We start from the raw sequence: 57671 nt of genomic DNA on the forward strand, positions 1-57671 counted from the left end.
GGAGCCGCGCAGGTCGCCGACGTCGGCCTTGCCGCGCGCCACCGGCCTGCTGCGGTCGGTGAGCAGCGCCTCCAACGCGGGCCCCTGGCGGGTGCGCACGGTGAGTTCGGGGACGACCGTCATCGGCGCGGGCGAGTCGAGGGTGCGTTCGAAGAGACCGGGCTCCTCCGGCGCCAGCGCCAGTCCCTTGCTGCACCGAACTCGGTCCGGCGCGTCGAAACAAGCGCCGCGACCGGGGAATTCCTGGCCGAGGTCCCAAGCCGTCACCTGCGCGTCCGCAGGGGTGGGCGGCAGCACGGTGCTGTGCCGGATGTCCACGCGGACCGGGGCGTCGCGGATGCTGTAGTCGTCGAGGGTCAACTCGCTGATACCGAATTGGCCACCGCCGGAACCGCCTTCGGTGCGGATGGCGGTGATGGTCAGCCAGTCGGAGCGCCCGGCGGGCAACGAAATGGACACCTGCGCACCGGGTTCGGTGATCCGCGCCGAGACGCTGCCGTCGGCGGTGCGCACCTCGACCCATTTCACCGGGTCGCCGATCGCCGCCGAACTGGTGGTCAACCGCAGCAGCCCGGAGCTGATCGGTTTGTCCAGATCGAGCCGAAGCCATTGGCCCACAGCGCGTTCCGTGCCATTGCTGATCCACGCCGTGGAGGGATCGCCGTCGACGACCGCCGCGGTCGAACTCCCGGGCGCCGCGCCGCCGAGCTGGGTGGCGTCGGCGGCCGAACTGGACGCGGTCACGGTCGCGCCGGACCATTCCCCGCGCACCAGCTCCGCGCCGGGCACCGAATAGTCCGGCACCAGGTTGTGGGTACGCCGGGCGTCGTCGGGCGCGCGCAGCGCCGAGTTGTGGTTGTCGACTTTCCCGAAGTCGGCCTCCCGGTCCATCGGCGTATCGGTGACCGTCACCGGTCCGATCGGCAGACCTGCGCGGGCGGCGTCGGAGGTGAGCAGCGTCGGGCCCGGCGCGGCGCCGTCGCGGTCGAGTCGCTCGAGCACTTCCGGCCCGCCCTGCACCATCGGGACGTCACCGAGCGGAACCGTGTACGCGCCGGGGAACGACTCGGGAGCCCCGGTGCCCGAACGGATCTCGACGTCACTGCCCGCGGGCGGACGCGGCTCGACCCGGTAGATCTCGATCGCCCGATACGCCGGTCGCAGATCGTTGTCGGCGACCAAACCGTCGGCGATGACGTTCGTCTCGATCGGCGACCCGAACTCGGCCACCTTCGTCAGCCCGGGCGACCCCTCGATCGCCCGGTGCGCGAGCAGCGGCCTGGTCGAGCGCGAAGTCTCGGGATCGAGATCGTTGCGCAGCACCAGAATTCCGATGCCTTGATCGGCGAGCGTCGTCGCCAACCCGGCCGACGGGCGGCCGTCCGCGATCAGCCGCTGCACCGAGTCCATCGCGCGGATGGTGCCCGGCGGGTTCAGCGGCACGGCGTCGCGCACCGCCCACGGCGTGCTGGCCAGCGCTTGCAGCGGCTCGTCGCGAGTCAACCCCCAGACCTGGCTGCCGAAGGGCGCGCCCGGCACGATCAGCGCGCGGGTGTCGGCGGCGTTCTCGGCCAGCCAGTCCGCGGTCTGCTGCCAGTAGGCGGGCACCTCGTCGTAGGCGCCGCGCGGGGCCAGCTTGCCGGTCCAGGCCAGCGAGGTGGAGAGCGCGAGCGCGGTGAGGATCAGTCCGGCGACGGCGACCATCCGATCGCGTTCCGGATGGGCGAACGCGCCGCGCCACACCGGAAGCGGCGCCGAGGCGGGCAGCGGCACCCGCGCGAGCAGATGCGCGAGACCGAGCACCAGCGGAATGCGGATCAACGGCTCGAGTTTGTGCACGTTGCGCAGCGGCGCGCCGGTCGAATCCAGGAAGACCCGCACCGAGTCCGCGAACGGACCGCTGAGCTCGCCCACGTATCCCGCGCAGATCCCGACCAGTCCGACGAGCAGGATCAACACCAGCCGCCCGCGATACGGCATCGACCGCATGGCCAGCCCCGCCATGCCCGCGGCGGCGAGCAGACCGGTGGCCAGCACCGCGGCGGGTTGGGTCACCAGGACCGCGCCAGCGATGCGTTCCGGCGAGACGAACGGGGTCCAGCTGTCGGTGCCGCGCAGCACCTCCGCCAGCGACGCCCACTGCGTGGTCACGCCGGAGGATTCGATGTAGTCCAGGAACGGCGGACTCACGCGGCCGAGCAGCAGCAGCGGCACCGCCCACCAGAACGTGGCGAGCACGAGCAGCGGAATCCAGGCCGCCGTGAAACGCCACCAGCGCTTGTTCGGCTTGTACGAAGCCCACCAGAGCAGCGCGGGCAGGAACGCGGCGACCGTGGCCACGGCGTTCACCGCGCCCATCAACGCGAGCGCCAGCGCACTGCCCGCGGGCGAGGCGGCGCCGCCCCGCTTGTGTCGCCGATACGCGGTGCCGAGCGCGGCGGGGGCCAGCAGCACCCATGGCGCGAGCACCATCGGCAGGGTCTCCGAGGAGATCGAGCCGAGCGTGGTGAGCACGCGCGGGGACAGCGTGTACGCGACCGCCGCGATGATCCGGGACCCGCGGCTGCCGAGACCGAGCGCCTCGCAGAGCCGGACGATGCCCCAGAACCCGGCGAGCAGCAGCAGCGCCCACCAGATCCGCTGCGTCACCCAGGCGGGCAAGCCGAGCAGATCTCCGGCCGAGAAGAACGCGCCGTGCGGGAAGAAGTACCCGTAGGCCTGGTTCTGCACCTGGCCCATCGGGGCCTGGCTGCTCCACAGGTGCGCGGCGCGGTCGAGGAAACCCAGCGGATTCTGCGCCAGGTCGTACTTCGTGTCGGCGACCGTGAGTCCGGGCGCCTGCAAGAAGGTGAGCAGGAACGCCACGACCACCGTCGCGGCGAACCATCGTCTACCGAGCGGCGCGGCCTCGGACGGATCCGAGGCCACACCGGAGGAGCCGAGCGAGTCGGCGGGTGAAGCGGAGGTCAGCGGCTCAGCGGCTGCCGTACTCAACGTTGTTCAGCAACGAGGAGTCCGCGTCGCCGCTGCGGTCGATGTCGGGGCGCGTGTTCTGCTGCACCGCCGCGGTGATGACGAACACCGCGATCGCGCCGAGCACGGCACCGGCGACCGCACTCGCAACACCAGGAACAGCAAACTTCATCGCGGCTCTCCAATACATCGGAACAGGCAAGTTCCGGGTCAACCTACCGCATGATCCGGGATCAGGGTGAGCAAGGTGACAATCCGGCGTCTCACAATATCGAAGTAACCCGGATTACTCCGGCACCGCGCACCCGAGGCCGCCCAGGAAGGTGCGCAGTTTGGCGGTGGTTTCGTCCAGCTCGGACCGCGGTTCGGAGGCCGCGACGATGCCGCCGCCCGCGTAGGCGCGCAGCGCTCGGCCGTCCGCCGACAGTTCCGCGCAGCGGATCGCCACCACCCATTCGCCGTCTCCGTGCGCGTCGCACCAGCCGACCGCGCCGCCGTAGAAGCCGCGATCCTCCTCGACGCGGTTGATGGTGTCGAGGGCCAACACGGTGGGCGTGCCGCAGACCGCGGGCGTGGGATGCAGCAGCAGCGCCAGATCGAGCGCGGTGGTCGACGGATCGCGCAAGGTGCCGGTGATCGGCGTGGCCAGATGCCACACGTCGTGCGTGCTGACCAGCTGCGGTCCGTCCGGGATGGTCAGTTCGGCGCAGACGGGCGTCAGCACCTGGCGGATCCATTCGATGACGAACGCGTGCTCGTCGCGGTTCTTCGTGCTGGTCAGCAGGTTGGCGGCCTGCGCGGCGTCCGCGTCCGGATCGGCGCGGCGCGGCAGGGTGCCCGCCAGCGGACGCAGCGTCACGGTCGCGCCGTGCCGGGCGACGAGAACCTCCGGCGTCGCGCCGAGCAGTGTCGCGCCGGTGCGTCCGGCAGGGGAGAGATCGACCGCGTAGACGTTGGCGTTCGGGTGCCTGGTGAGCAGCTGCGCGGCGGCGAGTTCCGGATCGAGCGCGTGGTCCGCCTCGGCGAGCACCGAACGGGCCGCGACCACCTTGCGCAGCGGCTGGTCCGGATCGTTCAGCTGCTCGACGAATTTCGTCACCCGCGCGATATGTTCAGCGGGACTTGGTATTTCGGTGACGACCCGCACCGCGGGCAGCTGGGGCAGCGCCGCGGGACGCCACGGGCCCGCGGTGTGCTCGGCCCGTTCCGGCGCGGCGAGCGCGGCAGGTCGGTTCGGATCGAACGGCAGTGCCCCGACGACGATCTCCGCCGCGCCGTCCCGCAACGCTTTGCGCGCCCGGTTCGCGTCGTCGAAGGCCGTCCGGATCCCGGTCGCGCGCATCACGCCACCGGGTTGGGCGAGCAGGAATCCGTTCATGACCCTTCGACCATAGCGGCGCGCGAGGGCCGCGGGCGCGGAGGAGCGACCGAGATCACGGGTCAGAATTCGCGCTGCGGTTCCTTGCCGGGCGGAACCATCAGCACCGGACGGTGGCAGTGTTTCAGCACCGCGTCGGCGACGCTGCTGTGCAACAGGGCGCGAATGCCCGTGGCGCCGCGGGTGCCCGCGACGATGATGTCCACGTCCAAGTCGTCGGCGCATTCGACGATGGCGTTCCAGATGGTCGTGGTGCATTCCGCGGTGCGCGCCTCGGCGTTCAGGCCCGCGAGCTTGGCCAGGCGCACGCCCTCGGTGTTGATGTTGCGCGCGTCGACGTAGGCGATGTCCTCGATCTCCTCGTCGGGCACCCACTCGGGTTGCATCACGCCCGACAATCCTGACAGCCGAGCGGCTTGGCGCACCATGGGTTCCCAGGCCGTGAGCACCACGGCTCTGTTCGCGGAGAGAAACCGGCCGGCGTATTCGATGGCGCGCTTGGCGTTCTCGGAGCCGTCGTAGGCGATGAGCATCAGATCGCAGGGCACGGTGACCTCCTGGTCGGAGTCTCCTGGCTATGGAACCGACATTACCCCCGCGCCACAGCCCCCGGCGGCTGCGGCGCGCAGGGATAATCGGCCTTGGGAGCACGGTTGAGCAGCGGAAACCGGGAGCGCGATGGACCGGACGATCGAAGCGGTGTTCTACGGCAGACACGAGGCGGACCCGCGCGCGCTGCTGTATTTCGAGTGGCGCGAGCGTCTCGAATCCGGGTATCCGGTCGCGGGGTTCGAGTCGGCGGTTCGGGCGTTGGCGGGGGCTGAGACGGTCGATGCCGACGGGTGTTGGGGATTGTTGGGGGAGATCGAGTCGGCGGGGCGGGATCCGGAGTGGGGATATGACGAGGGGGAGTCCGGAATCGCGCCGTCGGATGATCGCGTGCCCCATGGTTCTGCCTCGGCTGCTGCTGGATCGGGGCGTTCCTTCGCACCCGACGAACTCCTCGACCGCGTCTACGGCGGCTGGCTGGGTCGGTGCGTTGGCTGCGCGCTGGGGAAACCGCTGGAGAACGGGTTCGTGTGGACGCGCGAACACATCCGTTCCTATCTGGAACGGGCGGGCGCGTATCCGCTGACCGACTACGTCCCCGCCTTGCTCCCACCCTCGCCCCGGTTCCCGCTCAACCCGACCTGGCCGGTGTCGGCGCGCGGCCGGATCGATGGCGCTCCGCGTGACGACGACATCGACTACACCGTGCTCGGACTCCATCTCCTCGAATCCCGCGGCCTGAACTTCACCGCCGACGACGTCGCGAAACTGTGGTTGGAACGCCTTCCCTTCCTCCAGACCTACACCGCCGAACGCGTCGCCTACCGCAATCTCGTCGACGGCCTGCGCCCGCCGCGGACAGCCGAAGTCCGCAACCCGTACCGCGAGTGGATCGGCGCCATGATTCGCGCCGACATCTTCGGGTACGTCAGCCCGGGCGATCCGGAGCGTGCCGCCGCTCTCGCTGCGCGCGAGGCGGCCGTATCCCACACGGGGAACGGGATTTTCGCGGCTATGTGGGCGGCCGCTCTGGTCGCCGCGGCCTGCACTGCGGAGGGGGCCGGAATCCCCTCTGGCAACGCGGCTGCTGCGGCCGTCGGCGGTTGTGTGCCTCGGCTCGCTGGCGAACGGCCGGGCGGCGGCGACGCGGCTGTCCAGTCACCAGTCGACGCTCCGTACTTCGCGGAGGGCTCTGGCGATGTGTCGGACGTGCGTGCGCGCGTGTCTGTGCCGGGCGCTTCCTCCGCCGTGACGGCGGCTCTCATCGCCGCCCAGAATGTTCTGCCACCTCGTTCCCGCTTGGCGATCGCTCTGGGGGAGGTCCGCGCCGACTACGAGCGCGGTCTCTCCTGGGAGCAGGCTGTGGACGACATCGACGCCAGGCATGGCGGATACAACTGGGTTCATGCCATACCCAACGCATGTCGGGTCGCCGCCGGGTTGCTTTGGGGGAAGGGCGATTTCACGCGAACGATCGCTTTGACGGTGCAGAGCGGGGCCGATACCGATTCCAATGGCGCTACTGCCGGGTCGGTGGCCGGAATTCTGGCGGGTGCGAAGGGAATTCCCGGGTACTGGATCGAGCCGCTACACGACGTGTTGCACAGTGCGGTCATGGGTTACGACGGTGTGCGCATTTCGGACCTCGCCCGGCGTACGTGTGCCCTGGTGTGACGAGGGAGGCTTCTGCAGCCCCCTGGACACCGCAACCGTTGGCTGCCGAAGGCGCCCCGAAGTGCGCAATCGGTACCCCGCAAAAGACCCCCACTTGCTCCTCGCACTACCGTTGACCTATGCGGAAGACGCCTCTCGTTCTGCTCGCACTCTGCGCCGCGGTCGCCACCGCCTGCTCCAACGGTGAAGCCCCGGCTCCCGCCACGTCGCGCGCCGAAACCCCGGAAACGACGCTCGCCGCCCCGGCCGCCCCGCCCAGTCCGGTCCAGCGCGACTGCGGCGCCGAGTACCTCGCGAAATTCACCCCGAGGCAGAAGCTCGCGCAGCTGCTCACCGTCGGCGTGACCGGGGGCGCCGACGCCGCGAACGTGGTGCGCACCGAGCAGGTAGGTGGCATCTTCATCGGTGGCTGGACCGACCGGTCGCTGATCTCGGGGCCCGCGCTGGACGAGGTGAAGGCGGCCGCGATCACACCGCTGATGGTGACCATCGATGAGGAGGGCGGCCGCGTCTCGCGGGTCCGCGACATCATCGGCGCGGTGCCGTCGGCCCGCGTCACCGCGCAGACGATGACACCCGAGCAGTTCTACGACGCGACCGTGACCCGGGGCCGGGACCTGAAGGAACTCGGCATCACGGTCAACTTCGCCCCCGACGTGGACGTGAGCAGCCAGCCCGACGACACCGTCATCGGCGACCGCTCCTTCTCCGACGACCCCGAGGTGGTCACCCGCTACGCCGACGCCTACATCCGCGCGATGCGTGAGGTCGGGGTCGGCACCGTCATGAAGCACTTCCCCGGACACGGCTCCGGATCGGGCGACTCGCACACCGGCGCGGTGCGCACACCGCCGCTGGATCAGCTCCAGACGGTCGACCTGGTGCCGTTCCGCAACTTGATCGGTTCGGGCGCGGCCGTGATGGTCGGCCACCTCGACGTCCCCGGCCTGACGGACCCGAACGTGCCCGCCAGCATCAGCCCGCAGGTCATGTCGCTGCTGCGCGAGGGCACCGGCTATGGCGCGGCCCCGTTCGACGGACCGATCTTCACCGACGACCTCGGCGGCATGGCGGCCATCACCGCCCGGATGACCATCGAAGACGCGGTCGAAGCCGCGCTGGTCGCGGGCGCCGACAACGCCCTGTGGATCACCACCGACGCCGTCCCGACCGTGCTCGACCAGCTCGAGCAGGCGATGGCGAGCGGTCGCCTGCCCGCCGCGCAGGTAGACCGCTCGGTGCTGCGGATGGCCGCGTACAAGGGGTCGCTACCACCCTGCTGAGACCGACGCCCACACGGCCGCCGACGGGCACCCAGGGCGCCAGCCTTCACCAGGCGACACAGCACCCCGGAGCGCACCTTCGTATGACGTACAGGCAAGCTCCGCCCCGCGCCCCGTAGTATCGCTGAGTTTCCGCCGACGGTCCCGCCATCGGCGATGTCGACCGGCCCGGCCCACGGCCCCGCCGGACGGCATTCGCCCCGGCGGCTCGCCGTGCAGGCGGGGGGAGGCGCTGACCCGTTCCACCGCACAGCTGACCGCGGCGACTGGTGAGCAAATTCGTCCGGCGGAACTTACCTTGGAGTAATATAAGAGATTCACCATGCGGTAGGAGAGTGGATGGCGGGCGGAACGAAGCGACTTCCTCGGGCGGTTCGTGAGCAGCAGATGCTCGACGCCGCTGTCGAGGTGTTCGCGCGCAAAGGTTTCCACGATACGTCGATGGACGCGATCGCCGCCGAGGCGAAGATCTCCAAACCGATGTTGTACCTCTATTACGGCTCCAAGGACGAACTGTTCCGCGCGTGCATCCAGCGCGAGGGCATGCGCTTCATCGAGGCCGTCGCACCCGCGGGCAACCCGCTGCTCACCCCGCACGAGCAGGTCCGTACCGCGCTGGAGGGCTTCCTCGGGTTCGTCGACCGCAACCGCAAGTCCTGGCAGGTGCTCTACCGCCAGGCGATCGGACAGCAAGCCTTCGCCTCCGAGATCGACAACGCGCGCGAGCGGGTCATCGAGCTCACCGCCAAGCTGCTCGAGTCCAGCGCCAAACACGCCGAACCCGGCACCAATTTCGACGTCGTCGCGGTCGCGGTGATCGGCGCGGGCGAGGCCATCGCCGACCGGGTCGCCAGCGGGCGCATCGAGGTCGCCGAGGCAGTGGACCTGCTCGACGATCTGGCCTGGCGCGGTCTGGCCGGTCGCAAGAAGCCGGAGTAGCCGCATACCGTTTGCCAGCCGCGCACCGCTCTGCCACTCTCTCTCGAGGTAACAGAGGGAGGGCCGTCGCGGCCCGGGGACAAACGGGGAACAGTGTTCGGGATGCTCAGGCCGTGTTCGCACGGCGCCGAAAAGTATGGAATCGACGCGGCCGAGTGGCGGGCGCACATGTGCGGGCTGTGTCTCGGCCTGCGCGACGGGCACGGCCAGCTCGCGCGCACCGCGACCAACACCGACGCGATCTTGCTCAGCGTATTGACCGAAGCGCAGCTGCCCGCTTCGTCGACGCGCACCACCGCCGGGCGCTGCCCGCTGCGCGGCATGCGGCGTGCCGAGGTCGCCGCCGCCGATTCGCCGGGCGTCCTGCTCGCGTCGACCGCGTCGCTGCTGCTCGGCTCGGCCAAACTGCGGGATCACGTCGCGGACGGTGACGCTTCCCGGCTTGCCGGACGGCCCATGGTGAGGATGTCGACGCGTTGGGCGGACAGCGCTCGCAGGCAGGCGGCATTGATCGATTTCGACGTGGAACCGCTTGTGGCAGCGATTGGTTCACAGCAGCTCGTGGAAAGCCGCGCTGCCGCCCTTCGCCCGGCGGCGGTCGGTGCGGGGCCGAATGCTTCGGACCAGTCGCCGATCATGCGCGGTCCCGACGCTGCCTCCGACGAGCCGCGCGTCACGCTCGATGAACTCACCGCCCCGACCGCCCTGTGCGCCGCCGAATTCTTCGCCCACGCAGCGATTCTCGCGAATCGTCCGGACAACGCTGACCACCTCCGCACCGTGGGAGAGCATTTCGGCCGCATCGCCCATCTCTCCGACGCCATCGCGGATTACGACGACGACATCGCGCACGGTCGCTTCAACCCGCTCGCCGCGACCGGCACCACTCTCGCCGAGTCGTACGAGCTGGTGCGCGAGTCCGACGCCGAGCTACGTGGGGCGCTCGCCGCCGCCCGCCTGGCCGACGTCCCCACGGTCCGCTGGATGCTGCTCGATCCGCTGCACGCCCTGGTGCGTCGGCTCGGCAAGGGTGTCGGTGCGGTAACCGCTCACGCCTGCAACGCAACTCGCGATGGTCATCCCCGCGCCCACCGCACCGACCGCCGCCCCCCGACCCGCCGCCCCGACCTCGGCCAAGCCCTCGCCATCGTCTTCGGCGTCTACTGCACCGGTTACGCCTGCTGCGCCGACCACACGAGTCCGTGCACCGGCGAACGCAAGGACGCGTGGTGGAAGAGCTGTGACTGCGGTTCCTGTTGCGACTGCGGTGACTGCTGCTCCGGCTGCGGTGACTGCTGCAGTTGCGGAGGCTGCTGCGACTGCTGACGAACGCGAAAACGCCCCCGAACCAGCGAGATTCGGGGGCGCCCTCGTCGCGAGCTCAGCGCAGCGTCGCCGTCAGATGCGGAAAACCCTTCTTCGGGTGCAGCAGCGCCAGATCCCAGCCGCCCTCGACCTGATCCGCGTACACGTTCACCGTCGCGGGCAACAGGATCGGCTTGCCGAACTTCACCGTGTAGGTCGCCTTCTCGGGAATGCGGCCCTCGATGTTGCCGAGGACGTTGGCCGCCGACCACATCCCGTGCGCGATCGCCTTCGGGAAGCCGAAAGCCTTGGCGCCCAGAGCCGAAGTGTGGATCGGGTTGTGGTCACCGGACGCGTTGGCGTACCGGGTGATCATCTTCTGATCCACCCGCAGCGCGCGCAGCGGCGGCGGCGGTACCTCTTCCGGCTTCGGCTCACCCTTGGGCTGACCCGACAGCGAGGTGCGCTGCTGGTGCAGGAAGGTGGTGACCTGCCGCCACACCTGCTCGCGACCCACGCTGACCTCGGTAATCGCATCCACCAGCAGACCCTTCGGGTGCTCCCGCAGGTTCTCGATGTGCGTGCGGAAGTCCAGCGGCTCGCTCACCGAGATCTCGCGCGTCCGCTCGATCACGTTCTGCGCGTGCACCGCGCCCACCGCGACGAACGGGAAGTCGCGCGCCACCACCAGCTGCATGGCCAGCGGGAAGCTCAGGATGAACGGGTACGTCAGCGGCAGCGCGTCGCCGAAGCGCAGGCCGGTGGCCCGGCAGTAGGCGGCCAGGTGATCCGGATCCACCTTCACGCCGTCGAGCCGGATGACCCGGTCCGGCAGCGTGGACTTGCGCGCCGAAAGCAGCGGAACCGGAACGGCCCCCAGCGCCGCCTTCACGAAAAGGCTGCTGTTCTTGGGCGTTTCGGTGAGCGAGATGGTCTCGGTCATCATGCTCCGATCAGGCTCTGGCCGCAGACCCGAACCACGTTGCCGTTCACCGCGTTCGAAGCGGGGCTCGCGAAGAACGCGATGGTCTCGGCCACGTCGACGGTCTGACCGCCCTGCAGCAGCGAACTCATCAGGCGACCGGCTTCGCGGGTGCCGAGCGGGATGGCGGCGGTCATCGCGGTCTCGATGAAGCCGGGCGCCACCGCGTTGATGGTGATGCCCTTCTCCGCCAGCTTCGGAGCCTCGGCGTTCACCATGCCGATGACGCCCGCCTTGGAGGCGCCGTAGTTGGTCTGGCCGCGGTTGCCCGCGATACCCGCGATGGAGGACACGTCGATCACGCGGCCGCCCTCCTTCAGCACGCCCTTGGCCACCAGGCCCTCGGTGATGCGGTGCGGGGCAGCCAGATTCACGTTGATGACCGAGTTCCAGCGGCCCTCGTCCATGTTCGCGAGCAGCTTGTCGCGGGTGATGCCCGCGTTGTGCACGATGATGTCGATGCCGCCGAAGCGCTCGGTGGCGAACTCGGCGAGCTTGTCCGCGGCGTCGGGCGCGGTGACGTCCAGCGCGAGGGCGGTGCCGCCGACCTTGTTCGCGGTCTCCGAGAGCGCCTCGCCCGCCGCGGGGATGTCGGCGACGATCACCTTCGCGCCGTCACGGGCGAACACCTCGGCGATGGTCGCGCCGATGCCGCGCGCGGCGCCGGTGACCACGGCGACCTTGCCTTCGAGCGGGCGGTCCCAGCTGGCCGGGGCGGTGGCGTCGTCCTTGCCGACCCGGATCACCTGGCCGTCGACGAACGCCGACTTCGCCGAGAGCAGGAAGCGCAGCGTGGACTCCAGGCCGGTCGCGGCGGCCGAAGCCTCGGGGTGCAGGTACACCAGCTGGGCGGTGGCGCCGCGCAGCAGCTCCTTGGCGACCGAGCGGGTGAAGCCCTCGAGCGCGCGCTGGGCGATCTGCTCGTCGACGGTGCCCGCCAGCTCCGGCGTGGTGCCGATGACCACGACGCGGCCCGACGGGGTGATGCTGCGCATCGCGGGCTGGAAGAACTCGAACAGCTGGGACAGGTCCTCGATCGAGCCGATGCCGGTCGCGTCGAAGACGAGCGCGCCGTACTTGGCGCCCTGATCGGCCCCATCGGCGAACGTGTAGTCGGAAAGCAGTGCGCGCACGGGCTCGGCGACGCGACCCTTACCGCCGACGAGCACGGGACCCGCCAGCGGCGGCTCGCCCTTGGCGTAGCGGCGCAGGTTCGCCGGCTGCGGCAGACCGAGCTTGCTCGCCAGGAACTGGCCGGGGGCGGAGTGGACGAACGATCCGTAGAGGTTGGGTGCACCCTTGCTCTTGGCTGCCACTGTTCCTACCTTTTCTGTCTCGAATTTCGCGGATGTCTGGTTCGCCCCTGGTGTTCCGCACGTTTCCGCGTGGGCCTGGACTGCGTGGCAGGCACCGCGCGGTGGGCGTGTCAGCGCACATTTGCGGGGTACGGTGTCGACAACAAACTTACTCCAGAGTAAGTTTAAAGTAAACCAACGCACGGGGCACCGATCTGCGCGAAACACCGCTCCCGGGCGCCGGACCATCCCACGAGACCTTGGAGACTCGAGTGACAAACAAAGCCCGTTCAACCAAGAGCACGGCCAAGACCGCGAAGACCACGCGTCCGGTCGCGATCGTGGGCGGCAACCGGATTCCGTTCGCTCGCTCCGACAAGGCCTACGCCCACGCGTCCAACCAGGACATGTTCACCGCCGCGCTGGACGGTCTGGTGAGCCGGTTCAACCTGCAGGGCGAGCGGCTCGGCATGGTCGTCGGCGGCGCGGTCCTCAAGCGGGTCGGCGAGCACGGCATGATCCGCGAAAGCGTTCTGGGTAGCAAGCTTTCGCCCTACACCCCGGCGCACGACCTGCAGCTCGCATGTGGCACCGGCCTGCAGGCGATCGTCACCGTCGGTGACGCGATCGCGGCGGGTCGCATCGACGCGGGCGTCGGCGGCGGCACCGACACCACCTCCGACGCGCCGATCGGCGTCAGCGAAGGCATGCGCGAGTGGATGCTCGACGCCAACCGCGCCAAGACCAACAAGGACCGCCTCAAGCTGGTCGGCCAGCTGCGCCCGGGCATGCTCGGCATCGAGATCCCGCGCAACGCCGAGCCGCGCACCGGCCTGTCCATGGGCGAGCACGCCGCCATCACCGCCAAGGAATTCGGCATCGCGCGCGAGGCCCAAGACGAACTGGCCTACCTGTCGCACAAGAACATGGCCGCCGCCTACGACCGCGGCTTCTTCGACGACCTGGTCACCCCGTTCCTCGGCCTGACCCGCGACGACAACCTGCGTCCGAACTCCTCGATCGAGAAGCTCGCCACCCTGAAGCCGGTCTTCGGCAACAAGCTGGGCGACGCCACCATGACCGCGGGCAACTCCACCCCGCTCACCGACGGCGCGTCCGCGGTGCTGCTCTCCAGCGACGAGTGGGCCGCCGAGCGCAACCTGCCGGTGCTCGCCCACCTGGTCGACTCCGAGGTCGCCGCGGTCGACTACATCCACGGCCCCGACGGCCTGCTGATGGCGCCCACCTACGCGGTGCCGCGCATGCTGGCCCGCAACGGCCTGACCCTGCAGGACTTCGACTACTACGAAATCCACGAGGCCTTCGCCTCCGTGGTGCTCGCGACCCTGCAGGCGTGGGAGTCCGACCAGTACTGCAAGGAGCGCCTCGGCCTCGACGGCGCGCTCGGCTCGATCGACCGCAGCAAGCTCAACGTCAACGGCTCCTCGCTCGCCGCGGGCCACCCGTTCGCCGCGACCGGCGGCCGCATCGTCGCCTCCACCGCGAAGATGCTCGCGGAGAAGGGCTCCGGCCGCGCGCTGATCTCCATCTGCGCCGCGGGCGGACAGGGCGTCGTCGCCATCCTCGAGCGCTGACGCAAACGCCGAAGGCGGCACCAGGGACCTCCCGGGTGCCGCTTTTGTGTTCGCGAATGCGAAAAACTATGCCCGCAAAGGTATCTCGATTTCGACGCGACGTGAACGCAGCTCCCGCTCGGTCCGGTGCAACGGTGAACCTTCGAAGGGAAGCCTCGCATATTCGATGCCCGCTGCCGCCCGCAGCACAACCTGGGCAGCCGAGGCGGCGGCCCGCTCCGGCAGCCCGATCTCGGTCGCGAACGCGGCCCAATCGCGAGCGCGCAGTTTCCGCGTTCGCCCGTTGATCGGCAAAGCCATCGAGTCGTCGTCGTACAGCAGCGTGCACGGAATGTCGTAGATCGGCGCAATTGCCCACCGTCCCCGCCGGTCCTTCAGCACGCCGACGTTCTTTGCATGCAGATCTCCGTTTCCGGTCAGCCACGCGAAAAGGAACTGCATATACAGGTTCCTGATCGCCACGAGGGGCGCGCTCGTGAGCGCGGCGAGGGCGCTGACCACCGTCTCGGTATCGGCCTGATATTTCGCCGCCGGTGGAATTCCCAGCACCTGTGACCCGTCCTCGAACGCCAGCCTTTCCCAAGACCTATTGTCGAGGAACCGATCGAAACGCCGCACCAGTAGCCCAGGTTCGCCGGTCCGATCGGCGACGAGACTTGCCTCGGCCACGGGAAGTTTCATCGTCCGAGCCGCTTGCAGGTGCGCGGCCTCGTTCTCGAGGAGGTGCGGATACTCCGGCTGCGACAGTTTGAGGATGAATCGACCGTCGTGGGACGAGAACGGCAAACTGATCATCGAGGCGCTCGCCTTCCGCTGTACGCCCGGAATCGCATGTGGATCGACGTCATCGACCAGCCGAGCGAATTCGACGTCGTCGGGCTCGCCGTCCTCCAGGAGGGCGGGAGGGTCCATCGGCGCTTGACCTTCGGGAACGATCTGCACGTCACCGGGCACGTCGCCGCCGACGGCCAGCAACAACGTCAGCTCGTCATCCGCGCTGGTCTTGGCGGCTCGCCGGAGCACGGTCAGGCGATGGCCCTCGGGGAGAAGGCCCGCGAAGAACGGCGGTATCGCGCCGCTCGCGTTGAGCACCGGAGCCGATCGCATCGGCAGCGTCGTGGCGATCGGCTCGTCAGCGGACGCGAGATACTCGCTCCGATAAGTGAATTCGGTTCCGCCATCCGCGGTGCGGACCAGCGTGGCGGCTAGGCGGCCCGCCTTGTAGACGTCGGCCTTGGTGACTCGGCGGAAGTCGGCTGGTTTGGTCACTCGGTCACGCCCAGGGTGAGGCCGACCGCATTCGCGACGGCGGCGACGGTCGCGATGCCGGTGCCTCCGCTGCCGTGCTCGATTTCGCGCACAGTACGGGTCGAAGTGCCCGCGAGCTCGGCAAGTTGCTCTTGGGTCAGCCGATGTCGACGTCTCGCGGTTCGGATCGCGTGGCCGATGGTTGTGGCTTCCGACATGGCGTCCTCTCGATCGGCAGGATGCTGCCGAAATCAGGTTGTGATGCCGAGTGTACGCCCAGGCGATGCATGAATCGGCAATATTCTGCCGAAACGCCTTTGTAGGGGCTTGCTCAATGATCAGTGAACGCGGAAACGGCAATATTCTGCCGAAACGGTTCTGGCGGGGTCTGTGCGTGCCGGCTATGCGAAGCGGCGATGTCGCCTACTTGCGGACTGGCTTCCGCATCATCATGGCCAAGAGTCCGAAGGCGCGCCGACGATCGAACGGTTGGACGGCGGATTCGACCGACTCGTCGAAGGCAGCGCGCAGCCACCCAAATTCACTTCGGGGGTAGTTCGTAATGGCCGCCGAACGCTTGGCGCATGGCGGAAAGCAGTTTGTCGGCGTACAGCGACTCGCCGCGCGAGGAGAAGCGGGCGAAGAGGGCGGCAGAGAGCACCGGTGCGGGCACGCCGACGTCGATCGCGGCATCCACGGTCCACCGTCCTTCGCCGGAGTCCGAGACTCGACCGCTGAACTCGTCGAGGTTCGGGTCCGCGTACAGCGCGCCCGCGGTCAGATCCAGCAACCACGAAGCGACCACCGACCCCCGCCGCCACACCTCTGTGACTTCCGGCACATCGATGTCGTACTGGTAGTACTCGGGGTGTTCCAGCGGCGTCTCCTCCGCCGAGAACTCGCCTTTGTGCGCGGCGCCGTAATCGGCTTTGTGCAGGATGTTGAGGCCCTCGGCGTACGCGGCCATCGCGCCGTACTCGATGCCGTTGTGCACCATCTTCACGAAGTGGCCCGCCCCGGCCGGACCGCAGTGCAAGTAGCCCAGCTCGGCGGTGGTCGGGTCCCCGGTGCGGCCGGGGGTGCGTGGTGCGGCGTCGAGACCGGGTGCGATGGATCTCAGCAGCGGATCCAGGTACTTCACCTGCTCGGCCTCGCCGCCGATCATCAGGCAGAAGCCGCGGGTCAGGCCGAAGACGCCGCCGGAGGTGCCGATGTCCAGGTAGTGGATGCCCTTGGGAGTGAGTTTCTCGGCCCTCTTGATGTCCTCGTGGTAGCGGCTGTTGCCGCCGTCGATGACGATGTCGCCGGGTTCGAGCAGCTCGGCGACCTGGTCGATCACCGCGCCCGTCGCGCCCGCCGGGATCATCACCCACACCACCCGGGGTTTCTCCAGCATCGCCACGAATTCCGGCAGGTCGGTGCTGCCTCGGAAATTTTCGCCCAGATCGGCGCGCAGCTCCTCGATGTTGCGGAGTTTGCGTTCGTAGCCGACCGCGGTGTGTCCGTCTCCGACGACGCGACGGACGATGTTCGCGCCCATCCGCCCGAGGCCGATCATTCCCAGCTGCATACCGTCGTCTCCCTCGTGTCTGCGAGCTGTCTGGCGGGACGTTCTCGATTGTCCACGGGAAGTGTGTAACGCGGGGTGCGCTGCTCCGATAAACAGATCGGCTCCGCGCAGTTGCCAGACCCCCGACCCGGCAACTGCGCGGGGCTCTTCCGTGTTCGGGGCGGTTCATTGCACGAGGTTTGCTGCGCGTCCGAGCTGAACCAGGGCACTCGGCGCGGACAACTATCGTGGAGAGCGGCCCGCACAGTGCGCGGCCCAGAAAAGCACCTCTATCGGGGAGGACGGTTCGTGACCAGCGAGTCGAGCACCGGACACCGCGGCCGCGGCCGAAACCAAGACGGCGAGGTCGGACTCCGTCATCTCCTCCAATCGAACCGCGAACCGCTAGATGAGGCGAAGACCACACAACTTCCGGTCACCCAGCCCGGGCAGCCGCAGCGGTGGGTTGCGGATTCCGTGCCCACCGCACCGCTCCAGGTACCCCCGCAGCAGGCCGAGAGGGATGGTTATCCCGCGCAGGCGATGCATGCCGGGCGCGATGCTGAAGCGGTGAACAACCCGCCGCGGGCGAGCAGTGGTACTTGGGGCGGCGCTTGGGAGGAGAGCGGTCCGCCCCCGGCGATGAGCGCGAGTCAGGCTCAAGAGGGCCCCTGGGCGAATGATGCCGGGCCGGGCAGTACGGCTCAGTCGATGAAGGCCGAGCAGGCGGGCAATGCCGTGTGGGCAGGCGCTTGGGAGGAGAACAACCCCGCGCAGGCGAGCGGTGGCGCGTTGGGCGCCGATGCCGCGCCCGCGGGTAATGCCACACCCGTGGGCAATGCCGCGTGGTCGGACAACGCCGGACCGGCGGGCGGTGCGGCGTGGTCGGCTGACGCTGGGCAGGTGGACAATCCGGCGTGGTCGGCTGACGCTGGGCAGGCGGATAATGCGGCGTGGTCGGCCAATGCTGAACCGGCGGGCAACGCGGCTTGGCCGACCAACGCCGCACAGCGGCCCCATGGCGAGCATGCGGCCCACGCCGGGCATGCGCCGCATGGCGAAGGCGCCGCGAACGCCGAGCACGCGACCGCCTTCATCCGCAGGGACGATGTGGAGCGCGCGGCTGGCGGGCAGGGGGTGGCCACCGAGCACGCGACCGCCTACATCCGCAGGGACGACGTGCAGCGCGCGGCTGGCGGGCAGGGCGCGGCCAACGAGCACGCGACCGCCAACATCCGCAGGGACGACCTGGAGCGCGCGGCTGGCGGGCAGGGCGCGGCCAATGAGCGCGCGACCGCGGTCGTCGGTAGGGCCGACGCGGAGCATGCGCCCTATGGCGGGCACACGTCAGACGCTGAACTCGCGGCTCATGGCGGGCGCGGGGTACCCAACCAGCACGCGACCGCCTTCATCCGCAGAGACGACGCGGAGCGCGCGGCCTATGGCGCGCACGGGACCCCCAACGAGCACGCGACCGCTGTCATCGGTAGGCCTGAGCATGCGCCTTATGGCGGGCATGGGGCGCCCAACGAGCACGCGACCGCCTTCATCCGCAGGGACGACGTGGAGCGCCCGGCAGGGGTGGCCAACGAGCGCGCGACCGCGGTCGTCGGTAGGGCCGACGCGGAGCATGCGCCCTATGGCGGGCACACGACAGACGCTGAACTCGCAACTCATGGCGGGCACGGGACGCCCAATGAGCACGCGACCGCATTTATCCGCAGGGACGATGCGGAGCGCGCGGCCTATGGCATGCACGGGATACCCAACGATCACGCGACTGCTGTCATCGGTAGGCCCGAGCACGCGCCTTATGGCGGGCATACGACCGACACCGAGCACGCGACCGCAATCGTCCCCCCGGCCGACACCGAGAATCGGCAGCGCTGGGAGAACGCGCGCAGACCCAGGCCGAGACCGGAGCCCGCGGATTCCAAGTCGTGGTGGCGGACCCCCGCCATCCGTCGCGCCGGAATCGTCGCGGGAGCCGTGATCGCCGTCGGTGGCCTCGGCTACGCCGTGGACGCCGTGCTCTCCTCCGGGGACGTACCGCGCGGAGTGGTCGTCGCCGGGATCGATATCGGGGGGATGGACGTCGACGAAGCCGACGCCAAACTCCGCACCACTCTCGACGGGCGGGCCGGTCAGGAACTGCCCCTGCAGATCGGCGACGTGCAAGCCGAGCTCACCCCCTCCGCCGCGGGCTTGGCGGTCGACTGGCAGGGCACCTGGGACCGCATCGGCGGCCAGCCGATCAACCCCTTCGCCCGCCTGGTCTCCTTCTTCGGCACCCGCGAGGTCTCGGTCGCGAGCACCGTCGACGACGCCGCGCTGGACCGTCAGCTCACCGCGCTGCGCGTGCACGATCGCCCCACCGTCGAGGGCACCATTCAGTTCCAGAACGGCAAGCCGGTCGCCGTCCCGCCCGTGCCGGGCCGTGTGCTCGACACGCCTGCCGCGCGAAACGCGTTGATCGACAACTGGATCGAGGGCGGCACCCTCGAATTGCCCGTCGTCCCAGCACCGCTCACCGTCCGGCCCGAGGCCGTCCAGAGTGCGCTGCACGAGATCGCCGAACCCGCCGTGCGCGGCGACGTGGTGTTCACCGGGAAGGACGGCGATGCCACTCTCACCCCCGAACAGATTGCGACCGTTCTGAGTTTCGCTCCCGACGGACACGGCGGTCTCGCCGCGAACTACGACCTGAACGCCGCGACCGCCATCCTCGCGCCGCAACTCGCGAAATCCGAAGTGGAGGCCAAGGACGCGACCTTCGCCGTGACCGGCGGAGCCCCGCGCGTCGTGCCCGCGGTGGTCGGCGACAAGATCAACTGGCCGAAGACCCTCGAACAGCTGCCCACGCTGCTCGCCGCATCCCAACAGCGCAGCGCGCCCGCCGTTTACGAGAAGATCGAGCCCAAACTGACCACCGAGGCCGCGCAGGGTCTCGGCATCGTCGAACAGATGGGCGCCTTCACCACCAGCGGTTTCAGCGGACCGTCCGGCGTCAACATCCGCACCGTGGCGAACAAGGTCAACGGCGCGGTCGTCCGCCCCGGAGAAACCTTCTCGCTCAACGAATTCACCGGCCCGCGCGGCACCGCGGAGGGCTACGTCGAATCCGGCATCATCGACCACGGCCGCCCCAGCACCGCAGTCGGCGGCGGCATCAGCCAGTTCGCCACCACCCTCTACAACGCCGCCTACTTCGCCGGACTCGAAGACGCGGGCCACACCGAACACAGCTACTACATCTCCCGCTACCCGGCCGCACGCGAAGCCACCGTCTTCGACGGCGCCATCGACCTCAAATTCCGCAACAACACCCAAAGCGGCGTCTACATCGAAACTTTCGCCACCGGCACGGACATCACCGTCCGCCTCTGGGGCACCAAGACGGTCGACGTCGAATCCATCACCGGCGACAAGACCAAGCCCACCGAGCCCACCACCATCACCCTGCCGAAGGGCAAGGACTGCATCGCGTCCGAAGGCGCCCCAGGATTCACCATCACCGATACCCGGGTGATCACGGATCGCAAGACCGGGCGCGAGGTCTCGCGTGCGACCCGCACGGTGAAGTACGACCCCATTCCAGTCGTCAAGTGCGAGTGAGCCCCGATCCGAATGTCGTCGACGGCTCGGCAATCCTGCGGCCGATCGACTGAATTCGAACTCGAGGACGCGGACCGAGCGGTGGGGCACGGACCAGGCCCTCGAGTCGGGTTTGTGTACCTGTTGGCGCCGAATCCGATCGCCTGCCTTGTGTGGCTACCCACGTAACCGCAGCTCATCCACCGCGCGAGAACCCACTGTTCGGCGCGATCCCCTTCGCGAGCGAATTCGGCGCGAACCGCCGTGCCATTGATATTCGAACATACGTTCGAGTATGGTCGTCTGTATTGGTTGAGCAGGAGATTCCGGTGTCGAATCTCCCGCTTCGAGCCGATCGGGAATGGATGCCGAACCCAACGAGCGGAGCCGGGTTTCGATGGGAACTCGCTTCCGGTTGCGGAACTCGGTCGAGTGGCCCGGCCACTCGGCCGTACCAGGCGCCGGTTTGTCGGGGAGCCGCGCCGAGGTGTGCATCCTCATGGTGATGCTGTTCGAGAAAGGCTGGGGAGTGGTGCCAGGTGGGGAATCGCCGTCACGATTCGAGCACGGGCCCGTGGCCCCCCGTGTGGCGGTGTGTAAGCGGCGTGCGTACGCGAAATACGGTGGCGCTCAGTGAGTTTCGGTCCGCGCGAAGGCTGTCACGGTGCGCCCGAGACGGCCCGTGCGGCGAAGTGGCGCCCGGTGTGGGATGCGCGGTTGCGCCTGTGACCCCGCCGAGTGTCGCGACATTCGAATGCCCACTTTCGGCGGGGTGCGTATGTGGGTGAGAGTTGTGTGGGCAGCGCATCGTTGCCGCCCCCAGTGATGCGTCGGCCGCGAACCTTCAGTTACTGGTAGGAAGCAACTATTTGTGGTGCCTTACTCGCGAATCGTTCTGTAGCAGGGCAACTTTGGTGCGCTTTGTAGGCAGCGATGGGATATAACTACCGTGATTCTGGGACGACAGTGGAGTTTTCGTTCCAGGCTCACGCTCGAGGTCGAGCACTGAGATGAAGGGGAACTGTGGTCGTGGAGCAGATCGGCTCGGTAACAGAGTTGGTGGCGGGGCGGGGCGTGGGCGCTGCGTCGGCACTCGGCGCGGCGATCGGTGACGAGGCGGCGCAGCGGGTGCTGCTCGGCACCGCGACATTGTGCGACGTAGTGTTGGCTTCTTGGGCAATGGGTGTCGATACGGCTCAGGCTGTCGTCGAGTACGCGGAAGTCGCCCTCGAATCCGCGGTGAAAAGCGTGACCGGTTCGCGCTGCGCGTGAACACCGCGCGCGGGTCGTGATACCCGCGGCGTTTCATGGTCGGGGATCGACTGCCCGGGACCGTAGATTCGGTCCGGGCGCAATCGATGTACGTGGGGGCTAGTCGGGGCGCTCGATGTCTTTCAGCGCCAGCGTGACGAAGTCGCGCATGGGGATCTCCAGCGCCTGGCACAGTGCGTGCAGCTGCTGCATGTCCGGTGACCGTTCACCGTTCTCGAAGCGCTGAATCGTGCTGACGGCGAGTCCAGTCAGTTCCGCTAGTTGCTGACGGGTCAGATCGCGGCGTGCTCGCGCCGCGCGCAGTTCGTTCCCCACCGCACGATTGATGCCCGAAGCCGTCTCTTTCGCACCCATATGGACCATTCTGAGGTCCGAATGGCTACCTGGCAAACGACATGCCGATGGCTCCGCGCCGTTCCGGTGGCACAGTTCGCGGCGTAAATCAAGATCCGTACGGGCTTGCGACTATTCCGAACGGACCATATGGTGCTCCGTATGGATCATTTGGATGAAATGGTTGCGGAGCGTGTGCAACACGTTCTTGCGAAGCGGGGGGTCGCCCTGAATGACCTGGTCAAACACACCGGCATGCCCGCCGCGGTGCTGCGGCGGCGGTTAGCTGCACAAGGTTCCTTCACTCTCTGCGAACTTGCCCGCATCGCCGCTTTCGCCGGTTGTCGGACCGCCGAGTTGATCCCGCGGACGGGCCAGCGATGATCGCCTGGCTGAAATCGGGATCTCGAGTGCCCGCGAAGAGCTTTGTGTCCAACCGTTCTCAAACGTTTTGTGATCGGAATCACTCCCAAATGGAAACTGAATTCGAGGCGTCGGGCGATCGATCAGTTACCGCATCGTCCGCGCCCGAGGGTCTCATCGGGAAGCTTCCACGGCTGTCTGGAGATGGGGCGTGGATGTCGTCCCTCGCCGGCCCCGCGCCGACTTGTCCGACGCGGGCGGTGGCGGTGGTTCTCATCCACGATCCGCGTGACGAAGACGTACACACCGCCACCCTGATCGCCCTGCCCGAACCCGGCAGCGCGGCGACATCGGGTCCGACGATCGGCGCCGCCGACTTCTCCGGCTTACCGACGAGCGATGAAAGGTCGCAGGTCTGAACATGTCACGCTCTAAAAGCATTCGTGCACTGTGGAATTCGCTCTCTACCTACGATCCGGTCGACGTACTGATCATGCCGGGCACCTGGAACCCGAACGGTGACGGAATCAGCGCTGTCTTCGCCGCATCCCTCGACCCGAAGCGCTTCAACCCGCGAATCGTCTCCTATCCCGCCGATTACGGCAGGACGGTGCCATACGTGGACAGCCTGGTGGCAGGTCGGAAGGCGCTGATTGCCGCGATCGAGGAATCGCCGCGCCGCGTGGTGCTGGCAGGCTACTCCCAGGGAGCCGCCATCGCAGGCGACGTCGCGGCTTCGGTCGGCGGCGAACTCGCACAGATAATCGCGTGCGCCCTCATCGCCGATCCGCTTCGGCCGACGGGTAAGTGCCTCGGCGCTGACCCGGGCGGCTACGGCATCGCCGGGCAACGCGATGTACCCGACGTTCCGACCTATTGGGCAGCTGCTCCCGGAGATCCGATCACCGCGCTTCCCGCCGGGAATCCGCTTCGCTCGATCGCCGACCTCAGCGCGTACTTCAGCCTGTCCTCTCCGCAGGCGGCGCTGCGCTGGGGCCAGAGCTTGATCGATGTAGCGACGCGGCGTCAGCTGCAGCGCTGGTGGTCACCGCAGTATTGGCGGAGCTGGTCCGGCGCTGTGGCCTTCGCGCGCGGCTACCTCATCGACGGCCGGCATACCGACGATTACATAAGGTATGGCCACGCCAAGCGGCTTGCCGAGCGGCTCAACGCCGAGGTGGCGAGGGGTGCGCTGCGGGGGCGCGCGTGAACGAGCCGAATCACCTGTACCTGAGCCGCGTGGAAATCCGCGAGCTCGCCGAGTCGCTTCGCGAAATACCCGAGCTGGCAGAGGATCTCGCGATAGCGCGGACCCGGCAGGCCAAGCTCGGCAGTCGTGGCGACTACCGAATGCACCGCCGCGCGAGTGAGCAACCGTTGCCGTACAACCCGGCGGCTGCCCGTGCGGCGGACCACCTGCACGCGGTGCTCGTCGGCTGGGTTCGACTCGTCTGTGAGCACCGCAGTCTCGATTACGCGGGTTCGACCACGACCGCCGGATTGTCGAGGTGGCTGGACAAAAATGTGATCGCGCTGGCGATGACCGCGGGCGTCGAGAGCGCGCCGCGGGAAATCGGCGAGGCGGTGCGGGCGGCCACGACGGTCGTCTGCCCACCGGCGGTCGAGTTGAACCTGGATCCTTCGATGATCGACCAGGCACGTACCCGCCGCCTCAATGCCTCCGGCATCGCCACTCTGGCGAAGGAACTCGGAAACGAGTTTCGAAGTCTGACCGTCCGCCGGGTGCAAACGCTGCGTGACGCGGGAAAGATCGCCCCCGTGCCGGGGCCGTGGGCTCCCGACTGGCCAGAGACATTCGTCGTGGGCGAGGTTCTCGACCAACACCTTGCCCATCCGAGCAGGTTGCGGCGCAAGGTGACCGCTGGCGCGCTGAGCCGCGCTACCTAGCCTTGGCGAACCGCCCGCTGGCGGTGCTCGTTTCCGCTGACGGGCCGAATTGCGGCTGGACGCTGGCGTAAATCGTATTGCGCGAATGCGCGTTACCGCCAGCGAGCTGGCTCACCGGGTCTACGGCGTCGACGTCGTTGAAACCATTGCCGTCCAATCGGTTCCCCGTACCGGTTGGGCGGCAATTTTTGTTCTGCGTACACACCACATCACGTTCCCACCCCTCACCGGCTTCCATAGCCCGTCGCGCTGCAGCCGAAATATTGGCTCCCGCCAGGCATTTCGTGGCGTTCCGAATTCAGGAGTTGACATTCGGATGTCGTTAGGTGAAGATTGGTGCAGCGCCAGAGCTGCGCCTTCATCCCGAGAATCTGCCGGGAAACCTTCACTCTCCCAGTCCTTTTCCCCTACTCGTGGCCCTGTGCGTCCGAACCCGGACGTCAGGGCCACAGTCGTACCGGAGCTATTCCGGGTCCCCGAACATGCGGCACGCCCCCGAAACCCCTTCGATGTCGATTGACAAGCGGGGCAGAGCTTGCCGCATAAGCCCGAACGCGTCGCCCGTCTCCCGTCACCCCGGTGCGCGGTCGCAGACGAGCGCCGACGTTCGGGCCTCCGCCCCACCCCCGGCGTGCCCCTCCAGGCCGGGGGTGGGGCACTCGTCCCGCCGACCGCAACCGGCCAGATCAGGAGGCAGCCATGGACGACGCCATGCGCGAACTGCTGGAACTGAACGCACACAACGCACTTCCGACGACACCGACCGTCGACCTGGCGCACCAGATCATGCGCGTCCACCGCGAATGCGCCACCGACTACTGCGGCCGCAAGGACCAAGCGCTGCATGCCCTGATAGCCGAAGGACGCATCGTCCCCGACTCCTCGCGCACCCGCTGACCGATACCAACCCGTACCCGCCCGGATCCTCTCTCCCGCAACGCAATCGCGGTCGAAGACGGTCCGAGCCGCGGGGCGCCCGCCCCACCGCCGAACTGGCCTGCCACCTCGTCCCCCTGATCCGGCCCTTCCCCGACTTCTGATCCGACAGATGGGCCACGCTGGAACATTTCATCGATCGAGATTCTGTGAGGTATCACTGTGGTGCGTCCTACTGCTGTCTACCAGGTACTTTCCAAGACTGAGGACCGCACCGCCTGGTTGCAGGCGATCACGCCACAACTGAACGCCGATGATGAGCAGCTCGATTCTGTGACCCGCATCGACGCCCCACCCTGACCGTCATAAGTATTCAGCTCCAATTCGCCTGGCGCGGCCTCGGACCCCTCGGCTGCAGACCATATCTTTTACTGATTGGGCGGCAATGAATGTGGCTGGGCCCAGCGTGGCGGCAACCGTCGCCCGATGTGGTTGAATTATTTGCCGAGATTCGGGACCTACCTCCTTACCTCGAGAGTGCTCGTGCTGCGGCTATCTTCGCTCGACGTTTCCTGGGGCTCCGATACCTTCCTGGTCGATTGGAGAATTGTTCGGAAGGGGGACGTTGTGGATATAAGCGCATTGTGGCACAATACTCGAGGTGGCTATGAATCTCTTCTTGCTGATCGCGGTGATGTAACCATTGATGCGGAAATATTTGTAGACGAGTGGGCAAAAGTGCTGCGGCGGATGGTTGTCGATATCGAAGAGTGCGACATCGACCTCGAGAACGACAATATATTTTGGCGCGCAAAAGCCCTCGTTGAATGCTGGGTGAAACGCGGAAGCGCAGATTATTCGATGCCGGAATACGTCGCCGGTATCTCGCCTAAAATACCGCGCAATTCGGCCGTCTGTGCCGACTCGGCGCAGCTCAGGCGGCGCCCGGACAAACCTGCCCCGTGCATCAGCAGTCCGCTTCACGCGTTCACGGGTCACCGCGAACGGCCGTGGCGGCAGGCAGCGCTGGAGCGTGGACGCTCTGGGTGCCGCGCGTTCTACGGCAGTAAGGAGAACGCGCAGGCCGAGCTCTACGGCCAGCACTTCGAACCCGGAGGATTCGCCCGACTTGAAGTAGACGGCAAACTTCATATATTGAGGACGGCTTGATATGGAAAGATGCGATCTGCAGTCGGCGCGGACCAAGGCGGTAGATCTGCTGTCGAGTCTTGAAGAAGACGCGGGGGTCCCTCTGTCGTTTTTCGATGGAGAGTACGGTGTGCCGGAGAGCGAAGATCATGAAGATGTTTGGATATTCAACTGGAATAGCGTGCAGTACATCCTTTCCGGAAGCATCTTCGATCAAATTCTGATGGGTCCGATTGCGGTCCCGAAGGATGGTAGTGATCCGTTCCTACTTGGAACCGCCAGAAGCGTGTCCGAAGAGCTGCAGCGCTGGCGAAATCTTCGAGCACGCGGTCATTGATGCCTCTGGCAGGGCAGAGTCTGCCGCAACGGTTTGGTGGATTGCGCGGGGGCGGGTTTCGAGGGTGCGACGACGTCGTTGGCCGACAATCCGTTGCCGTCGATGGATGAGTTGGCGCGGGTCCCGGCGTTACTCATGTGGAGACGATTTCGCCGCTCGAGTCCCAGGTGGAGTGGCTGGTCGCGAGTGGGGCGGAAGGATCACAGACCTCGTGAGCTGCCAAGGTGTTGTACACCCTATTACGCTGCCTACCAGCGACTTTCGCGCAGCGGTGATCTTGATATTGACAAACGATGATCGTTGGGTGAAGCTTTTTGCAGCGCCACAGCTGCGCCCAGATCGAAGCGAGGTTCGCATCCGAGCTTCGATCACACCCAGAGATGAAGCCCCGATCCACTCATGGATTCGGGGCTTCAAACATTACTGGGTCGCTTCTCGGCTCTGTCGGACAACGACTCTCACGCCAATGGGCGCAACCACCGCTGTCGATCGCATGGGCTCACGTGACAGGTCGATGACTCCTCTATCCGAATCCAACACAAGGTCGGTGACCGAATATTCATGTCTGACAAGGAAATCGTCGAATCGATCCGGTTCGGCAATCATCAGCCGCCGCGATACACGAAGTCCGAAACCGGCCAACTGGTCACGCCGGAGTTCCTCGCCTTCGTTCAGCAGGCCCTGTCCGGCAAGCTGAACGAATCGCAAACGGCCGAGCTCGATCCGCAAGTGCGGGCGCTGGCCGAGGAACTGTCGGTGATCCACTTGCCGGAGTGGCACGACGAGGTCGGCCGCAAGCGGGCGGAGCCTACGGTGACCAGCATCAAGCAGGCGACGCGCGTCGCGGAGTATCTCGTACAGCGCGGCGTCCGTATGCATCCGGAGCTGGAGGAGGTCCGTTGGGCGCCAACGCCTGGCGGCCAACCGGGTGCGTTCGACATCGGTATCCACATAACCAAGGACGAGAACGGTCAGTGGCCGACACCGGATGTCGAGGAGTTCTACGACTTCCAACAGATCGAGGTACGGCATCAGGACGACGGCACCTGGACCGCGACCCATCCGCGAGGCCTCGCCTTCGCGGCCGCCACCAGAACCGAAGCCTACGCGGGCATCGTCGAGGCGCTGCGTGCGCGGATCGACGAGGTCCGCCGACGAGAGGAAAGGCAGCAACACGATGAGTGAACGAATCGTGTTCCCCGACATCGAGGCAACGCTTGTCGGGTATCTGACATCGCAACTCGCCGCAGCGTCCGACTCTGCACAGGTCGTGACCAAGGTGCCCGAACCGAGGCCCGCCCGGATGGTACGGGTGGCCCGTGACGACCGGAAGGGTCGGATGGATCGGGAGGACCGGGAGGGATTTCGAGGGTCGTACCTGATCATCGATCGTCCCCGTGTGGTCCTGGAATGCACCGACGATTCCGGCGCGGCCGCCGGGCTGGCCGGCCTGGTGCGCTCAATCCTGACGGCTGCGTCGCCCGGCTATCTCGGCACCGTGTGGTGCGACCGCATCGAGGACGTCGGCGTCGAGAACGACACCGAGCCCACGACCGCGGTGCTGCGGTACACGATCACCGCGGACTTCTACGTCCGCGGCACCGTCGTCGCCTGAGCGACGATCCTCGGCAACAACACTGCCGACCCGTACGTGCGAGGCGAAGTCCTCGCCTGACTCCCGAAATCAACGGAGTCACAACTGAATAAAACGATCCCGAGGGCCTGCGCAAATCCCAAGGGAGAAAACGAAAATGGCTCTGCCCTCCAGCAAGCTGATCGGCGCCGGTACTCCGAACATCGCCGTCACCGGCGGTGTCCTGGTCGCTCCGACGGGCACCGCGCTGCCCACCGGCGCCTCCGACGCCCCCAATGCCGCGTTCAAGGCGCTCGGCTACGTCTCCGAAGACGGCATCGAGTCGCAGGGTGAGCGCAAGGTCGAGTCCGTGAAGGACTGGAACGCCGACATCATCGCCCAGCTGCAGACCGAGCACTCGGTGCGTTTCGGTCTGACCCTGTACGCGGTGTGGGACCAGGACGTCCTGCGTGAGATCTTCGGCCAGGAGAACATCACCCCGACCGCCGCGACCCCGACCGCGGGCAACCTGTACAAGATCAAGGAGACCGGCTCGGTGCTGCCGCACCGCTCGTGGGTCTTCGACATGAAGAACGACACCAAGAAGCTGCGCATCGTCCTGCCGAACGCCAAGATCTCGCAGGTCACCGAGAAGAAGTTCGTCTCGACCGAGCTGGCCGGCTTCACCATCACCGTCGAAGCGTTCAAGGACGACGCGGGCGTCAAGGCGTACCGCTACCTCGACGACGGCGTCTTCAGCGCCTGATAAGCCCCCAGCGGCGGCGGGTTTCCAACCTATGCGCAGGCCCGCCCGCCGCCGCTGGGCCCTTTCTTCTCCTCCGCCTGCGCACCGAATTCCTTTGTTTCCGAAAGGGTCTGCGAACCAATGACTTCCCCGAAAGCCCCCATCACGATCACCAAGCCGTTCACCGTGAAGGACGAATTCGTCCACCGGGTGAACGATATCGAGGTGCGACTGCCGTCGCTGTCCTACCTGAAGCCGGGTCTCATCCGGCGCATCCGCAGGCTCGGCGACGTCGACGCCATGTACACGCTGCTGGAGCTGACGCTGCCCGCCGAGGCGCTCGCCGCCATCGATGACATGGACCCGGACGAATACCACGCGCTGCTCGAAGCCTGGCGCACCCATTCGGGAGTGAACCTGGGGGAATCCTGAGCCTCGATGTTCTCGCCGAAGAACATAGCGAGGCTCTCGAATTCGACCTCATCTCCCTTGGGCTGCGGCTGCGCCAACTCGGCACCGAACAGCTGAGCTGGCGCGATCTCAAGGTGATTGTCAAATGTCTGCCGATCGACTCGGCCCTGTTCCGCACGATGTACCCGGATCACCATCGCTGGCAACTGAACCAGCATCTGCTCGCCGACGTGGCCGACTCGCTGCGCTGGCTGGTCTGGTCGAAATCCGAAGACGCGCAACAGGGTCGCGGTAGACCGGAGCCGATTCAGCGACCCGGTGTGAAGTCCAACCGGGAGCGCGTCGGCACGGCGGTCGGCATCGACCAGATGAACCGATTCCTCGATTGGTCCGAGTAGCGAGCTGTGCGAGCGGAATCTCCGGTGTCGCGCGGGTGGTCGTGATCGGGAGCGGCCGAGAAAGTGGATGTGAATTGTGGAGAAACATATGAGCTCCGGTTTGCGGGCCAGGACCGACTCGGATCGCCGAGCGGCGCATGCCGCCGCTCCTCGGTCCGACCGTCGACCCGCGGTCATGGCGCTACCGGACATTCTTGCGATGACGACCAACGGACAGCCCAAGCCGGGGCAGCGAGTCACGCTGCCCAGCGGTGCGGTCTGGGAGGGAGGGCGGATCGAGGGCACCTCGACCATCACCTTGCCCGGCCGAGGCGCGGTCCTGGTGGATTCCGGTCGCGGCGACCGTGCGAACGCGATCGTGGGCGACCCCACCAGGATCGACGCCGTGGCGCACGCGTTCGCCGCGGCGTTCGGTAGCGTGCCCAAGCTGTTCGAACAGTGGGTCGCCGCGGTCGCGCCGCCGAACGGCGACGAGAACGACGTAGTCAGGGAGACCAGAGTCGTCAGGGTGTCGTCGAAGGCGACCTTCCGTAACCCTGCGGACAATCGCCGCAAGGGTTCTCGTAGCGGAACGGACGATCCGGAGACCGCGCGGCTTCGCGACGACGCGGACGCCGATCTCCCGGAGCCGATCCGGCGGGCCAACGGCGGCCGGGTCGCCGGGCCGGGCGGCCCGCGCGACGATGCGATCCTGGCGCGGCTCTCCGATGGTGAATACGTGGTCAACGCGGCGGCGACGGCGAACGCGCTGCCGCTGCTCGAGGCGATCAACGCGGGTTGGGTGCCATCGCCCGCCTTTCTCGCCGGAATGCTGCCCGGCTTCGCCTCGGGCGGGTTGGTCGGCGATGCCGCGTCCGACACACAACGGTGGCGAGACCTGCTCGCCGGTGGCCTCGCGACGCCGAGCAAGCCGGCAGGCGATTCCCGATGGCAGGACATGGGCGTCTTCGGGTTGGCCGCGGACGCGCTGAACGGCATCGCGAACGCCGCCATGGACGCGGGCGGACGGGCCGGTGCCGCAGTGGGTTCCGCTGTGGCACCGATGTTCGGGCCGGGTGGTGTGCTGAGTTCGCTGCTCGGCACGCCCGGTCCCGCCCAGACCGAGCTCTTCGGCACCCAGCCGGACAGCACAGGCGGTCCGAATCCGCTCATGGCGGCGCTCAGCATCGACCCGGCCGGTTTCCTCGGCGCATCGGGTCCGCTGGCCCGTCTCTTCGGCGGCTCCGGCACCGGCGGTCTTCGTAACGAATTCGACCTGCTCGGCGGCCTTTCCGAAGCGCTCGGTACCGGCATGGTCGACGCCGCGAGCGAAGCGGGCGGCGAGGTCGGCGCGGCGCTCGGCGCCGCGATCGCGCCCGCCCTCGGTCCGGCCGGTGTGCTTGCACCGCAGATCGGCGCCGAGCTCGGCCGCATGGTCGGTTCGAAGTTCGGCGGCAGCCTGTCCGCGGCGATGACGCTGCGAGGTGAGGTCGGTGCGACACAGTCGCCCGAGTACAGCGCGGGCCCCGAGCCGGGAACCGTCATCGAGCGGCCGAGCGGTCAGCAACAGAACCTCGTCCGCTCGAACCCCGCTGCAGCACAGCCGAATACGATCGTCAACGAAAACGGCTCCGGCGAACAAAGTTCCGGATCCGGCTGGCGGGTGATCTGGGACGGCGACGGCAGCAGCGGTGGGATTCCGCTGGAGAACTTCCTCACTGCCCTGCAGAGCGATTCCGCCCAACAGGGCAATCCCGCGCACCAGGGCAACCCAGCGCAGAACCAACCGTCCACCGGTACACCCGGCCTCAGTTCGTTGGCATTGAAATCGTCCGAGTTCACCGCCACACCAGGCGATCTCACCAGTCTCGGCACCGTGGCAGGCGCCCGGCTCGGCAGTGGCATCGGCGAGGCGCTCGCGCCTGCCCTCGGCGCATCCGGTGGCCCGGCGATCCTGGGATCGGAGGTCGGTGGCGCGGCGGGCTCGTGGCTCGGCAGCGTCGCCGCCGCGCTGGCGCCCGTGCTGGACCCGACGGGTCAGTGGGCGGCCGCGTTGGAGGGCCAGCTCGGTGGAGACCTCGACCAGACCCTGTACGGCGCGCTCGCCGAACAGCAGAGTCCGGGCAACTCCAACCAGCAGAATCCCTTCGTCCTCAACCAGGACAAGGTCGGACTCGACGCCCTCAGCGGCGCCATCAGCGGTGGGGCGCAGGGTGGCATCTTCGGCGCCATCAAGGGCGGACTCACCGGTGCCGCCTCGAGCGTCGGCAGCCAGATCGGCGCCGCGATCGGTACCGCGGTGGCGCCCGGGGTGGGCACCGCCATCGGGGGGATGCTCGGCTCCGCCCTCGGGCAGATGGGCGCCGAGACGGTGCTCAAACCCGTCGAACAGGTCATCGGCTTGGCAGCCGGAACGGCAAAAGAGGTGCTCGGCAGCGGTTTCGGCCTTGTCGACCTGGCCAAAGGCCCGGGCGGACGCACCGCCAAGGGCGACATCTACAACTTCAACGGCATGGACCCGAAGAGCGCCGCCATCGCGGTGGAACGGGTTCGTCGGCGCCGCACGCTGGCGCAGCAACGCGGAGGAGGGCTCGGACGATGACCCACCAACTCTTGAACGTCCACGACACGAAGGTGGTCGTCTGGGACGTCAACGGCCGGGTGTGGCACCTGTCCGGTGTGAACGCCGGGCGCGAAGGCGTCCGGCTGTCCACTCAGGCCGGTTTCATGTTCGCGCCCACCCAGCTGCTGGTGTCCGAGGGCGCCCGGCAGGATGGCGCGACGTTCCTGCGTTCGGTGCGATCGAAGAAGGAATGGGACTTCCTGGTCGTGGTCGCCGGCGTGGGCAAACACGCTGCGGCGCACCCGGTCCGGGACTTCCACGCGGTCCACGACGCGTGGTTCCGGGGGTGGTCCACCGACAAACCGGTGACGGTCGGGTACTTCACCAGGCATCAAGGCTGGCGGTTCCAGCACGCGCAGCTCGATGCCGCGCCGGAGGCGATCGGTGACGTGGACCCGGCGCGCAATGCGTTCGCCGTCTACAAGATGTCCGCGGTCGCGATGGACCCGCTGGAGCGCCACTTCGACGAAACATCGATATGGACCAACAGCACCGGATTCGGGGAAGGCGTCGTGCGAGCGCGCAATGCCGCCGATCAACCTGCCTGGCCGCGATACACGATGAACGGTCCTGGTCGCTGGTCGATTCTCGACCCCGTGGACGGCGACGTGACGCGCATGGTGCAGACGCCGACCCTCGCCGCCAATACGACCTTGCGCATCGACACGCATCCGCGCCGACGCACCGCGCGCATCTACACCGCCGGTGACAGCGCAGGAGTCAATGTGTGGGGTCAGCTCGCCGGACGGCGCTGGTTGGCGGAGCTGCCGCCGTGGAGCACCACCGACATCAGAGTCAAGGTGGACGGTGGCAACACCCAGTCCAGCTTGGTTGTCGCGGTTACCCCCCGATCCTCCAGGCCGTTCTGATGAGTACACCGACATGGGATCCGCTCGCCGAATCGCGCCGGATGGACGCGGCGCACCGCGACGAACAGGAGCAGTGGCGCAATCCGGCTGTGCTGGTTCGTTATTGGGACAAGTTCATGCGCGAGGTCGGCGAGGAACACAGCTATCTCTCGCTCGAATTCACCTATCCCCGCAATGCCGCGGGCGGACTGAAGATGATCTGCCCGCGCGACATGGTGCACTTCGACCACCTGTTCAACAACGAAGACGGCGAAGACGCGACCATCCCGATCACCGTGAACACCAGAGGTTTTCGCTGGGACGGTTACATCACCAAGGCGTCGATCGTGCGCGACGAGCACGGTGTGGAGACGGTCGACATCGAGGCCATCCACTGCTGGAACCACATAGCCACGATCTGCTGCTGGGCCAGCCCGTTCGCGCCGATCCTCGCGCAGTTCCCGCGCCATCACATCCTGTTCGGACCGGCACGCAGCCTCATCACGACCTACCTCACCACCAACCTGATGCGCCTGCAAGCGCCCGGTTGGGCGCCGCCGGGCACGGCGGACGACCCGAACTGGGCGGGTGTAGGCAATTCGCTGTTCCCGATCGCGGTCGTCCCGGTCGATCCGTTGACCGACACCAGCCGCTGGAATGCCGCGTCGGCCCGGTTCGACATGGCGGACAAGTTGTTCGGACCGATCCTGGAGGACTCCGGCGTCAATCTGACGGCTCGGTTCTTTCTCCCGGGTGAGGACGAGCAGCCCGCCCCGGACTGGTTCTATCTGGAACGGCCGACGGTGGTGCTGGAGACGGTCGACAAGTCGGGCGTCACCGGCCCGACGGGCAAGTTGATGGACGGAATCATCTCGTGGATCGAGGAATTCACCGACGACGGCACCACGCCGATCCGCTACCCCGTGTTCGACTCCACCACCGAGTACCAGGCCGTCTACGGACATCGGGGTAGGCTCGGCACGACCAAAAACTTCCCGTGGGTGTGGTACTTCGAGGGTGAATACTCGGGGATCGGACCTTCGGAAGTCGCGTTGCACAAGCCGACCGCCACCGACGTCATCATCGGCGGCAGGTCCCCCGGCTGGGTGAACGCGGGCATCGAGATCGCGATCAAGGGCCTGCTGGGGTTGTTCGGCCTGGACTGGCTGTACCGCGGCCAGCTCAACGACGTCTTCCTGGCCTGGATGGTCTATCGGGACATGCGGCGCGTCGAACGCGCGGGACCGTATGCCTTCCGCGAGCTGTACATCACCGGCAGTGACAAGGCCTTCACGCTGGACGGCCTCGTCGCGGGTCTGCAAGGCCTGCACCTCACCCGGGGCTACACCAGCAAGCGCGTCACCGTCGAGGACAACGCGCCGTACATCCTCGGCACCGACTTCGAGTTGGGTGACCAGATCGGTTTCGTGCTCGGCAAGCACATCTTCACCGACTACGTCACAGAGTTGACCTTCGTCGACGACCGTGAGACCTCCGCGAAATGGCAGATCGTGGTAGGCGACGGTTCCGACGAAGAGGACTCGACGATCAAGGCCTGGCAGCGCCTCGGCCGTGTCGCCGCCGCCATCAAGGATCTCGCCACCGACGTCGGCGCCGATCTCGACCTGCTCATCTTCTGAGCCTTCGAACAGGAGAATCCATGGCGGACATCAGTTTTCCCGCCCACATCACCGTACGTCGGGAGACCGACGTCGACGGTCTGCCCATTCTGACCGCACAGACCGAGCTCACCGACGACGTGGCCGCACTTCCGCTGCCGCCAGGCCCCAAGGGCGAGCCCGGGCCGCGGGGCCGACCGCGCTCCACCTTTCGCAAGATGGGCGAGATCGCCGACGTGGCCGCCCGGCCCGCTGGTCTCGGCGCCGACGACCGAGGCAAGTGGTGGCACCGGCTCGACGACAACGGGATGGACGTGTGGACCGGCGCCGGATGGCGGCATTCGCCGGACGCGGTCGGCCCGCGCGGTCCGGTCGCCGTAGCGAACGCGATTACCGTCGGTCCGGCCGAGCACAACGAGAGCCGGACCGTGCCGGCCGCCGAATTCACCGGCCAGGGGGCCGAGCAGCGGCTCGACGTCACCGTTCCGGCAGGCGAACGCGGCCCGAAGGGGCCCCCTGGTGTCTCGGGCACAATCACCGAATCGCCGGACTACGACTCGACGTCGGTGCCCGGCCGCGGAGCGGTCTTCGCGTACCACCGGGCGGGTCGGAAGTTCCGCCCGGTGCCTGCGCCGCTCGGTACCGGGCCATGGTCCTGGTATCAGGAGGATTTCGTCGCCGAACACGTGGCGGCGACCAGCCGGATCGAGGCCGGTACGTTCACGGTTCCGGCGCAGCCGTTCGAATGGCGGCCCGTCGTGTACGGGCACGGCTACTCCTATTCCCCCAACACCGGCTCACAAGGCGCCGAGATCGTGGTGCGACTGCACCACGCCCAAGGTCAGATCGTCGGGACCGGCGCGGCCGGCTCCGGCGGCTGGATGTACATGCCGATCCTGCCTTGCTATCGCGACGGAAGTACGACGAAGGCGATGGGCCCTACCTCGGATTTCGCCATCGTGCCCGCGGGGCAACCGGCCAACTTCGTCGTCGCGGTTGAGCGAACCGGAAACGGTACCGGCAACATCGGCTTCAAGAACACGCGAGCATCGCTGGTCGTGTTCGCCCGACCCATCGAATGAGGTGACATGTCCACCGTAGGAGACTATTTCGCGTCGACCGCGATCCGCGGTATCGACGAGGGCATCGGGAAACCCGGTGTGGTGCAGTCGATGCACGGCACCCCGAACGACGGCTCGCTCGAGCTGATGACCGGAAGCCCTGGCCCGCAGGGAGAAGCGGGAGACGCCGCTCGGCCGTTTCGTTGGGAAGGCGACATCGCCGACCACGCGGCGCTGACGGCTTTGACGGCCAAATTGACCACGGCACACGCGGGTAAGGCGTGGCGGGTTCTCGCGTCCGACGCACTTGTGTACTGGAACGGTACGAGTTTCGACACGTTCACGGAAGCGTTCGGTGCGTCCGGGCCCGATGGTGAAACGTGCACCGTCAGTATCGGCACGGTCGATACCGGCCCCGTCGGTTCCGAACTCCAGGTCACCGTCGTCGGCGCGCCGCCCCAATTGACGCTCAACCTGACGGTTCCGCGAGGAGTGAAGGGGCGCAAGGGCGAGCGCGGTGGGCCCGGGCCGATACGAAACGCCCCCGACTATGTCGATGGCGTCCATACCGATCGTGTGGTTCCGGTGTGGGACGACACGATCGGGAAGTGGAAACCGCGCCCGTACCCGGGATTGCGCGGACCTTGGTCCATTGTGGAGGGTCAGGCGTGGGATGGCGGCGCGGGCTTCGTTCCTTCGCAGCTGAACATTTCGTCGCCGACCAAAACCGTTGCGCAGCTCAATATTCCAGCCCAGGACACGGCTTGGCGGCCGATCCTCACGGGGGGAGTCGTTGTCGGCACCACTGAGGCCGCGGATCAATTCACCACCCGCGTCGACGCGGAAGTGCGCATCGGCGCCGCCGACGGACCGATCGTCGCCCTCGGCGCGGGCATGGTGACCGGCGCGGACACGTACAACCGATTCCAGCCGTTCTACGCGACGCGCGGCCTCACGCCGGACAGCACGGTCGGCGTGGTGCCCGCGGGCCAGCCGGTGACGCTGTACGTGGTGCTGAGCCGCAACGCGGGCAGTGCCAATTACGACTACTCCATGTCGCGCGCTCGGATCGTGTGCATGGCTCGACCCGCGGGGGCGCTGTGACCATGGAAAATCAGACGAACGACGCGCAGACCGTCTTCGACGACGATGTCGCGATCACCATGCACGGTGTCGCCGACTCGGTGGGGCTGCCGTACACCGTGAATTCGCTAGAGCTGGTCGATCGCGAAGCGCTGATCGAGCTGCGCGAGGGGCCCGCGGGACCGATCGGTCCGGAGGGTGCCGCAGCGTGGCCGTGGCAGTGGGAAGGTGACGTCGCCGACGTTGCGGCGCTGACCGCACTCGGCCTGACGACCGCTGACGCACGTAAGGCATGGCGTGTCATCGCCGAAAATGCCATCTACTTCTGGACCGGCCTCGAATTCATCGCCTTCGACAACGCGTTCGGCAGAGCGGGAAAGCGGGGTACGGCCAACCAGCTCACCGCAACGGCCGTTGCGGGAGCGCCCGGATCGTCCGCGGCAGCGCAGATCACCGGCAGCGCGCCGAACCAACAGCTGGAAATCACCTTTCCGCGCGGAACGGCGGGTGATGTGGGCGACCCCGGCGCCGCGGGACGCATCCAGGACGCTTGGGATGTCTCGATCGATGGAGAGGACTCGCTCGGTGAGGGCTTCGTGCTGCGCTGGGACGCGGCGGCACAGAAGTTTCGGCCCGCGCCGAACCCGCGTCTCGGCGGCTCCTGGATCATCGGTGAGAAGCAATTCGCCGACATCTCCAATATCAGCGAAGCTTCCAAAGTCGTTGCGGCCATCACCGTTCCGGCGCAACCGGCGGCATGGCGGCCGATCGTCGAAGGCGCCGTGATCGTCAGCGCGCAGAACGGCACGCGCTGCGATGTGGAGGTCAGGATCGGCCAGCCCGACACCGGTGAACTCGTCGGCTACGGCTGGGGACATTCCATCAGCGCACTGGCCTACGTGACGTTGAACGCGGTGTACGAATACCCGATGCAGCCCGGAGCTACCGCCGCCGTGGTGTCCGCGAATCAGACCGTCACTCTCTACGTGGCGGTTCGGCGGGTGGTCGGCGGGGGAACCTACACGGTTCGCTCGAATTACTCGCACCTCATGGTGCAGGCGCAGCCGCTCTGAGGCTTTCGCGCCCTCTCGTTTGCCGGCGCACGCGCCGTCGGTACTTCTCCGATCTGGCATGCCGTTGGGCTGCCCCATGTCCGAAAGGCATTGATCCATGGCTGATCTGCCCCCTTTGAAGTACGGCAAGGTCGTCGGGCGTTTCCTCGCCAACGTCATCGACGGGCCCGACCTGGGCGACCATCCCGAATTCCTGCCGCTGACCGGCACCGTCACATTCACCGCCGACGCGCCGAAAGTCCTGGTAGCGCAGGCCGTTCCCGCACCGGCCACCTACGTGCAGTTGCCGAAGCACTACGAATGCCCCCTCGACGAATTCGGCTATCTGACCTGGCGTGGCAAGCGCGGCGTGCGCCTGGTGGCACCGAACGCCGACACCAATCCTGCCGCGTGGACCTGGCGGGTGTCCTTCGAGCTGTCCTACGACGGCGAGCGGGTGCCGATGGAGTCGTTCAGTTTCACTGTCCCCGAATATGTTCCGGGCCCGAACGCGGAGAATCCGGACGTCGACTCGACCGGTTTGGTCGACCTGACGCTGGTCTCGCCGGTTCCGGGCTCCGCGGGTAATGCCGTCGTCGTGGGCCCTAGGGGTGCGGGAATCCAGATCGACGGCCAAGCCGCGACTTACGCGCAGTTGCCCGTGTCGCCCGCCGAGGGTGCCCAGTACGTGGTGCAGGCCGACGGTCTGCTCTACGTCTACCACGCCGCCGCGGGCGGGTGGACGCCGAATGGTCAGGGCGTGGTCATCCGCGGGCCCGCCGGAACTACGCAATGGTCGGGTATCACCGGGAAACCGGCCACCTTCCCGCCGACCATCGGTGACACCGCGATTACCGCTGTGGCGGGGGACGACCCGCGTCTGACCAACGCGCGCACGCCCACTTCCCACACCCACCCGGCGAACCAGATCTCCGATTCGTCGGCGCTGGGACGTTCGGTGCTGACCGCTGCCGACGCCGCTGCCGCGCGCACCGCGCTCGCGGCTGTCGCGAACACCGATCCTCGGTTGTCCGACGCCCGCACCCCGACGGCGGCGGGCCAGGCCTACGACATCGCCTTCAAATCGCACAGCGGCCTGCGCGTCGTGGGTGCGGGCAACACGATGCCGGAGGGGCTGCGGATCGAGCGACCGATCAAGATCACGGCGGTGACCTACCGCGGCGAGACCGCCGGCACCGGCAACCTGGTGGTCGAGCTGCGGAAGAACGGCTCGGCGGTCAGCGGAACCACCGCCACCGTCGCGGCGGCCAACCATGCGCTCGACACCACCGTGACGGGTGATTGGAACTTCGCCGCGGGAGACCGGCTCACGGTGCACATCACCACGGCGGACAATCCCGCAGGGCGCGGGCTGCAAGCGTCGCTCAAAGGGGTGACGTTGTGATGCCCGGGTTGCAGTTGGGTGGGCCGTTTTTCGTGCCGCCCCAGGAGGAGCCGTCGGGTCCGCCGCCGGGGGGAACGCCTGAGTGGGCGACGGTGGAGTCGGGGTACCCGGGTGCGATGGTGCCGGAGCAGCCTTCCGAGCCGGAGCCGGAGCCGGAGCCGGAGCCGGAGCCGGAGCCGGAGCCGGAGCCGGAGCCCGAGCCCGAGCAGCCCACTGAATTCGAGCAGCCGACCGAGCCGCAGCAGGGCGAGGAGTCGACTGACGCGACCGATGGCGCTATCGGATCGGAGTTCGTGGAGGTGAGTGACTGATGCCGCATTTGGTCGTCAACGCCAGCGGATTCGCGCCCTCCTCCATGACGAAGAGCGGGGCGGGGGGTATGGGCGCCCCCAGCCAGTGGAACGTCGTCGCCGGATGGACGGCGGATCCGGCCTATCCGGGTTCGACGGTCTCCGGCAACGGTTTGCGCGCACAAGGCAGTGCCGTCGCGACGATTTCGGCCGTGCTGCCGTTCTCGGGCGCCGGCACGAGCGGTAACCACCAAGCACGACTGCTGGTCAACAACGTCGTGGTGGCGACGGGGCCGGTCGTCACCGGGACGGCGGGAACGATGACCGTGAGCGCGTCAGTGGCCGTCACGGCGGACGATCCGGTGACGGTCGAGACCACACACGACATCACCTTCTCCGGTTGGCAGGCCAGCATCACCGCTGGCGCGGGCACCTACGTGCGCATCATCTGACGCGCCCCTCGTGTCCACGGCGGCGTCAGGCGACGCCACCGCCCGCAAGCGGGTCGTCATTCGGTGTCGTCTCCGTCGGCGTGGACATCAATTTTTCGACGCTGGCACGGCCCGCCCGGCGCCGCCATTGCGGTGAAACGGGTGCGCCGACGAAGTCCCTCGCGCAACAGCGCGGTGGTGAGTACGGCAGGGAGCTTCTTCACCTGCCCTGATCATGAGAGTTGTTCATGACGAAAATTGCTTGCATCGTTGTCCTCCCCAACTCGGAGTGGACCAGCATCGAGGGATAGCGACAGCTTCCCGCCCAACTCGCCCTCGGGCGAATAGCAGGTGATGCCGCCCCGGCGAAGTTCTCGTCCGGGGCGGTATTTCGTTTCAGGAAAGGCAGAGCAGTCATGTCTTGGACCGGTGATCCGGTATGGCTCGCCGAAGTCCTCCGGGCGGAGGGCCTTCGCGTGGTCGAGTTTCCCGGCTGGCGCGAGCGCGGGCACGGGGATTTCGGCGAGATCTGGGGCATCATCGCCCACCACACCGGCGGATCGAACACCCCGGCCTCCGAAATCGCCTATGGCTTCCCACATTTGGCTGGACCGCTGTCGCAGCTGCACCTGGCGAAGGACGGGACCGTGACGGTAGTGGCCGTCGGCGTGGCCTGGCACGCGGGGCGCGGCCGGTGGCCTGGTCTACCGGAGGACAACGCGAATTTCCACACGATCGGCATCGAAGCGGCGAACAACGGCACCGAGGGTTGGTCGCGAGAGCAGTACGACGCCTACGTCGGCTGCTGTTCGGCCATCCTGCGCCAGCTCGGGCACGGCGCCGACCGGGTGATCGGCCACAAGGAATGGGCCGGGCCGAAGCAGGGCAAGTGGGACCCCGGTGCCATGGATATGGACAGATTCCGCGCGGATGTCGCGGAACGATTGAAAGGCGGTGTGCTGATGGCACTTTCCGACCTCGAGCAGCGGGAGCTGCTGGACAAGCTACGTCGCGTGCACCACGAACTGACCTACGGATTCCAGTCGCGGGTCGCCGATTCGGCCTACCGCGACACGTTGGCCGGATATGTGTTGAATTCCGACGCCTCGGATTACCGCACAGAGCAGCGCTTGAAGGCGCTGGAGCTCAAGCTCGATCAGCTGCTGTCGGCGCGGGAAGGTACACAGTAATGCGGATGAGCAGACTTCCCGAACCCGCACTCGTCCGTTCGGTGCTCGTCGCCATCACAGGCCTCGTCGCGTTCTTCCTCGGACGCGAAATCGACACCGCCTGGATCGAATCCGTGCTCATCATCTACGGCCTCTTCACACCGGTGCTCGCCGGTCTCCTCATCCGTCCCGCGGTCACACCGATCGCCGATCGGACAGCGAGCGACGAATGACCGCGCCGTGGCTGAGCCCCGAGCTCGTGCAAGCGGCTGGTGTGGCGCTGGCTTCCGTCATCGGCGCCGTGACGGCCTGGCAGGCGCGCGAGGTCACGAAACTGCGCGCCCGCGTCGAAACACTGGAAAACCAAGCGCTGGACGACAAACGGCGCTTCCGCGACGCGATCCGCCTGATCCGTGCCCTTCAACAGCACATCGATGAACTGCGTGGATTCCTGCGTCTTCATGTCCCGGGCCAGGAGCCGCCGGAGGCGCGGTACAAGGTTCCTGAATCCTTGCAGGAAGAAATCTGACAAGGTCCTGCATCCTACGCATCTGCGTCGACATCATGTGCGCACCTCTATCCCACATTCGAATCGTGGTGTAGCAGGCGGACAGTCGTTCAGTCCGACGCCCTGACCGGCCCTGGTTTTCGAACGAAGCTCGGAAGACCTTCATTCTCGGCAGTCCCGTGACAGCTGCCAACGATCGCTCGGACTCTGCCGCGCGCGGCGCTATTCCGGCGATTCCCCCGCCAGGACATGTCAGTCGGCGGGCATGGACCTCTTATTACGTTGCGCTCGCCCCTTTGCGGTGAGTGAGCAACGACCAGCCGGGGCAGCAGCCCATCCTGCGCTCGAACGCGATCTCGAAATCTGTGAGGTGTCATCGTGGTGAGTCCCACTGTAGAAACCGATCTTTCATGGGTCAGCCGCCGTACAACCTGGTTCACGCAAGTCACTCCCTACCCAATGGCCGGGCTATCCGATACTGCCGCGAATCCAAAGGTCTTCGATTTTCATGGGATGACCCCATCCAGCGCCGCACGGAAGCTGGAGCGAATCGATGCCGCCAGAGACATGATGCTTTCCGCGGAGACCATCAGAACCGACTTACCAGTTCCCGCTGCTCCGATCGGCCATCCGTCGGTCGAATTCATCAATCACGAGACGGAAACCACCGTTCCCGAACGCGTCGAACGACACAAGCTCGACATCCTCGAGGAAAAACGCAAACGAGCAGACGAGAAGCGCAACCGGCAACAGCCAGCGCCGCCCAGTATGCCGTCGGCGCCAACCTCTGAGGTTGATAAGCCGGTCGCCCCGGCTACCACGGCTCCCACGCCGGCTCCCGGTTCCTCCTTGCTGGACATGCCCGAGACCACCGGGCGGGCACCGGGCGACTCGTGGACCGGGACGATGCCCGACAACCGCCCCGTCACATACACCATCCCCGATGGGAATGGTGCAAACACGGTCGATCTCGAGATTCAGAACCCCGACGGCACGGTCGATCGGTGGCGAATCGCTCGGAATGACCTGGGCGGATTGAAGCACTGGCACGACGACGCCAATGGGAGTTCCTCGTATGGCGAAAGACCGACCGCGGACGGTGACTGGTACTTTCAGAGTTTCCGCCCCGGAGCCTCGACATCCGGCGCGCCAAGCAGCGAGTTCACGGCGAAAGCGGATCTAAGCCAGGTCTATACGCCGTCCTACGACTCGTACGGCAACTACCTCGGCACCGACGTCGGCGTACTGAACGAGCGCGGCCTGTACGACAACCAACACGTCGATCTCTACCAGAACACGACGTTCACCAGAACGGTGCCGAACGCCGCCGGAGGCCTCGACAGCATTCTGGTGGGCCGAGTCGACAACACCGGTCACGGTTGGTGGGCAGACGAACTCGATCGCCGTTGGGACGTGTACGTCGACGACAACGGTAACCCCGCGCGGCGACGGTACGACCCGGCCACCCAACACCGGAGTTTTGTCTACCGGGAGGGCGCCAACACAAAGCACGACACCATCGATTCATCCGGTCGCATCGTGGACTCGTTGACCTTCGGCCCGGAAAACCAACTGCTCGCTTCGCTTTCACGTTCCAACGGCCTGTTGATTCAGGGCAAACCTGGGAACAACGGTGAACTCGAATTCACTTTCCGCGATGAGCAGGACGACCGCCGAGGCCGCCTGACCTACCTTCCCAACAACGGGATGCGTTTGTACTACGACGACTACGAGGTGGTCGAGTACGACGCCACAGGCCAGGAAGTCAAGCGCTACAACAGGATCGGCGACCGCTCCGTCGAGGACTGGCTGGCCGCCGAAGCGAAAACGGCCTTCTTGCGCGCCGCGGGCGGCGCGGCCGAAGGCATCGGCGGCCTGACGGGCGCCAACAGCTACATCAACATGGTCGGCGAGGCAATCGGCTACAACCCGCACCTAGCCACTCGGGATGAAGTACTGACCGGGCTCGAGCAGGGTTTGGGGTCCTTCTACCAAGCTACCCGATACTTCCACCTGGTCTCTCTGCATGAACTCACCATGTACCGCGCAGGTAATCAGAGCTTGTCGGAGACACTCGGCAACATCCGCCCCAGCTTCCTCGCAGTGGCCAACGAGGAGTCCAAACTCCTCATCGGTACCGACTGGAGCGGGTTCTCGGACAATCCTGGTGCAGCCCTTGGCAGCTCGGCATTCGGCATCGCCTCCTGGGTTACCCCGGCCAAGGTCCCCAGGGTTCTCAAAAGTGCTCCTGGGCGCGCAACCGACATGCTCGTGCCGCCTACTTCTTCTTCGTTCACTCGTTGGCTCAACGATCCGCCAGACCCGAATACCTCGGCTGCGCGTCCTACTGCCGACATGGCCGATACAGGACGGGTGGCTGTTGTCCCGGGCAGTGCGGAGGCCGCAATCACCCCGGCACGGACCTTCGCCGCAATCGACAAGATCCCGCCGATAGTCCAGCGAGCTGTCGACAGCGGTACGGCGCCATTGCGTGCGCTTCCAGGCTTCGCAAAAAACAGCATAGCAATGATGCGAAGTGCCTCTATCGAGGTTGTTATTGATTCGGTAGCGGCAGTGGAGAGAGTGGTTCGCCGACCGGTGGTGGCGCCCGCCGGTTTTCCGAGAGGTTTCGCTACGAGCGAGACCCCGCTGGCAGATATATTGTCGGCAAAATTCAACGCCGCGCAAAATGCTGCCGGTAACGGAGGTACGCTCTCGGGCGGCCGCAATCCTGTGGTCAACAAGGTGCCGGCCGATAAGTCGAAAAAGAAGCGCGGCATTCCTCTGTCGATTCGCAGAATATTGGATAGAGGGAACGAGTTCGATCGTATTCGCTGGCCATATTACATCAGCCGCGGCGGCGCTAACGAAGTACATGTGGGCCCGCCGACTGCACGAAAACAGTACAGGCGGCTCGACTCCTACATTCCAGGGCAGGAGCTGGTTTCGCGGAAGCATACGCAACTCGGATACGTCGAGTTCAAGACAGTGGCAAGTTATCTGAGAGAATTTCACACCCACTACAGGCCAGGTACAAGAATCGCAGATACGCCTTCGAATCGCGCGACACTCGATGCCTCGGAAATTGGCCGTGGGCTACGAGGAAGTATGTATCTCGAGGTCCCTCCGCAGATGTTCAGAATTCCTGACGAAGTATTCGATCTCGCCCGCACTTTGAACATTACTATTCGAGATTCTAATGGTAAGATCTATCGCAAGGGAGAGAAGTAAGGAAGGGAGTCGAAGTGGACAGTTGGGAAGCAGTCGTGTATTGCAACCGTTGGAATTTTACTGAACATCAGCCCATAACTAAATATAAAGAACCGGTGGCGCGCAGTCGTCATCAAGCTCGCAAGATGTACTCCGTTGCCTTATTCTCCTCTTCTCGCGCTGCGGTGCCAGATGTTGTGCTCGAAATAAATTTGGATTACGCCCACGCGGGCGTCTGGTTCTTTGACGAGCATGGGCGACAGATTCTCAATTATGCTTTTTTGGAGGTTGTACCTGGTCGGCTATTTCTTGAAGATATGATGGAGTATACTTATCCCGATGATGGAGCCGAAACTCTTTCAGGTGCGGTGCGACTCGATCGCATCGTCTTCTCCGTCGACGGTATTGCCAGAGAAACGGTAATCGATCACATCGAGCAGACGCGCGAAACGATCGACCGCAGTGGTGTGGATGTCTCGGGGTTGTGGGAGCAAACGCCTGCTTTTGGAGACTGGAAATCGCTCGCCCGGTGGGACCGGCTCGGGAAATGAGTCATGTCAAAGGAAATTGGGCGCTGGCTCAGGCGTTGCTGCCGGCGCTCGCCACCGCACTGGCGGCCGAAGACGTGCCGATCTCGGTGCGCACCGTATCCGGGTCTGTCCAGTGAACGGCTCTGTCCCACTTTCGGTGGTGATCAGGTGTCGGTGACGGCACGATGTGCCTGTGTGTTTGGTGCATGTGCCTGCCGTCGTTTTTTCGGGGTTGCGCCCCTTGGTGGCTTCGCTGAGGGGCTGCCTGTTCCTCGGGAGAACGCAGATGGCAGCTGGACTATCAACTTGCGAATGCACGCGGGGTGGCGTGCGGTTGACTTCGAAGCCAAGGCTCGCTATCTCCATTGGCTGGGTGAGCAAGGAAAACTGGTTAAAGTCGACAAGGTTGGAACTCGTTCAAGTAAGGTTGATTCGTGGCGCACTGCCAAATAGAAAGATATTCTTCGAGGTTGAGAGTCGGGTCGAGCTAGAGAAAAGTATCGCCGAGCTGGATCGCCAACAGATAGATCATGCACATGATCTGCAACTCGGTGGAAAGGACCAGCATCAGAATATGTGGGCAATCGACGCGGCCACCAACCACGGGATGGGCGGGCAGATCAACTCGCAGTTGGCGAGAGTTCTGGACGGCGGTGCTAGGATCAAGATTCACATCATTCGTTGAGACGGTAGACGTTCCGGCGTGGAGTATTGCATTCGTGACAAGTCACCTGCTTGAAAGATTGATCTGCTACGCGACATCAACGCCGTTGCGGTAGTCGCTGAGCGTTATGAACTAGAAGACTCCGACCACCGAGCCGCAACTCGACGACGACGGCGAGGTGATGGATGTGACTCCTTGGATGAAGCTTGGCGAGGAGCAGGCCAACGACTGAGAGACCGTGGGCAGTCCCCAGATCGCCAAGGGTCTCCTGCGATGGTTAGTGCGGATGTCGACGTGGCGTCTGACGCCCCGAGGTCCGCGGAATTCGCCGGGGTCGGTAAGCGTGGTTCGACCGCGCTGTCAGCCAGGGCTACGCGGGCGGTTTCGCGTCGCTGGCCACCGATCGCGGTGTGCCGTCGACGGGGCACCCGCAGCCCGCAGCCGATGTTGCCTTGGGCATTTGCGATCTTGCGACCGGGCCGCCGTACGGGTCAGGTCATATACGAAGCGCCCTGCGAAACCGCGGACGTTCGATTCAGCCGCGCTGGTGGGGGTCGGTGAAACGCCTCGGCGCAGCATGCGCATAACTGCCCACACCACAACCCGGTAGGCGAGGACAGCGGGCACGACGACCAGCAGCACTATGCGCAGTGTCACCACCACGGCGCTGACGGTGAGGAAGGCAAGGCCCAGGCCGTCGGGCGAACCGAACCCGTGTCGTGCCGACAACGCCGCCAAGACCGGATGCAGGGCGAGGTACAGCGCGAACAGGATCATCGGTATGCGGACCAGTTTCCACCCGGCGCGCAGATGGGAGGTGTCGGGCAGTCTCATGGCGCGAGCTCCGGCCCGGAGGTGAGGAAGGCGAGCAGTAGGGCGTTGCCGATCACCCCGCCGGTCGCGAAACGCAAGCGGGGCCCGCTTCGCAGTGGCAGGCCGAAGAGGTCGGTGGTGCGGAACAGGCGAGTGAACATGTCGCGGTGACCGAAGGCGCGGGCCGGGGCGAGCGCGAAACCGGTTGCGGAGATGGATATTCCGAGTATCAGGGGGCCGCTGTCCATATCCCCGGCGCCGTGATGGCCGTCGCCGTATTCGTGGATCGCGCTGAAGCCGAGGACACTTCGTTCCTGGCGGAACAAGACGGTCGCCAACTCCTCGGCGAGTGCCCGGTCCGCGAAGCCGGCGAAGTAGGCCGCGAGTCCGGTTCCGGAAGCGCGTGGGGCGTCGTGTGGCTTTCCGTCGACGCCCATGCGTTGCACCACCAGCCCGGTGCCCCGATCGATTTGTACCGCGCGTACCTGCTGCGCCCAGTGCGCGAGGACCGCCTTGTGGTCGATGCCGGTCGCGCGGCCGTGTACCGCGATCGCGGCGGCGACGGCTGCCACGTCGGTGGGGTAGGCCTCGCCGGGGAAGGTGTCGAGCAGGCCGGTCGGCGAGGCGAGCAGGCGCCGCTCGAAGGAGGCGATCAGCGCGTCGTGGCGGTTCGCGAGGTCGGACGGGAACGCAGGATCGACGAGGCGCGCCATCCCGAGCGCGAGGGCTGGATAGGAGAGGTAGGCATGGCCGTTCGGGCTGTCGAGCTCCGCCAAACCGTCCGCGCCGTGCCAGGCCGAGGTGAACTCGGTGCGCATCTCGGGTAACAGACTTTTGGCTGCCGCGCGAGTCACTATGGGGGCGTAGCGTTCCCGCAATTCGGGGTGCTCCAGACATATCTGCGCCAGTCCCAGTGCCGTCATCTGATGCGCGAGCAGCCCCCACATTTCGGCGAGACCCTCTTCCGAGCCGGTGGCGCGCCGATGATCGTCATCGGCTTCGAAGGCCACCAATTCCTCGGCGAGGCCACGCACTCGTGCAGGGTCCCCGCGGTACCACTCGTCGGCGTCACGACCGCACCACCACCTCGGCAGCAAGCTCGCGATCATTACCGCGACAACGATGCCGATCACAATCGCGAAGGGACGGCGAAACTCGTGTAACCGACGCGCCGGGCCGGTCGGACTCCCCATGATCCGAATCTACTGGAGCCGCTCACGGACACTCCGGTCGCGGACAGCAATTCGCGTCCATCGTGCGGCCAGGGGATGGTCTTGGGTATGTACCCGATCGAAGGGTGATTATGGACTTGGTGAAGGCGCTGTCCTCGGGTTCGTCGGGGACCGGCACCCAGTAGGCGTCGCGCGACGACGTGCCCCGTCTCCCCCTGGGAGGCGGGGCTTTTCGCGTTCCGGGTCGGGTACGCGCCTCGGAGAAGGCCTTACCAGTTCCTTCCAATCGCGAGCTTCAGGCCGAAGCTTGCAGATTGCATGAGACGCGGTTTGCGATTACGCGCGTATTCTTCGCGCGTTTTCCCAGGTGGAACGTTACAGATCAATGTTGTGTGATAGATCTCACTGGGCCTATGCGGGTTGTGGTGAGCCCGCAATACTGCGGTCTTGCGATGCGGTGAACGTCGGGCGTCAGTGCCCGGTTCGGATTATCGAGTGCGTACCGCAAATCTCGGTTCAGATGCCGAAATGCTCGTCCTATCGCCTGGTAGAGCGACTTCTGAAAGTGCCTTTCCACTTCGTTTGCCCGCTGTTCTGCCACTGACTCCAGTCGCGAGTCGGCGAATTGTGAATCTTTCATCTCGGGCATATCGCAAAATTCGAGTTACTCGCATCTCATCGAATTGTGACGTGTTCCTCGTTAACACTCGGACCCCTGTGATAGAACAATCTCGTCGGCCACCAGGAGGTCGCCGACGGGGAAACTTCTTCCAAGGGGACTGTTTCAAGATGAAGATCATTCGTTCGTTCGGGTTCGCTTTCGCCGCCGCTGCCGGCATCGTGCTGGCCGGTTCCGGCCTCGCCACCGCGGACGACACGGGCTCGGCCGAGTCGCTGACCACGCTGGCCGAGCTGCTGGCGACGGGTTCGGCGGGGGAGACGAAGCCGACCGGGAATGAAACCGGGACCGGTTCGGCCGAGTCGTTGGCGCCGCTGCTCGAGCTGCTGGCGACGGGTTCGGCGGGGGAGACGAAGCCGACCGGGAATGAAACCGGGACCGGTTCGGCCGAGTCGCTGGCCCCGCTGCTCGAGCTCCTCGCCACCGGTTCCGCCGGTGGTGGCGACGCGACGGAGTAATCCCGGCGACGAGCCGCGTAGTAGGCCTGCCGCCGACGCGCGACGCCTCAACCCGACGCCAACGCGACGCGGATCCTGGCACCGACGCCGCGGTCACCTCGGCACCGATCCGACGCGGCAGCCCCGGCGCCAACGCGACGCGGATCCTGGCACCGACGCCGCGGTCACCTCGGCACCGATCCGACGCGTTAGCCCCGGCGCCAATGCGCCGCGGTAGCCCCGGCGCCAACGCGACGCGGTAGACCCGGCGCCGACCCGGCACAGTGAAGCCGATCGTCAATCGACGCGGAAACCTCGCCACCGCAACCACCAACAAGAATTGCCCCGCCTCCTCCGAGGCGGGGCAATTTTTCATTTCGAGCCAACCGTGCGAGTTCGCCGGAAACCGTACTCGCGAAACCTCGGATTACCACCTATCGAATCACCTGGATCGGATGTCGCCGTACCCATGATTCCGTTCGGAACGAACGTTTGCCAGGACCGGTGACATCCGGCACGCATCCCGCCATCGCGCAGGGGGCGGCATCGCCGCAGGTCAGCACAGAAATGCTGGTAGAACCGCACACCGCCGCACTTCACTCGGAAGTCCCCGCGCGGGTGAACTACTCGTAACTGATCATTTGCGCTGCGTTCATCATCACGTCGCGACACGCAAATCTGCCGTGATAGACATAGGCCCGCGTCGGCCGCAGCGTGTTGCCGACGAGAGCTTTCGAGGGAAGAGAAGAATTCGATGAGCAAGATTCGTGTGCTCGGCATCGCTGTGGTCGCCGCCGGTATCGTCCTTGGTGGTTCCGGCGTGGCGTCGGCGGAAACCCCGACCGGCTCGGCCGCCGGTTCGTCCAACTTCGCCACCGGCCTGTCCAACCTGCTGAGCACCGGCTCGGGCGGCGTGAAGCCGCTGCCGACCTCGACCGAGGCTCCGACCGGTTCCGCCGCGGGTTCGTCGAACTTCGCCACCGGCCTGTCCCGGCTGCTGAGCACCGGCTCCGGCGGCGTGAAGCCGCTGCCGGTCGCGGACGGCTACCCCAACCCCTGGCTGGACGGCTGGGGCGCCGGTTCCTCCAACCTGCTCAACGGCCTCGGCCGACTGATCGGCACCGGTTCGGCGGGCTGATCGGCACCGGTTCGGCGGGCGGATCGGCACCGGCTCGGCGGGCTGATCGGCACCGGTTCGGCGGGCGGATCGCCATCGGTTCGGCCGACAGATCCGCACCGGCTCGGCCGGCTGATCGCCATCGGTTCGTCGGGCTGATCGCCTCCGACCCGGGTGGCGCGAGGCCGCGGCCATGATCGCGGCAATCGGCAAGTACCCATCGCGTGCGACAACTTGCGTGCCGAGCAGACCGCGTCGCGCGTGGTGGGCCGACTCGCGTCCGTCCAATCGCATCGCACAGCACCAACAGCGATCGCACCTCAAACATGCAAGAGCGGCCCGGAAACCCGGGCCGCTCTTGCATTTCCACACCCCTACAGCGGCGTCTTCATCAACACGACGTTGTACTGCGTGTGCACCGTCAGCAGGAAGTACAGATCCGACCCGGTCTGATACGGGAAGATCATCGGCGCGTACGCGGTCGGCAGCGACGCCGCCTCGACCAGCACCCGCGGCGCGCTCCACGGCCCCTCCGGCGACGAAGCCGTGCGCATCACAACGGAATTCGTCGGATCGGTGGTCAGCATGACGAACTGACCGAGGTGCTCGTTCCACATCACCGAGAGCTCGGCGACGCCGTCCACGATCGGCGCGGAGGCCATGGCGTCGTTCGGCTTCCAGGCGCCGCCGTCCCAGTACTCGTAGGAGTCGATGTTGGCGATGTCGGCTTCCCTTGTCCGCGAGACGAACCCGGGGTTGTTGCGGCCCGCTGCGGTGCCGTAGCGGTAGACGTAGCCGTCGTGCTTCAGGAAGGCGTTCTGCTGGAAGCGCTCGTGCCCGTCCACGTTCGCGCGGCGGGTGTTGGTGAGCGGCGCCCAGGTCTGGCCGCCGTCACCGGAGACGGCGAGGGTGGCGAAGTTGGTGTGCCACTTGCCGTGATCGCCCCACTCCCGCACCGACATCAGGCTCATGTACTGCACGCCGCCCACCGAAATGCCCGCGGTTGGAATGAGACTGATCTCGATGCCGGGAATCTTGGGGCTCGGCAACGGATTCGGCACGACGCCGTCGTAGAAGATGCCACCGGACGGATCCTTGGTCGTGCTGCGGAACAGCACGTTCGAGGTCCACGCCCACATGCTGCCCGCGAGCAGGTTCGGTATGCCGAGCCCGGCGCTGTCGCCGAAGGCGGTGATCATCCGGCCGCTGCCGTCGTCCCACATGATGCCGAGGTCGGTGCCGAGCACGTTGACGTTCTGCGTCCGGTTCGGGCTGTCCATGCCGGTCATCTGGAAGACGGCCTTGGTCGGCCCGGGCAGCTGCGGTAGTCCGCGCCAGCCGTTGAGCACCGGGATCGGGTTGACGTTGTTCGGATCGGCGGCGGCGGGGCCTGCCAGCACGACCGTGCACGCCGCGGCGACGGCCCCGGCTCTGGCGAATGCGGACAGCGATCGTTTCATCCCGGACGGATCCCTTCTGTGGCGCGCGTCTGCCCCGAACATTCTGCCTGCCCGTTGCGCATTCGGGGCAAGAGTGGAGCTGTGGGGCCGGACACGCCGCAGCCCCGAAACGCCGAAGAGCGGCCCGGACGAATCCGGACCGCTCCGCGGGTATTTCGAGCTACGAGCCTCAGAAGGCGGCTTCGTCGAGCTCCATGATGTCGTTGTCCAGGTTGGACAGGATCGCGCGGGTGGCGGTCAGCTCGGGCAGGACGTTGCGGGCGAAGAACTGCGCCACACCGATCTTGCCGTTGTAGAACGCCACGTCCGAGCCGGTGGCACCGGCGTCGAGGGCCGCGATGGCGACCTCGGCCTGGCGCAGCAGCTGCCAGCCGATGAGCAGGTCACCGACGGCGAGCAGGAAGCGCACCGAACCCAGGCCGACCTTGTACAGCTCGGCCGGCTGCTCCTGAGCGCCCATCAGGTGGCCGGTCAGGGTGGCGGCCATGGCCTGGACGTCCTCGAGCGCGGTGGCCAGCAGCTTGCGCTCGCCCTTCAGGCGGCCGTTGCCCGCCTCCGACTCGATGAACTTCTGGACCTGACCAGCCACGTGGGCCAGCGCCACACCGCGGTCGCGGGCGATCTTCCGGAAGAAGAAGTCCTGCGCCTGGATGGCGGTGGTGCCCTCGTACAGCGAGTCGATCTTGGCGTCGCGGATGTACTGCTCGATCGGGTAGTCCTGGAGGAAGCCGGAACCACCGAAGGTCTGCAGCGACTCGGTCAGGTACTGGTAGGCCCGCTCGGAACCGACACCCTTGACGATCGGCAGCAGCAGGTCGTTGACCCGGAACGCCACGTCCTCGTCGGCGCCGGAGACCAGGTTCGCCACGTCGGCGTTCTGGTGCGCGGCGGTGTAGAGGTAGATGGCGCGCAGGCCCTCGGCGTAAGCCTTCTGCAGGGCCAGCGAACGACGCACGTCCGGGTGGTGGGTGATGGTGACGCGCGGCGCGGTCTTGTCGGCCATCTGGGTGAGGTCCGCACCCTGCACGCGCTCCTTGGCGAAGGACAGGGCGTTCAGGTAACCGGTCGACAGGGTCGCGATGGCCTTGGTGCCGACCATCATGCGAGCGTTCTCGATGACGTCGAACATCTGCGCGATGCCGTTGTGCACCTCGCCGACCAGCCAGCCCTTGGCGGGCACGCCGTGGCCGCCGAAGGTGACCTCACAGGTGGCCGAGACCTTGATGCCCATCTTGTGCTCGACGTTGGTGACGAACACACCGTTGCGGTCGCCCAGGGTCTGGGTCTCGAAGTCGAAGTGGTACTTCGGCACGTAGAACAGCGACAGACCCTTGGTGCCCGGGCCAGCGCCCTCGGGGCGAGCCAGCACCAGGTGCATGATGTTCTCGAACAGGTCGTCGGAGTCACCCGAGGTGATGAAGCGCTTGACGCCCTCGATGTGCCAGGTGCCGTCTTCCTGCTTGATCGCCTTGGTGCGGCCGGCGCCGACGTCCGAACCGGCGTCCGGCTCGGTCAGCACCATGGTGGCGCCCCAGTTGCGCTCGGCGATGATCTGGGCCCACTTCTTCTGCTCGTCGGTGCCGTTGTTGTAGAACACCTGCGCGAAGCCGGCGCCCGCGCCGTACATCTGAGCGGGCGGGTTGGCGCCGAGGATCATCTCGCTCAGTGCCCAGACCACGCTGGAGGGAGCGCCGAGGCCGCCGAGCTCCTCGCGGACGCCGACCTTCATCCACTCACCCTCTTCGAGGGCGCGGTAGGACTTCTTGAAGGCTTCCGGCAGGGTGACGGTGTGAGTCTCGGGATCGAAGACCGGCGGGTTGCGGTCGCCCTCGACGAAGGACTCGGCCAGCGGGCCCTCGGCCAGGCGACGCACCTCGTTGAGCATCTCCTTGACGGTGTCGCTGTCCAGGTCGCCGTAGGCGCCCGCGTCGAGGAGGGTGCCCAGTCCGAGGACCTCGAAGAGGTTGAACTCAAGGTCGCGGACGTTGCTCTTGTAGTGACCCATGGTCTGTACTCACTCTCCGTTGAGTTGGTGCGGTCGGTTTGGTTGCCGTTCCCGCCCGTTGTCGCCACCGGGGTAGTGTCCGGTTTTCCGCATGCTACTCGCGGGTAACTTATGCGCCATATTACCGGCCGGTAAGGGGCTGGCAAAGACGGCGGGGCGCAATGTGACGCGATAAACAGCCCCTGAGCGCGGCATCTGTGCTCTCCGCTCGATGGCGGATACGGTGAGGTGTGCAGATCGAGACGAGCGCGGGTCCCGCGGAGATCGAGCTCGACCGGCCGCGCAAGCCTGCCTTCCTGCTGCTGCTCACCCACGGTTCCGGTGGCGGGGTGGAAACGAAAGACCTTCTGGCGGTGCGCGATTCGGCGCTCGAGCTGGGCGGCGCGGTGGCCAGAGTGGTGCAGCCCTACCGCGTCGCCGGGCGGCGCGCACCCGGTTCCGCGGTCAAGCAGGACGAGGCCTGGTTGGAGATCGTGGCCGCGCTGCGCAAGAAGGTGCGCGGGGTTCCCGTGATCCAAGGCGGACGCAGCAACGGAGCCAGGGTCGCCTGTCGCACGGCGGTCGCGGCACGTGCTCGCGGCGTGCTCGCGCTGTCGTTTCCACTGCATCCGCCGGGGAAGCCGGAGAAATCGCGGCGCGAGGAGCTGCTCGCGCCGGGCGGCATCGAGGTCGTCGTGATCAATGGGGCCAACGATCCGTTCGGCGTGCCCGATTCCGCCGACGCCGCCGAGGTGCGGGTGATCCCGGGGCAGCCGCATTCGTTCCGCGCGGGGTTCGACACCATCGCCGCGACCGTCCAACCGTGGTTGCGCCGCTGGTCGGAGTAGGTGCGCAAGGCTAACGGGCCGGGTTCCGGCAGCTCGTCGGCAAGGTTGATCCAGTCGCGACGATCCGACCGATCAGGAAGGCGTCTCTGGCTCGACAGGCTCCGGGGCGGGCTTGGTCGCGATGACCAGCGCATCGATGGCGTCCCGGTGCTCGGTCGGTCGCAGCACCCGTTCCGCGGTGTGGATCTCCAGATCGGAGGACGAGGCGAGATCGGCGACGATGTCGTCGGGCGTGAAGAGGATCGACGGGTCCGGCGGTCCGCCGAAGCCCTCCGTCAGGTTGAGCGTGTCGTGGCCGAGGACGAGCAGCGTGCCCGCCGGGGTGAGCAGCTCGGCCGCACGGCGCAGGACCGCGCGGCGCTGCTCGGCGGGCAGGTGCAGGAAGACCATCAGCACCAGCTCGTACGGACCGGTGACCCCGGCGGCGTCGAGATCGGTGACGTCGGCGCACTGCCAGGTGATGCGGCCGCGCACCGACCGGGACAACCGCGTGGCCACGGTCCGCCCTTTGTCGATGCCGACCTGCGAATAATCGACCGCGTGCACCTCCCAGCCGTGGGTGGCGAGCCAGACCGCGTTGCGCCCTTCGCCGCACGCCAGGTCGAGCGCCCTCGGCAGGGTCTCGCCGTCGACGGTCTCGGGTCGCGGCGGCACGCGCCGATCCAGCCCGTAGACGTGCTCCACCACGGTGCTGTTCGGTGGTGCGCCCCAGACCAATTCACTCTGCGCGTACCGCGCGTCCCAATCGGCCGCATCCATACCCGCGAGTCTAGGAACCGTCCCGCGCGGGCGAACTGTCGGCACCACTCACCCGGAGAAGGTGGGCAGCCACTGCACCGGCGACGTTTCGCGAATGTGCACGAGCACGTCGAACGCGCCCGCCAGCGACGGCACGGCGATGTGCGCCTCGGCGTCCTTCGCGGGGTCGTAGATTCCGCTGATCGTGCGCAGCTCGGCCGGGGCGTGGCGCCACGCGTCCACCGATTCCGTTGCGGCCGTTCGCAAATCGACGGAGAACGCGGCGAGGTCGACTTCGCCGAGCAGCGCGTCCACCAGCTCTGGCCGTGGCCGCGGCGCCTGAGCCATGCCGAGATCGCCGTGGTGGAATCCGATGGCGATGGCGACGTAGTCCGTGCCGAAGTGATCGCGCAGGTGGGCGCCCGTCCCGCGGAACTCGCCCGCGGCCGAGCCGACGCCGAGCGACTGCGCGCTGACGTGGGCGATCCCGTCCCAGTACGCGATCTTCGCGCCGGTCTCGCGTTGCCATGCGATGACGCGCTCGGCCGACGGCCGCTCGTCGCGGGCGAAGCCGCCTTGCCCGGCGACGCTGTGCTCATGGAACTCGACGATCAGTCGCGCGTGCGCATGGGCCGTGCGGTGCTCGTCGGTGTCGGGCAGTCCGTCGAGCAGGGCGAGCGCGTCGCGGGCGTGTTCGGCGAACGGGCGTCCGGGATGAATGCCTTGGTGGCGCTGGACGTGCTCGTCGATCTGGTGCGCGGTGCGGATCGGGTTCAGGTGGGATTCGGCGGGCGCCAGCCGATCCGGTGCGATCCGGCGCAGGTAGTCCAGCACCGCGTCGTAGTCGGAAGGTTCGGCGCGCGGCGGTTCGACGCCGAAGACGCGGATCGGGTCGTCCGGGTGCTGCTGATTGAACAGCCTGATCCAGGCCAGCGTTTCGACCATCTCGACCGTCCGCAGCGGCCGCCACGCCCCGGCCAGCGCGGTGTCCGGATCGCCCGCCCCGGTGCGGACGTACTCGTCGAGGCGCTCACCGGAACGCGCGCTGTCCTGGATCGCCAACGCGCGGAACCCGTGCCGGTCGACGAGCGAGCGGAAGAGCCGCTCCCGCACGCCGTAGGTCTGCCGGGAGAACCTGGTCGACTCGCCGAGCCCGACGATCGTCGCCGAGCCGAGGGTCTCGACGAGTTCGTCGAGGTCCGGCCCGACGAAGCCCGGCTCGGTGTCCGCCACGGGACGCGCGGCGATGCGCAGCCAGGCCGCCAGTTCGGCGGGGGCGATGCTGGATGCAGAAGTCACTGTTCCTCCCGGAGTTCTCGCGTCTCTGCCGCCAGACTCATACATCAAGCATTGTTGAGGTCAAGCGCTCCGGGAAAGGAGTTGGGGCGCCCGCGGACAGCGGACGCCCCGCTCGAGCGCATCGCGCGCGAAAAGTTTGCACCGCGGGACGATCGAATGCGCACCTCGTGGCGCAAGGGAACACTCGCATCACGGCACGATCGAAAGCCCGCATCGCATCGCGATCAGCGCGTCCCACGCAGCGATCGAATGCGCACCGCCCAGCGCGATTACAACGTGGTACGCATCAACACCACGTTGTACTGACTGTGCACCGTCGTCATGAAGTACAGATCGCGCCCGGTCTGATACGGGAAGATCGACGGCGCGTAAGCCGACGGCAGCTCCCTGGTGTCGATCAAAACCTCCGGCTCGCTCCACGGCCCCGCGGGCGAGGAGGCCCGCCGCATCACGACCGAGTTGAATGGGTCGGTGGTCAGCGAGATGTATTGGCCCAGATAGTCGTTCCACATGACCGACAGTTCACCGACGCCCCCCATGATCGGCGCGGCCGCGTTGACGTCGTCCTTGCGCCAGCCTTCGCCGTCCCAGTACTCGTACTCGCCCAGGTTCTGGATGTCGTGCTCGCGCACTCGCGCCACGTACGCCGCGTTGTCGCGCCCGGACGGGGTGCCGTACTCGTAGACGTATCCGCCGCTCTTCAGGAAGGCGTTCATCTGGAAGTTGGCGTTGCCGCCCTCGTTCGGGCGGCGGGTGTGCCCGAGATCCGCCCAGGTCTCACCATTGTCGGCGGAGGCGGCCAGGCCCGAGTAATTGGTGGTCCACTCGCCGACGTTGTCCCAGGTCTTCACTGACATCATGCTCATGTACTGCACGCCGTCGACCGAGATGCCCGCCGTGGGAATGCGGCTGATTTCGATGAA

General features: G+C 66.6%; 54 protein-coding genes (2 of these 54 cut by a window edge). 37 read left to right on the forward strand and 17 right to left on the reverse strand.

Going from position 1 to position 57671, the window contains the following annotated elements; translation table 11 throughout:
- From ABZV58_RS03080 to ABZV58_RS03095, 4 genes are all read right to left on the reverse strand, one after another.
- A protein-coding gene (locus ABZV58_RS03080) for an alpha-(1->3)-arabinofuranosyltransferase (RefSeq protein ID WP_354999017.1) crosses the window boundary here: on the reverse strand, positions 1 to 2928 show its 5' portion. The gene continues 1224 nt to the left of window position 1, outside the view; 2928 of the gene's 4152 nt are visible here — the first part of the coding sequence; it begins with the start codon at positions 2926 to 2928; its stop codon lies beyond the left edge, outside the window.
- Positions 2929 to 2974: 46 nt separating this feature from the next.
- Positions 2975 to 3145, reverse strand: a complete 171-nt coding sequence (locus ABZV58_RS03085) for a DUF2613 domain-containing protein (RefSeq protein ID WP_084483063.1) — start codon at positions 3143 to 3145, stop codon at positions 2975 to 2977.
- A gap of 114 nt (positions 3146 to 3259) precedes the next feature.
- Positions 3260 to 4351 (reverse strand): isochorismate synthase, encoded by a 1092-nt coding sequence (locus ABZV58_RS03090; RefSeq protein ID WP_354998500.1) that lies wholly within the window; start codon positions 4349 to 4351, stop codon positions 3260 to 3262.
- 62 nt (positions 4352 to 4413) lie between these two features.
- Positions 4414 to 4899: a universal stress protein gene (locus tag ABZV58_RS03095; protein WP_097246494.1), complete on the reverse strand. Its 486-nt coding sequence runs from the start codon at positions 4897 to 4899 to the stop codon at positions 4414 to 4416.
- 130 nt (positions 4900 to 5029) lie between these two features.
- Between ABZV58_RS03095 and ABZV58_RS03100 the strand changes: the two genes are divergently transcribed.
- The 4 genes from ABZV58_RS03100 (at position 5030) to ABZV58_RS03115 (ending at position 10122) form a co-directional block, all read left to right on the forward strand.
- Positions 5030 to 6574, forward strand: a complete 1545-nt coding sequence (locus ABZV58_RS03100; protein ID WP_354998501.1) for an ADP-ribosylglycohydrolase family protein — start codon at positions 5030 to 5032, stop codon at positions 6572 to 6574.
- Positions 6575 to 6693: 119 nt separating this feature from the next.
- Positions 6694 to 7857, forward strand: coding sequence for a glycoside hydrolase family 3 N-terminal domain-containing protein (locus tag ABZV58_RS03105; RefSeq protein WP_354998502.1), 1164 nt, complete (start codon positions 6694 to 6696; stop codon positions 7855 to 7857).
- Between the two features lie 339 nt (positions 7858 to 8196).
- Complete coding sequence (locus ABZV58_RS03110) at positions 8197 to 8796, forward strand: TetR/AcrR family transcriptional regulator (protein ID WP_354998503.1); 600 nt, start codon at positions 8197 to 8199, stop codon at positions 8794 to 8796.
- Between the two features lie 102 nt (positions 8797 to 8898).
- Positions 8899 to 10122, forward strand: a complete 1224-nt coding sequence (locus ABZV58_RS03115; protein WP_354998504.1) for a DUF5685 family protein — start codon at positions 8899 to 8901, stop codon at positions 10120 to 10122.
- A gap of 55 nt (positions 10123 to 10177) precedes the next feature.
- Here the strand turns inward: ABZV58_RS03115 and ABZV58_RS03120 are convergent, their stop codons facing one another.
- On the reverse strand, positions 10178 to 11044 hold the full coding sequence (locus ABZV58_RS03120; protein ID WP_354998505.1) for a MaoC/PaaZ C-terminal domain-containing protein: 867 nt from the start codon (positions 11042 to 11044) through the stop codon (positions 10178 to 10180).
- Positions 11044 to 12399, reverse strand: a complete 1356-nt coding sequence (locus ABZV58_RS03125) for a 3-oxoacyl-ACP reductase (protein ID WP_354998506.1) — start codon at positions 12397 to 12399, stop codon at positions 11044 to 11046. Before ABZV58_RS03125 ends, ABZV58_RS03120 begins: the two co-directional genes overlap by 1 nt.
- 251 nt (positions 12400 to 12650) lie before the next feature.
- Between ABZV58_RS03125 and ABZV58_RS03130 the strand changes: the two genes are divergently transcribed.
- Positions 12651 to 13973, forward strand: coding sequence for an acetyl-CoA C-acetyltransferase (locus ABZV58_RS03130; protein WP_354998507.1), 1323 nt, complete (start codon positions 12651 to 12653; stop codon positions 13971 to 13973).
- Between the two features lie 66 nt (positions 13974 to 14039).
- Here the strand turns inward: ABZV58_RS03130 and ABZV58_RS03135 are convergent, their stop codons facing one another.
- From ABZV58_RS03135 to gnd, 3 genes are all read right to left on the reverse strand, one after another.
- Complete coding sequence (locus ABZV58_RS03135) at positions 14040 to 15242, reverse strand: HipA domain-containing protein (protein ID WP_354998508.1); 1203 nt, start codon at positions 15240 to 15242, stop codon at positions 14040 to 14042.
- Positions 15239 to 15439 (reverse strand): helix-turn-helix domain-containing protein, encoded by a 201-nt coding sequence (locus ABZV58_RS03140; RefSeq protein ID WP_141808232.1) that lies wholly within the window; start codon positions 15437 to 15439, stop codon positions 15239 to 15241. The genes ABZV58_RS03135 and ABZV58_RS03140 overlap by 4 nt, the downstream gene beginning before the upstream one ends.
- A gap of 323 nt (positions 15440 to 15762) precedes the next feature.
- Positions 15763 to 16791 carry a phosphogluconate dehydrogenase (NAD(+)-dependent, decarboxylating) gene (gene gnd, locus ABZV58_RS03145; RefSeq protein ID WP_354998509.1) on the reverse strand — a complete coding sequence of 343 codons (1029 nt, stop codon included), beginning with the start codon at positions 16789 to 16791 and terminating at the stop codon, positions 15763 to 15765.
- Positions 16792 to 17481: 690 nt separating this feature from the next.
- Between gnd and ABZV58_RS03150 the strand changes: the two genes are divergently transcribed.
- Together ABZV58_RS03150 and ABZV58_RS03155 are read left to right on the forward strand one after the other, a co-directional pair.
- Positions 17482 to 20385, forward strand: coding sequence for a VanW family protein (locus ABZV58_RS03150; protein ID WP_354998510.1), 2904 nt, complete (start codon positions 17482 to 17484; stop codon positions 20383 to 20385).
- 1008 nt (positions 20386 to 21393) lie between these two features.
- Positions 21394 to 21636 carry a hypothetical protein gene (locus tag ABZV58_RS03155; protein ID WP_354998511.1) on the forward strand — a complete coding sequence of 81 codons (243 nt, stop codon included), beginning with the start codon at positions 21394 to 21396 and terminating at the stop codon, positions 21634 to 21636.
- A 99-nt stretch (positions 21637 to 21735) separates the two neighbouring features.
- Here ABZV58_RS03155 and ABZV58_RS03160 read toward each other — a convergent pair whose 3' ends face one another.
- A complete protein-coding gene (locus tag ABZV58_RS03160; protein ID WP_179830949.1) occupies positions 21736 to 21990 on the reverse strand; it encodes a helix-turn-helix transcriptional regulator in 255 nt (84 codons plus the stop codon).
- A 141-nt stretch (positions 21991 to 22131) separates the two neighbouring features.
- Between ABZV58_RS03160 and ABZV58_RS03165 the strand changes: the two genes are divergently transcribed.
- The 27 genes from ABZV58_RS03165 (at position 22132) to ABZV58_RS03295 (ending at position 46222) form a co-directional block, all read left to right on the forward strand.
- Complete coding sequence (locus ABZV58_RS03165; RefSeq protein WP_354998512.1) at positions 22132 to 22353, forward strand: helix-turn-helix domain-containing protein; 222 nt, start codon at positions 22132 to 22134, stop codon at positions 22351 to 22353.
- Positions 22350 to 22751 carry a hypothetical protein gene (locus tag ABZV58_RS03170; RefSeq protein ID WP_354998513.1) on the forward strand — a complete coding sequence of 134 codons (402 nt, stop codon included), beginning with the start codon at positions 22350 to 22352 and terminating at the stop codon, positions 22749 to 22751. The genes ABZV58_RS03165 and ABZV58_RS03170 overlap by 4 nt, the downstream gene beginning before the upstream one ends.
- Before the next feature lie 74 nt (positions 22752 to 22825).
- Positions 22826 to 23542, forward strand: coding sequence for an alpha/beta fold hydrolase (locus tag ABZV58_RS03175; RefSeq protein WP_354999018.1), 717 nt, complete (start codon positions 22826 to 22828; stop codon positions 23540 to 23542).
- The gene (locus ABZV58_RS03180) at positions 23539 to 24240 is read left to right on the forward strand and encodes a hypothetical protein (protein ID WP_354998514.1); all 702 of its coding nucleotides are present in this window, start codon (positions 23539 to 23541) and stop codon (positions 24238 to 24240) included. The genes ABZV58_RS03175 and ABZV58_RS03180 overlap by 4 nt, the downstream gene beginning before the upstream one ends.
- Positions 24241 to 24939: 699 nt before the next feature.
- On the forward strand, positions 24940 to 25137 hold the full coding sequence (locus ABZV58_RS03185) for a hypothetical protein (RefSeq protein WP_354998515.1): 198 nt from the start codon (positions 24940 to 24942) through the stop codon (positions 25135 to 25137).
- Between the two features lie 414 nt (positions 25138 to 25551).
- On the forward strand, positions 25552 to 26286 hold the full coding sequence (locus ABZV58_RS03190; RefSeq protein WP_354998516.1) for a hypothetical protein: 735 nt from the start codon (positions 25552 to 25554) through the stop codon (positions 26284 to 26286).
- A gap of 1 nt (position 26287) precedes the next feature.
- On the forward strand, positions 26288 to 26602 hold the full coding sequence (locus tag ABZV58_RS03195) for a YrhB domain-containing protein (protein ID WP_354998517.1): 315 nt from the start codon (positions 26288 to 26290) through the stop codon (positions 26600 to 26602).
- A gap of 561 nt (positions 26603 to 27163) precedes the next feature.
- On the forward strand, positions 27164 to 27787 hold the full coding sequence (locus tag ABZV58_RS03200; RefSeq protein ID WP_354998518.1) for a hypothetical protein: 624 nt from the start codon (positions 27164 to 27166) through the stop codon (positions 27785 to 27787).
- Positions 27780 to 28217 (forward strand): hypothetical protein, encoded by a 438-nt coding sequence (locus ABZV58_RS03205; RefSeq protein WP_354998519.1) that lies wholly within the window; start codon positions 27780 to 27782, stop codon positions 28215 to 28217. The genes ABZV58_RS03200 and ABZV58_RS03205 overlap by 8 nt, the downstream gene beginning before the upstream one ends.
- 136 nt (positions 28218 to 28353) lie before the next feature.
- Entirely contained in the window at positions 28354 to 28941 is a 588-nt protein-coding gene (locus tag ABZV58_RS03210; protein ID WP_354998520.1) for a hypothetical protein, read from the forward strand.
- A gap of 120 nt (positions 28942 to 29061) precedes the next feature.
- Entirely contained in the window at positions 29062 to 29352 is a 291-nt protein-coding gene (locus ABZV58_RS03215) for a hypothetical protein (RefSeq protein ID WP_354998521.1), read from the forward strand.
- A gap of 113 nt (positions 29353 to 29465) precedes the next feature.
- Positions 29466 to 29729 (forward strand): DUF5361 domain-containing protein, encoded by a 264-nt coding sequence (locus ABZV58_RS03220; RefSeq protein WP_354998522.1) that lies wholly within the window; start codon positions 29466 to 29468, stop codon positions 29727 to 29729.
- Positions 29730 to 29928: 199 nt separating this feature from the next.
- Positions 29929 to 32310 carry a hypothetical protein gene (locus tag ABZV58_RS03225; RefSeq protein WP_354998523.1) on the forward strand — a complete coding sequence of 794 codons (2382 nt, stop codon included), beginning with the start codon at positions 29929 to 29931 and terminating at the stop codon, positions 32308 to 32310.
- On the forward strand, positions 32307 to 33200 hold the full coding sequence (locus ABZV58_RS03230) for a phage tail protein (protein WP_354998524.1): 894 nt from the start codon (positions 32307 to 32309) through the stop codon (positions 33198 to 33200). Before ABZV58_RS03225 ends, ABZV58_RS03230 begins: the two co-directional genes overlap by 4 nt.
- Positions 33200 to 34819, forward strand: a complete 1620-nt coding sequence (locus ABZV58_RS03235; RefSeq protein WP_354998525.1) for a phage tail protein — start codon at positions 33200 to 33202, stop codon at positions 34817 to 34819. The genes ABZV58_RS03230 and ABZV58_RS03235 overlap by 1 nt, the downstream gene beginning before the upstream one ends.
- Before the next feature lie 20 nt (positions 34820 to 34839).
- Positions 34840 to 35880, forward strand: coding sequence for a hypothetical protein (locus tag ABZV58_RS03240; RefSeq protein WP_354998526.1), 1041 nt, complete (start codon positions 34840 to 34842; stop codon positions 35878 to 35880).
- Positions 35881 to 35886: 6 nt separating this feature from the next.
- Positions 35887 to 36963, forward strand: a complete 1077-nt coding sequence (locus tag ABZV58_RS03245; protein WP_354998527.1) for a hypothetical protein — start codon at positions 35887 to 35889, stop codon at positions 36961 to 36963.
- A 2-nt stretch (positions 36964 to 36965) separates the two neighbouring features.
- The gene (locus tag ABZV58_RS03250; protein WP_354998528.1) at positions 36966 to 38015 is read left to right on the forward strand and encodes a hypothetical protein; all 1050 of its coding nucleotides are present in this window, start codon (positions 36966 to 36968) and stop codon (positions 38013 to 38015) included.
- Positions 38016 to 38112: 97 nt separating this feature from the next.
- Positions 38113 to 39399 carry a hypothetical protein gene (locus ABZV58_RS03255; protein ID WP_354998529.1) on the forward strand — a complete coding sequence of 429 codons (1287 nt, stop codon included), beginning with the start codon at positions 38113 to 38115 and terminating at the stop codon, positions 39397 to 39399.
- Positions 39399 to 39710 carry a hypothetical protein gene (locus ABZV58_RS03260; RefSeq protein WP_354998530.1) on the forward strand — a complete coding sequence of 104 codons (312 nt, stop codon included), beginning with the start codon at positions 39399 to 39401 and terminating at the stop codon, positions 39708 to 39710. Before ABZV58_RS03255 ends, ABZV58_RS03260 begins: the two co-directional genes overlap by 1 nt.
- The gene (locus ABZV58_RS03265) at positions 39710 to 40141 is read left to right on the forward strand and encodes a hypothetical protein (protein ID WP_354998531.1); all 432 of its coding nucleotides are present in this window, start codon (positions 39710 to 39712) and stop codon (positions 40139 to 40141) included. Before ABZV58_RS03260 ends, ABZV58_RS03265 begins: the two co-directional genes overlap by 1 nt.
- Before the next feature lie 395 nt (positions 40142 to 40536).
- A complete protein-coding gene (locus ABZV58_RS03270) occupies positions 40537 to 41310 on the forward strand; it encodes an N-acetylmuramoyl-L-alanine amidase (RefSeq protein ID WP_354998532.1) in 774 nt (257 codons plus the stop codon).
- Between the two features lie 5 nt (positions 41311 to 41315).
- The gene (locus ABZV58_RS03275) at positions 41316 to 41522 is read left to right on the forward strand and encodes a hypothetical protein (protein WP_354998533.1); all 207 of its coding nucleotides are present in this window, start codon (positions 41316 to 41318) and stop codon (positions 41520 to 41522) included.
- The gene (locus tag ABZV58_RS03280) at positions 41519 to 41818 is read left to right on the forward strand and encodes a hypothetical protein (protein WP_354998534.1); all 300 of its coding nucleotides are present in this window, start codon (positions 41519 to 41521) and stop codon (positions 41816 to 41818) included. The genes ABZV58_RS03275 and ABZV58_RS03280 overlap by 4 nt, the downstream gene beginning before the upstream one ends.
- A 360-nt stretch (positions 41819 to 42178) precedes the next feature.
- Positions 42179 to 45028: a hypothetical protein gene (locus ABZV58_RS03285; protein ID WP_354998535.1), complete on the forward strand. Its 2850-nt coding sequence runs from the start codon at positions 42179 to 42181 to the stop codon at positions 45026 to 45028.
- A gap of 14 nt (positions 45029 to 45042) precedes the next feature.
- Positions 45043 to 45558, forward strand: coding sequence for a hypothetical protein (locus tag ABZV58_RS03290; protein WP_354998536.1), 516 nt, complete (start codon positions 45043 to 45045; stop codon positions 45556 to 45558).
- Between the two features lie 352 nt (positions 45559 to 45910).
- Positions 45911 to 46222 carry a hypothetical protein gene (locus ABZV58_RS03295; protein ID WP_354998537.1) on the forward strand — a complete coding sequence of 104 codons (312 nt, stop codon included), beginning with the start codon at positions 45911 to 45913 and terminating at the stop codon, positions 46220 to 46222.
- A gap of 339 nt (positions 46223 to 46561) precedes the next feature.
- Here ABZV58_RS03295 and ABZV58_RS03300 read toward each other — a convergent pair whose 3' ends face one another.
- Both ABZV58_RS03300 and ABZV58_RS03305 read right to left on the reverse strand, forming a co-directional pair.
- Positions 46562 to 47035: a hypothetical protein gene (locus ABZV58_RS03300; RefSeq protein WP_354998538.1), complete on the reverse strand. Its 474-nt coding sequence runs from the start codon at positions 47033 to 47035 to the stop codon at positions 46562 to 46564.
- A complete protein-coding gene (locus ABZV58_RS03305) occupies positions 47032 to 48048 on the reverse strand; it encodes a hypothetical protein (protein ID WP_354998539.1) in 1017 nt (338 codons plus the stop codon). The genes ABZV58_RS03300 and ABZV58_RS03305 overlap by 4 nt, the downstream gene beginning before the upstream one ends.
- Before the next feature lie 927 nt (positions 48049 to 48975).
- On the opposite strand from ABZV58_RS03305, the gene ABZV58_RS03310 reads away from it, so the two are divergent.
- The gene (locus ABZV58_RS03310) at positions 48976 to 49323 is read left to right on the forward strand and encodes a hypothetical protein (RefSeq protein ID WP_354998540.1); all 348 of its coding nucleotides are present in this window, start codon (positions 48976 to 48978) and stop codon (positions 49321 to 49323) included.
- 733 nt (positions 49324 to 50056) lie between these two features.
- The gene (locus ABZV58_RS03315; RefSeq protein ID WP_354998541.1) at positions 50057 to 50440 is read left to right on the forward strand and encodes a hypothetical protein; all 384 of its coding nucleotides are present in this window, start codon (positions 50057 to 50059) and stop codon (positions 50438 to 50440) included.
- Between the two features lie 353 nt (positions 50441 to 50793).
- Here ABZV58_RS03315 and ABZV58_RS03320 read toward each other — a convergent pair whose 3' ends face one another.
- Positions 50794 to 51879 carry a DUF4185 domain-containing protein gene (locus ABZV58_RS03320; RefSeq protein WP_354998542.1) on the reverse strand — a complete coding sequence of 362 codons (1086 nt, stop codon included), beginning with the start codon at positions 51877 to 51879 and terminating at the stop codon, positions 50794 to 50796.
- Positions 51880 to 52048: 169 nt separating this feature from the next.
- On the reverse strand, positions 52049 to 53884 hold the full coding sequence (locus ABZV58_RS03325) for an acyl-CoA dehydrogenase (RefSeq protein WP_354998543.1): 1836 nt from the start codon (positions 53882 to 53884) through the stop codon (positions 52049 to 52051).
- A gap of 230 nt (positions 53885 to 54114) precedes the next feature.
- On the opposite strand from ABZV58_RS03325, the gene ABZV58_RS03330 reads away from it, so the two are divergent.
- Positions 54115 to 54711: an alpha/beta family hydrolase gene (locus tag ABZV58_RS03330; protein ID WP_354998544.1), complete on the forward strand. Its 597-nt coding sequence runs from the start codon at positions 54115 to 54117 to the stop codon at positions 54709 to 54711.
- A 72-nt stretch (positions 54712 to 54783) separates the two neighbouring features.
- Here ABZV58_RS03330 and ABZV58_RS03335 read toward each other — a convergent pair whose 3' ends face one another.
- The 3 genes from ABZV58_RS03335 to ABZV58_RS03345 all read right to left on the reverse strand — a co-directional run.
- Complete coding sequence (locus ABZV58_RS03335) at positions 54784 to 55470, reverse strand: class I SAM-dependent methyltransferase (RefSeq protein ID WP_354998545.1); 687 nt, start codon at positions 55468 to 55470, stop codon at positions 54784 to 54786.
- A 48-nt stretch (positions 55471 to 55518) separates the two neighbouring features.
- Positions 55519 to 56748, reverse strand: coding sequence for an erythromycin esterase family protein (locus ABZV58_RS03340; protein WP_354998546.1), 1230 nt, complete (start codon positions 56746 to 56748; stop codon positions 55519 to 55521).
- A 269-nt stretch (positions 56749 to 57017) separates the two neighbouring features.
- Positions 57018 to 57671: the 3' portion of a DUF4185 domain-containing protein gene (locus ABZV58_RS03345; RefSeq protein ID WP_354998547.1), read on the reverse strand. The gene runs 402 nt beyond the window's last position; the window shows 654 of its 1056 coding nt (coding positions 403–1056); its start codon lies off the right edge, out of view; its stop codon occupies positions 57018 to 57020.

This window comes from Nocardia sp. NPDC004654 (assembly GCF_040609595.1).
Classification (GTDB): domain Bacteria; phylum Actinomycetota; class Actinomycetes; order Mycobacteriales; family Mycobacteriaceae; genus Nocardia.

Coding starts and splice junctions, on each gene's coding strand:
- ABZV58_RS03230 (WP_354998524.1), top strand. CDS start 32,307: ATGACCCACCAACTCTTGAACGTCCACGACACGAAGGTGGTCGTCTGG.
- ABZV58_RS03105 (WP_354998502.1), top strand. CDS start 6,694: ATGCGGAAGACGCCTCTCGTTCTGCTCGCACTCTGCGCCGCGGTCGCC.
- ABZV58_RS03245 (WP_354998527.1), top strand. CDS start 35,887: ATGTCCACCGTAGGAGACTATTTCGCGTCGACCGCGATCCGCGGTATC.
- ABZV58_RS03240 (WP_354998526.1), top strand. CDS start 34,840: ATGGCGGACATCAGTTTTCCCGCCCACATCACCGTACGTCGGGAGACC.
- ABZV58_RS03170 (WP_354998513.1), top strand. CDS start 22,350: ATGATCGCCTGGCTGAAATCGGGATCTCGAGTGCCCGCGAAGAGCTTT.
- ABZV58_RS03175 (WP_354999018.1), top strand. CDS start 22,826: ATGCCGGGCACCTGGAACCCGAACGGTGACGGAATCAGCGCTGTCTTC.
- ABZV58_RS03100 (WP_354998501.1), top strand. CDS start 5,030: ATGGACCGGACGATCGAAGCGGTGTTCTACGGCAGACACGAGGCGGAC.
- ABZV58_RS03165 (WP_354998512.1), top strand. CDS start 22,132: ATGGATCATTTGGATGAAATGGTTGCGGAGCGTGTGCAACACGTTCTT.
- ABZV58_RS03185 (WP_354998515.1), top strand. CDS start 24,940: ATGGACGACGCCATGCGCGAACTGCTGGAACTGAACGCACACAACGCA.
- gnd (WP_354998509.1), bottom strand. CDS start 16,791: ATGCAGCTGGGAATGATCGGCCTCGGGCGGATGGGCGCGAACATCGTC.
- ABZV58_RS03225 (WP_354998523.1), top strand. CDS start 29,929: ATGACGACCAACGGACAGCCCAAGCCGGGGCAGCGAGTCACGCTGCCC.
- ABZV58_RS03115 (WP_354998504.1), top strand. CDS start 8,899: ATGCTCAGGCCGTGTTCGCACGGCGCCGAAAAGTATGGAATCGACGCG.
- ABZV58_RS03205 (WP_354998519.1), top strand. CDS start 27,780: ATGAGTGAACGAATCGTGTTCCCCGACATCGAGGCAACGCTTGTCGGG.
- ABZV58_RS03160 (WP_179830949.1), bottom strand. CDS start 21,990: ATGGGTGCGAAAGAGACGGCTTCGGGCATCAATCGTGCGGTGGGGAAC.
- ABZV58_RS03235 (WP_354998525.1), top strand. CDS start 33,200: ATGAGTACACCGACATGGGATCCGCTCGCCGAATCGCGCCGGATGGAC.
- ABZV58_RS03150 (WP_354998510.1), top strand. CDS start 17,482: ATGAAGGCCGAGCAGGCGGGCAATGCCGTGTGGGCAGGCGCTTGGGAG.
- ABZV58_RS03255 (WP_354998529.1), top strand. CDS start 38,113: ATGGCTGATCTGCCCCCTTTGAAGTACGGCAAGGTCGTCGGGCGTTTC.
- ABZV58_RS03320 (WP_354998542.1), bottom strand. CDS start 51,879: ATGAAACGATCGCTGTCCGCATTCGCCAGAGCCGGGGCCGTCGCCGCG.
- ABZV58_RS03335 (WP_354998545.1), bottom strand. CDS start 55,470: ATGGATGCGGCCGATTGGGACGCGCGGTACGCGCAGAGTGAATTGGTC.
- ABZV58_RS03200 (WP_354998518.1), top strand. CDS start 27,164: ATGTCTGACAAGGAAATCGTCGAATCGATCCGGTTCGGCAATCATCAG.
- ABZV58_RS03325 (WP_354998543.1), bottom strand. CDS start 53,884: ATGGGTCACTACAAGAGCAACGTCCGCGACCTTGAGTTCAACCTCTTC.
- ABZV58_RS03270 (WP_354998532.1), top strand. CDS start 40,537: ATGTCTTGGACCGGTGATCCGGTATGGCTCGCCGAAGTCCTCCGGGCG.
- ABZV58_RS03280 (WP_354998534.1), top strand. CDS start 41,519: ATGACCGCGCCGTGGCTGAGCCCCGAGCTCGTGCAAGCGGCTGGTGTG.
- ABZV58_RS03300 (WP_354998538.1), bottom strand. CDS start 47,035: ATGAGACTGCCCGACACCTCCCATCTGCGCGCCGGGTGGAAACTGGTC.
- ABZV58_RS03315 (WP_354998541.1), top strand. CDS start 50,057: ATGAGCAAGATTCGTGTGCTCGGCATCGCTGTGGTCGCCGCCGGTATC.
- ABZV58_RS03260 (WP_354998530.1), top strand. CDS start 39,399: ATGCCCGGGTTGCAGTTGGGTGGGCCGTTTTTCGTGCCGCCCCAGGAG.
- ABZV58_RS03210 (WP_354998520.1), top strand. CDS start 28,354: ATGGCTCTGCCCTCCAGCAAGCTGATCGGCGCCGGTACTCCGAACATC.
- ABZV58_RS03275 (WP_354998533.1), top strand. CDS start 41,316: ATGAGCAGACTTCCCGAACCCGCACTCGTCCGTTCGGTGCTCGTCGCC.
- ABZV58_RS03265 (WP_354998531.1), top strand. CDS start 39,710: ATGCCGCATTTGGTCGTCAACGCCAGCGGATTCGCGCCCTCCTCCATG.
- ABZV58_RS03085 (WP_084483063.1), bottom strand. CDS start 3,145: ATGAAGTTTGCTGTTCCTGGTGTTGCGAGTGCGGTCGCCGGTGCCGTG.
- ABZV58_RS03140 (WP_141808232.1), bottom strand. CDS start 15,439: ATGTCGGAAGCCACAACCATCGGCCACGCGATCCGAACCGCGAGACGT.
- ABZV58_RS03120 (WP_354998505.1), bottom strand. CDS start 11,044: ATGACCGAGACCATCTCGCTCACCGAAACGCCCAAGAACAGCAGCCTT.
- ABZV58_RS03250 (WP_354998528.1), top strand. CDS start 36,966: ATGGAAAATCAGACGAACGACGCGCAGACCGTCTTCGACGACGATGTC.
- ABZV58_RS03195 (WP_354998517.1), top strand. CDS start 26,288: ATGGAAAGATGCGATCTGCAGTCGGCGCGGACCAAGGCGGTAGATCTG.
- ABZV58_RS03110 (WP_354998503.1), top strand. CDS start 8,197: ATGGCGGGCGGAACGAAGCGACTTCCTCGGGCGGTTCGTGAGCAGCAG.
- ABZV58_RS03310 (WP_354998540.1), top strand. CDS start 48,976: ATGAAGATCATTCGTTCGTTCGGGTTCGCTTTCGCCGCCGCTGCCGGC.
- ABZV58_RS03215 (WP_354998521.1), top strand. CDS start 29,062: ATGACTTCCCCGAAAGCCCCCATCACGATCACCAAGCCGTTCACCGTG.
- ABZV58_RS03090 (WP_354998500.1), bottom strand. CDS start 4,351: ATGAACGGATTCCTGCTCGCCCAACCCGGTGGCGTGATGCGCGCGACC.